Origin of the sequence: Xylanibacter ruminicola (assembly GCF_900107775.1) — a bacterium.
GTDB classification, from domain to species: Bacteria; Bacteroidota; Bacteroidia; order Bacteroidales; family Bacteroidaceae; genus Prevotella; species Prevotella ruminicola_C.
Genome location: NZ_FNRF01000003.1, coordinates 230,686 through 288,356, shown reverse-complemented (window position 1 = coordinate 288,356; position 57,671 = coordinate 230,686). Strand labels below are relative to the sequence as shown.

The 57,671-nt window shown below is 40.3% G+C and carries 49 protein-coding genes (2 of these 49 only partly in view); 5 read left to right on the top strand and 44 right to left on the bottom strand.

What is annotated here, in order from left to right:
- Nucleotides 1-157, bottom strand: partial view of a P-loop NTPase fold protein gene (locus BLU97_RS08745; protein WP_074761158.1) — the 5' end (the start) only. It extends 2,102 nt beyond the left edge of the window; only the first 157 of its 2,259 coding nucleotides appear in the window; the start codon lies at nucleotides 155-157; the stop codon falls past the left edge of the window.
- 568 nt (nucleotides 158-725) lie between these two features.
- Between BLU97_RS08745 and BLU97_RS08735 the strand changes: the two genes are divergently transcribed.
- The 3 genes from BLU97_RS08735 to BLU97_RS08725 all read left to right on the top strand — a co-directional run bounded on the left by BLU97_RS08735 (nucleotide 726) and on the right by BLU97_RS08725 (nucleotide 5,589).
- Complete coding sequence (locus BLU97_RS08735; RefSeq protein ID WP_074761156.1) at nucleotides 726-1,754, top strand: M42 family metallopeptidase; 1,029 nt, start codon at nucleotides 726-728, stop codon at nucleotides 1,752-1,754.
- Nucleotides 1,755-2,009: 255 nt separating this feature from the next.
- Nucleotides 2,010-3,347, top strand: a complete 1,338-nt coding sequence (locus tag BLU97_RS08730; protein WP_074761155.1) for a radical SAM/SPASM domain-containing protein — start codon at nucleotides 2,010-2,012, stop codon at nucleotides 3,345-3,347.
- Nucleotides 3,348-3,351: 4 nt separating this feature from the next.
- Complete coding sequence (locus BLU97_RS08725; protein ID WP_081352938.1) at nucleotides 3,352-5,589, top strand: DEAD/DEAH box helicase; 2,238 nt, start codon at nucleotides 3,352-3,354, stop codon at nucleotides 5,587-5,589.
- 3 nt (nucleotides 5,590-5,592) lie between these two features.
- Here the strand turns inward: BLU97_RS08725 and BLU97_RS08720 are convergent, their stop codons facing one another.
- From BLU97_RS08720 to BLU97_RS08500, 43 genes are all read right to left on the bottom strand, one after another.
- Nucleotides 5,593-5,955 carry a hypothetical protein gene (locus tag BLU97_RS08720; RefSeq protein WP_074761153.1) on the bottom strand — a complete coding sequence of 121 codons (363 nt, stop codon included), beginning with the start codon at nucleotides 5,953-5,955 and terminating at the stop codon, nucleotides 5,593-5,595.
- A gap of 17 nt (nucleotides 5,956-5,972) precedes the next feature.
- A complete protein-coding gene (locus tag BLU97_RS08715) occupies nucleotides 5,973-8,636 on the bottom strand; it encodes a hypothetical protein (protein ID WP_074761152.1) in 2,664 nt (887 codons plus the stop codon).
- Between the two features lie 176 nt (nucleotides 8,637-8,812).
- Nucleotides 8,813-9,754, bottom strand: coding sequence for a hypothetical protein (locus tag BLU97_RS08710; RefSeq protein WP_074761151.1), 942 nt, complete (start codon nucleotides 9,752-9,754; stop codon nucleotides 8,813-8,815).
- Nucleotides 9,723-12,131 (bottom strand): AAA family ATPase, encoded by a 2,409-nt coding sequence (locus BLU97_RS08705; RefSeq protein WP_074761150.1) that lies wholly within the window; start codon nucleotides 12,129-12,131, stop codon nucleotides 9,723-9,725. Before BLU97_RS08705 ends, BLU97_RS08710 begins: the two co-directional genes overlap by 32 nt.
- Nucleotides 12,132-12,219: 88 nt before the next feature.
- Complete coding sequence (locus BLU97_RS08700; protein WP_074761149.1) at nucleotides 12,220-12,831, bottom strand: toll/interleukin-1 receptor domain-containing protein; 612 nt, start codon at nucleotides 12,829-12,831, stop codon at nucleotides 12,220-12,222.
- Entirely contained in the window at nucleotides 12,828-13,370 is a 543-nt protein-coding gene (locus BLU97_RS08695) for a toll/interleukin-1 receptor domain-containing protein (protein WP_074761148.1), read from the bottom strand. The genes BLU97_RS08700 and BLU97_RS08695 overlap by 4 nt, the downstream gene beginning before the upstream one ends.
- A gap of 12 nt (nucleotides 13,371-13,382) precedes the next feature.
- Complete coding sequence (locus BLU97_RS08690; RefSeq protein WP_074761147.1) at nucleotides 13,383-13,976, bottom strand: hypothetical protein; 594 nt, start codon at nucleotides 13,974-13,976, stop codon at nucleotides 13,383-13,385.
- On the bottom strand, nucleotides 13,955-15,142 hold the full coding sequence (locus BLU97_RS08685) for a toll/interleukin-1 receptor domain-containing protein (RefSeq protein ID WP_081352937.1): 1,188 nt from the start codon (nucleotides 15,140-15,142) through the stop codon (nucleotides 13,955-13,957). The genes BLU97_RS08690 and BLU97_RS08685 overlap by 22 nt, the downstream gene beginning before the upstream one ends.
- Before the next feature lies 1 nt (nucleotide 15,143).
- On the bottom strand, nucleotides 15,144-15,755 hold the full coding sequence (locus tag BLU97_RS08680; RefSeq protein WP_074761146.1) for a TIR domain-containing protein: 612 nt from the start codon (nucleotides 15,753-15,755) through the stop codon (nucleotides 15,144-15,146).
- Nucleotides 15,756-16,079: 324 nt separating this feature from the next.
- Nucleotides 16,080-16,478 (bottom strand): WbuC family cupin fold metalloprotein, encoded by a 399-nt coding sequence (locus tag BLU97_RS08675; RefSeq protein ID WP_074761145.1) that lies wholly within the window; start codon nucleotides 16,476-16,478, stop codon nucleotides 16,080-16,082.
- A 139-nt stretch (nucleotides 16,479-16,617) separates the two neighbouring features.
- Nucleotides 16,618-17,784, bottom strand: coding sequence for a UDP-N-acetyl glucosamine 2-epimerase (locus BLU97_RS08670; RefSeq protein ID WP_074761144.1), 1,167 nt, complete (start codon nucleotides 17,782-17,784; stop codon nucleotides 16,618-16,620).
- A 5-nt stretch (nucleotides 17,785-17,789) separates the two neighbouring features.
- Complete coding sequence (locus BLU97_RS08665) at nucleotides 17,790-18,989, bottom strand: NAD-dependent epimerase/dehydratase family protein (protein WP_074761478.1); 1,200 nt, start codon at nucleotides 18,987-18,989, stop codon at nucleotides 17,790-17,792.
- Between the two features lies 1 nt (nucleotide 18,990).
- Nucleotides 18,991-20,037, bottom strand: coding sequence for a polysaccharide biosynthesis protein (locus BLU97_RS08660; RefSeq protein ID WP_074761143.1), 1,047 nt, complete (start codon nucleotides 20,035-20,037; stop codon nucleotides 18,991-18,993).
- Nucleotides 20,038-20,091: 54 nt separating this feature from the next.
- Nucleotides 20,092-20,496, bottom strand: coding sequence for a WbuC family cupin fold metalloprotein (locus BLU97_RS08655; protein WP_074761142.1), 405 nt, complete (start codon nucleotides 20,494-20,496; stop codon nucleotides 20,092-20,094).
- Between the two features lie 19 nt (nucleotides 20,497-20,515).
- Nucleotides 20,516-21,580, bottom strand: coding sequence for an MraY family glycosyltransferase (locus BLU97_RS08650; protein WP_074761141.1), 1,065 nt, complete (start codon nucleotides 21,578-21,580; stop codon nucleotides 20,516-20,518).
- Between the two features lie 28 nt (nucleotides 21,581-21,608).
- Complete coding sequence (locus BLU97_RS08645) at nucleotides 21,609-22,067, bottom strand: hypothetical protein (protein WP_074761140.1); 459 nt, start codon at nucleotides 22,065-22,067, stop codon at nucleotides 21,609-21,611.
- A complete protein-coding gene (locus tag BLU97_RS08640; protein WP_074761139.1) occupies nucleotides 22,064-23,560 on the bottom strand; it encodes a hypothetical protein in 1,497 nt (498 codons plus the stop codon). The genes BLU97_RS08645 and BLU97_RS08640 overlap by 4 nt, the downstream gene beginning before the upstream one ends.
- 6 nt (nucleotides 23,561-23,566) lie before the next feature.
- Complete coding sequence (locus BLU97_RS08635) at nucleotides 23,567-25,492, bottom strand: ATP-binding protein (protein ID WP_074761138.1); 1,926 nt, start codon at nucleotides 25,490-25,492, stop codon at nucleotides 23,567-23,569.
- A gap of 9 nt (nucleotides 25,493-25,501) precedes the next feature.
- Complete coding sequence (locus BLU97_RS08630; protein ID WP_175456346.1) at nucleotides 25,502-27,928, bottom strand: hypothetical protein; 2,427 nt, start codon at nucleotides 27,926-27,928, stop codon at nucleotides 25,502-25,504.
- 183 nt (nucleotides 27,929-28,111) lie between these two features.
- Nucleotides 28,112-29,359 (bottom strand): MBL fold metallo-hydrolase, encoded by a 1,248-nt coding sequence (locus tag BLU97_RS08625; RefSeq protein ID WP_074761136.1) that lies wholly within the window; start codon nucleotides 29,357-29,359, stop codon nucleotides 28,112-28,114.
- Between the two features lie 64 nt (nucleotides 29,360-29,423).
- Nucleotides 29,424-29,630 carry a hypothetical protein gene (locus tag BLU97_RS08620; protein WP_074761135.1) on the bottom strand — a complete coding sequence of 69 codons (207 nt, stop codon included), beginning with the start codon at nucleotides 29,628-29,630 and terminating at the stop codon, nucleotides 29,424-29,426.
- A gap of 494 nt (nucleotides 29,631-30,124) precedes the next feature.
- Nucleotides 30,125-31,021: an NAD-dependent epimerase/dehydratase family protein gene (locus BLU97_RS08610; RefSeq protein ID WP_074761133.1), complete on the bottom strand. Its 897-nt coding sequence runs from the start codon at nucleotides 31,019-31,021 to the stop codon at nucleotides 30,125-30,127.
- 5 nt (nucleotides 31,022-31,026) lie between these two features.
- Nucleotides 31,027-31,599, bottom strand: coding sequence for a sugar transferase (locus BLU97_RS08605; protein ID WP_074761132.1), 573 nt, complete (start codon nucleotides 31,597-31,599; stop codon nucleotides 31,027-31,029).
- Between the two features lie 9 nt (nucleotides 31,600-31,608).
- Nucleotides 31,609-32,775: a CDP-glycerol glycerophosphotransferase family protein gene (locus BLU97_RS08600; RefSeq protein ID WP_175456345.1), complete on the bottom strand. Its 1,167-nt coding sequence runs from the start codon at nucleotides 32,773-32,775 to the stop codon at nucleotides 31,609-31,611.
- Between the two features lie 11 nt (nucleotides 32,776-32,786).
- On the bottom strand, nucleotides 32,787-33,899 hold the full coding sequence (locus tag BLU97_RS08595; RefSeq protein ID WP_074761131.1) for a phosphonoacetaldehyde reductase: 1,113 nt from the start codon (nucleotides 33,897-33,899) through the stop codon (nucleotides 32,787-32,789).
- On the bottom strand, nucleotides 33,890-35,011 hold the full coding sequence (gene aepY / locus BLU97_RS08590; protein WP_074761130.1) for a phosphonopyruvate decarboxylase: 1,122 nt from the start codon (nucleotides 35,009-35,011) through the stop codon (nucleotides 33,890-33,892). The genes BLU97_RS08595 and aepY overlap by 10 nt, the downstream gene beginning before the upstream one ends.
- Nucleotides 35,011-37,020, bottom strand: a complete 2,010-nt coding sequence (aepX, locus tag BLU97_RS16370) for a phosphoenolpyruvate mutase (protein WP_074761129.1) — start codon at nucleotides 37,018-37,020, stop codon at nucleotides 35,011-35,013. Before aepX ends, aepY begins: the two co-directional genes overlap by 1 nt.
- A 28-nt stretch (nucleotides 37,021-37,048) precedes the next feature.
- Nucleotides 37,049-38,248 (bottom strand): glycosyltransferase family 4 protein, encoded by a 1,200-nt coding sequence (locus BLU97_RS08580; RefSeq protein WP_074761128.1) that lies wholly within the window; start codon nucleotides 38,246-38,248, stop codon nucleotides 37,049-37,051.
- Nucleotides 38,245-39,462 (bottom strand): glycosyltransferase, encoded by a 1,218-nt coding sequence (locus tag BLU97_RS08575; RefSeq protein WP_254771689.1) that lies wholly within the window; start codon nucleotides 39,460-39,462, stop codon nucleotides 38,245-38,247. Before BLU97_RS08575 ends, BLU97_RS08580 begins: the two co-directional genes overlap by 4 nt.
- A complete protein-coding gene (locus BLU97_RS08570; RefSeq protein WP_074761127.1) occupies nucleotides 39,443-40,579 on the bottom strand; it encodes a glycosyltransferase in 1,137 nt (378 codons plus the stop codon). Before BLU97_RS08570 ends, BLU97_RS08575 begins: the two co-directional genes overlap by 20 nt.
- 98 nt (nucleotides 40,580-40,677) lie before the next feature.
- A complete protein-coding gene (locus tag BLU97_RS08565; RefSeq protein WP_074761126.1) occupies nucleotides 40,678-41,718 on the bottom strand; it encodes an acyltransferase family protein in 1,041 nt (346 codons plus the stop codon).
- 16 nt (nucleotides 41,719-41,734) lie between these two features.
- On the bottom strand, nucleotides 41,735-43,006 hold the full coding sequence (locus tag BLU97_RS08560) for an O-antigen polymerase (protein WP_074761125.1): 1,272 nt from the start codon (nucleotides 43,004-43,006) through the stop codon (nucleotides 41,735-41,737).
- Nucleotide 43,007: 1 nt separating this feature from the next.
- Entirely contained in the window at nucleotides 43,008-44,171 is a 1,164-nt protein-coding gene (locus tag BLU97_RS08555; protein ID WP_074761124.1) for a glycosyltransferase family 4 protein, read from the bottom strand.
- A complete protein-coding gene (locus BLU97_RS08550) occupies nucleotides 44,168-45,505 on the bottom strand; it encodes a lipopolysaccharide biosynthesis protein (RefSeq protein ID WP_175456344.1) in 1,338 nt (445 codons plus the stop codon). The genes BLU97_RS08555 and BLU97_RS08550 overlap by 4 nt, the downstream gene beginning before the upstream one ends.
- A complete protein-coding gene (locus BLU97_RS08545; protein WP_074761122.1) occupies nucleotides 45,462-46,061 on the bottom strand; it encodes an acyltransferase in 600 nt (199 codons plus the stop codon). The genes BLU97_RS08550 and BLU97_RS08545 overlap by 44 nt, the downstream gene beginning before the upstream one ends.
- Before the next feature lie 847 nt (nucleotides 46,062-46,908).
- Nucleotides 46,909-47,400 (bottom strand): hypothetical protein, encoded by a 492-nt coding sequence (locus BLU97_RS08535; protein WP_074761475.1) that lies wholly within the window; start codon nucleotides 47,398-47,400, stop codon nucleotides 46,909-46,911.
- Nucleotides 47,401-47,603: 203 nt separating this feature from the next.
- A complete protein-coding gene (locus BLU97_RS08530) occupies nucleotides 47,604-48,854 on the bottom strand; it encodes a hypothetical protein (protein ID WP_074761120.1) in 1,251 nt (416 codons plus the stop codon).
- Nucleotides 48,832-49,215 carry a hypothetical protein gene (locus tag BLU97_RS08525; RefSeq protein WP_175456343.1) on the bottom strand — a complete coding sequence of 128 codons (384 nt, stop codon included), beginning with the start codon at nucleotides 49,213-49,215 and terminating at the stop codon, nucleotides 48,832-48,834. The genes BLU97_RS08530 and BLU97_RS08525 overlap by 23 nt, the downstream gene beginning before the upstream one ends.
- Before the next feature lie 62 nt (nucleotides 49,216-49,277).
- Nucleotides 49,278-52,640 (bottom strand): hypothetical protein, encoded by a 3,363-nt coding sequence (locus tag BLU97_RS08520; RefSeq protein WP_074761118.1) that lies wholly within the window; start codon nucleotides 52,638-52,640, stop codon nucleotides 49,278-49,280.
- A gap of 235 nt (nucleotides 52,641-52,875) precedes the next feature.
- Nucleotides 52,876-53,106 (bottom strand): hypothetical protein, encoded by a 231-nt coding sequence (locus BLU97_RS08515; protein ID WP_074761117.1) that lies wholly within the window; start codon nucleotides 53,104-53,106, stop codon nucleotides 52,876-52,878.
- Between the two features lie 189 nt (nucleotides 53,107-53,295).
- Complete coding sequence (locus BLU97_RS08510) at nucleotides 53,296-54,117, bottom strand: abortive infection system antitoxin AbiGi family protein (RefSeq protein ID WP_074761116.1); 822 nt, start codon at nucleotides 54,115-54,117, stop codon at nucleotides 53,296-53,298.
- A gap of 6 nt (nucleotides 54,118-54,123) precedes the next feature.
- Nucleotides 54,124-54,894 (bottom strand): hypothetical protein, encoded by a 771-nt coding sequence (locus BLU97_RS08505; protein WP_074761115.1) that lies wholly within the window; start codon nucleotides 54,892-54,894, stop codon nucleotides 54,124-54,126.
- On the bottom strand, nucleotides 54,884-56,065 hold the full coding sequence (locus BLU97_RS08500; RefSeq protein WP_074761114.1) for a DUF262 domain-containing protein: 1,182 nt from the start codon (nucleotides 56,063-56,065) through the stop codon (nucleotides 54,884-54,886). Before BLU97_RS08500 ends, BLU97_RS08505 begins: the two co-directional genes overlap by 11 nt.
- Before the next feature lie 262 nt (nucleotides 56,066-56,327).
- On the opposite strand from BLU97_RS08500, the gene BLU97_RS15820 reads away from it, so the two are divergent.
- Both BLU97_RS15820 and BLU97_RS08490 read left to right on the top strand, forming a co-directional pair.
- Nucleotides 56,328-56,642, top strand: coding sequence for a hypothetical protein (locus BLU97_RS15820; protein ID WP_074761113.1), 315 nt, complete (start codon nucleotides 56,328-56,330; stop codon nucleotides 56,640-56,642).
- A gap of 13 nt (nucleotides 56,643-56,655) precedes the next feature.
- Nucleotides 56,656-57,671, top strand: the 5' portion of a protein-coding gene (locus BLU97_RS08490; RefSeq protein WP_074761112.1) for an AAA family ATPase. It continues 145 nt past the right edge of the window; 1,016 of the gene's 1,161 nt are visible here — the first part of the coding sequence; the start codon lies at nucleotides 56,656-56,658; its stop codon lies beyond the right edge, outside the window.

Below are 57,671 nucleotides of genomic sequence, written 5' to 3'. Positions count from 1 at the left end.
TAAGCCCATTAGAATAACCCGAAAGTATTCTTGAATGATATAACCTATATATCTCATAACAGAACAAAAAGAATCCCCATATTAAAAGTAAATCCAAATAGGCAATACCATAATCAAAACCTCTAAAAGCAAACGTCTCTTCTATTCTATAATACAATATACAGCAATTACACTATACCAAAAAGCCCTAAATTGATGTGACAGATATTTTTCCTTAACAAATAAATTGTGGTATACATATGTAATGATAAGACATAAGCCAATAATAAAAAGAACATGAAAAGCCCATGAGGGTCGTTGATCCATAAGAGGTAACAACTTTTCCAATATCCACCCTCTCTGTAAATCAAGCCCGAACCAACACATTACGATAATAACTGCCCACAAGTAAGGTCTTCTTTCTTTTACTTGTGACAACAATATATCACGAACATTTCTACTCATAACCAAAACCACAAAAAGTTTGCAATCATAATAACATATTTGACAGCCCTCTTAAATTCTTGTTGGCAAAGATAAGATTTTAATTCAGAACTTCCAAATAAAACTACTAAAAATCCAACAAACCATAGTATTCCCTCGAAAAAAGGCAAGCAGAATCTCCATATCCTAACCCCAATTTCTTAAAAAACATTATTTTCTGTAAATTTGCAAGTAATTGATATTTTTTTTCAGTACCTTTGCATTAGAAATGAGTCCAACAACGGGCCGTACATAAATTATCGATGGATCAAAAGATTAAAGAGGCATTATATGAGAGTCTTCAGATGGCTAGTCCATCAGGCTCTGAGGAACAGGTCACAAGCTTGTTCACAAAAGTTATATCCCCCTTTGTCGACGATGTCTATACTGATGTCAATGGTAATTGCATCGCCCATAAAAAAGGTTCTGGCACTAAGATAATGTTCATGGCGCATGCCGATGAGATTGGCTTAATGATTAGTTACATCGATGACCGCGGATTCCTATATTTCAAAGAAATTGGCGGTATCGACACAAATCTTCTCCCCGGTCAGCGTGTAAATATCATGGGGCAGCAAGGCCTTGTAACAGGCGTTATTGGCAAGAAGCCCATACACCTCCAGGACAAATCCGAGAATTCTAAGCAACTCGAGCCAGAAGACCTTTGGATTGATATTGCAGCCAAAGATAAAGCAGATGCACAATCCAAAGTTCAGATTGGCGATGTAGCCACTCTCCAAGGCAATCCTGTACAACTTAATGACACCCTTCTCTTGTCTAAATCACTCGATGACAAGATTGGTTTGGCAGTCTTGATGGGTCTGGCACAGAATTTGCAGTCCCTGCAAACAGATAAGGACATCTATTTAGTGGCCTCCGTACAGGAAGAATTAGGTGCACGCGGTGCAAAAATGATAACTGAGGCTATACGCCCAGATATAGGCATTGCCATTGATGTAACCCATGCCACTGACTATCCCACCATGTCACCCGCAAAAGATGGTGATATCAGCCTAGGCAAAGGTGCAGTCATTCCTATGGGGCCTAACATGAGCAAAGGTATCAACCAGCAGCTCATCAGCATGGCAAAATCAAATGGCATCCCCTACCAGATAGAGGCTATTGCCCGTCCCACAGGCACCGATGCCCGAGAGATACAGGTTGCCGGCACAGGCATCCGAACAGGATTGATCAGCATCCCCTGCCGATATATGCACACCCCTTCTGAGGTTGTATCATTGGCAGATGCAGATAGTGCTATAGCCCTTTTATCGGCTTATTTGCACACTTGAGAATAGATAACATTAATGTCGAACAAAAAACAATTGAAAACATGAAAGAGAATTTTTCTATTTCTTTCGATTGGGAAGTTAAGACAGCAGAAGATACAGAGCGTGTAGGCGCCATGTACTGCTTCAAGCGCTGCGACGTAAACCAGAACTAATCCCCTGATCAAGGATTAGCTTTACCAGCAGCATTATCCCAATTGGGTTGAGGTGACAGCAGAGACTGGTGTCACCTCAATTATTAAATTCAAACCACATGTCATGAGACAGCATTCCGAGCTACAGAGCACTGACCACCTCATCTTCTCTGACGAGATTCTTTTCCGACCATGCGCTGAAGGATGGTTGGTTATTTCTGTGCTTACTGCCAACTGGATGGTCATAAAGTCAGACTTACAGAAGCACCTTCTTCAACAGTTGATGGGCGGTCAATCTGTAGGCGCTATATATACATCTTTGCACACCACAGAAGAGCAGTCTCAGTTCAAGCAACTTCTTGCAGCTATCACGGCTCGGAGTTTTGCAGGCATCAACACAGCCCCCGTTCCTCAATACTTAGAAGGTTACCGCATGCTCAATATCTACCTCACCAATGCATGTAATCTTCATTGCGAGCACTGTTTTATGCGCTCTGGCAAGCCATTAGAGAACGAGCTACCAAAGACAGAGTGGCTTCGCATCCTTACCGAGTTTCAACACCAGGGAGGTAAAAGTGTAACTTTTTCTGGAGGCGAGCCTCTGATGAACCGCGATTTCAACGACATTCTTATACATGCATCAACACTTGGTTTAGAAACTACAGTGCTTTCTAATGGCATCCTTTGGACCGAGGATCGCATTAACCAGCTCGCCCCATATATCAGTCAGATACAGATAAGCATAGATGGTTTCGACGAGGCCTCCAACGCCAAGGTTCGCGGCTCTGGCCATTTCGACCGCATTGTACGCAACGTCATTCTCTTTGCTAACGCAGGTATTCGCACATCTGTGGCCACCACCTTTACATTCCAGAATCTTCAGCACGATGCAGCCGAGCGCTATCAGCAGATGGTTAGTTACATCAAGAGCCAATGTCAGCACCCAGTTTTCTTCAAACTCAGCAAGAAGGTACTTCAAGGGCGCAACACTCATTACACCGAAGCTCAGAACAAGGAGTTTTTCCTGCGTATTATGGAAATTGAGCACGCCTTAGATCCTGATGCCAAGTATAATAACTTCATGGAAGGTCATACCCCTAATCTCATTGAACGCAACTGTGGCTTTGGTGGCATATCCATAGGTGCCGATGGCGAGGTGTATTATTGCAATCGCATCTCCGAGGTCGATAGTTATGGAAATATTACCGGTAGACCGATAAAAGCATTTATGGAAAAAGGCCATCAGCTCCACCTGCAAACTTCGGTCGATAATCTCATCCCCTGCCGTACTTGCCATCTGCGTTTTATCTGCTGTGGTGGCTGCCGCATTGACGAATGCAACTTCCATGGCAAACTTCGAAACCACTCCGGGGCACTTCTTCAGGTAAAATGTAACGACGACCAAATACGCCGTATGGAACGCAAGATGATAGAAAGTTACTTTTTTTACTACAAATTCTAGACCTATGACGTATCGGTTACTTTGCATCTACGAAACTTTCGAAAATGACACCATCCCTCAACTCCGTATCGAAGTCAATCTGGATGGCAAGAGTTCCTCTTTGGCACCTTTCCAACGCAAGGTAACACTTAGCGACCTTCTGGCCGATGCATCCACAAATGGGCTCCACCCCTCAGCGCTATGCCAACTAATAAACCATGCAGGCCTTATCAGCCAACCATTCTGTATTGACAGCAGGCTTGTTTGTCACCCGCTTGTTCAGCGCATACTCCAGGATCATCCCTATTCTTATGTTAAAGCCACCCCAAAATCCAGCCTCAAGCGCATCACTAATCCACCTTCTTTCATCCATCCATCGTCTATTGTTTCAAGTCTCGCATCATCCGTACCATCTGGAATACTCTATATAGAAAACCCCGCTTCTTGGCATCGCAACATCAAAGTACGTTTTCGATATAACGACGCTCTCAGCGATTTCTATCCCACATACTCTCCACTCCCCTATCTTACCAACTTAGGTTCGCTAATGCTTCGCGACAAGCTGGCTGAGACAGAGCTCTTAGCTATGTTAGGAGAGAATTATAATCCTGCCACAGCCTCTCTATCATTTAAGAATACAGATACCGAGTATCTCGCAGAACTCACTAAAAAAGGCTGGACACTCTACGTATCCTGCCCCAACAAAGCCGCATCTAGGCTATATTACCATCACGAGTCATCAGGCATCAACTGGTTCTCAACTGACCAAGATATTAATCAATCAGAGTTTGGTCATCAACTCCTTGATGGCTATCTCCATCGTCGCAACTATCACGAGTCCGACGGACATATCATATTGTTCAAAAAAGAAGATGCCACGAGATCTGATGACAAGACGTTGGTAGAGCAGTTAGATGCTTCCTACGATGTACGTCAGCTATATGCCAATTCACAACCACTCACTAACGCTGAGATACACGCCATAAAATCGTCAATTACCAATAAGCTACACGCAACACTACGTCCCTATCAACTCGATGGAGTCATATGGTTGCAGCAGCAGCGCAAGAACAATCATGGTTGTCTTTTAGCTGATGAGATGGGCCTTGGTAAAACCATTCAGATTATCGCCCATCTATGCTGTTTGGGGAAGAATATACATCATCTAATAATTGCTCCCACCTCTTTAATATATAATTGGAAGAACGAAGTCAGCCGATTTGCACCACAATTATCTCAGCAACTCACCTTTGTCAGTTACGACATGTTGCGCATACATCTTTCCGATTATCTGCCAGAGTATTATGATACAATTATAATTGACGAGGCACAAGTGATAAAGAATCGTCAAACCAAGAAATATCAGGCCGTTAGCCAATTACATTGCAAACACAAGATTATCCTCACCGGCACTCCTATCGAGAATTCCATTGATGAGCTTTGGTCGCATTTCATCATGCTCATGCCTCCCATACAGACACTCTATCACCGTTTGCATACATTGGGCATCCAAGCTATCCCCGAAGTCTACGTCACTCTCTCCAGCAAATTCCTCAAGCCCTTCATACTTCGAAGAGAGAAGCAAATGGTGCTGCAAGAATTGCCCGAACGTATCGAGAAGACTGTATATGTTGAGCTTAACGAAACCGAGCGAATCAAATATAAGCAAGTTCACACCACTATTCTCCAAGCTTTTGCTACTGGAGTTAGTGGTCGTATAAGCAGTATGGCCTTAGAAGGACTTCTTCGATTACGCCAGGCTTGCATCGCACCTAAGTACCAAACAGTTATCGACTATATCGAGACCTTTCGTACTGAGGGGCGTAAGGTTCTACTCTTCTCTCAATTTGTCAGTGCCCTTCACGAATTAGAATCACGTTTGACATCAGCAGGCATACGCTTTGTGACTCTATATGGAGACACGCATAATCGTGACATTCCTGTACGCCAGTTCCAAAGCGATCCGTCTATCACCGTTTTCCTTATTAGCCTAAAGGCTGGTGGTTTTGGCCTCAATCTCACCTCTGCCGACCGTGTTATCCTTTTAGACGACTGGTGGAATCCTGCAGTCGAAGACCAAGCCATGGCACGTGCTCATCGCATCGGCCAGAAGAACAATGTGCTTGTTCTCCGATTAGTCTGCAAAGACACTGTTGAGGAAAAGATTCTTCAACTTCAAGACCAAAAGCGTCAGACTGTCGATCTTTTCAACACAACCGCAGACAAACTAACAATTGAGGAACTCAAGCTACTTATTAGCTAACCATTATTTTGTTTTTTTATAATTAGATGCATCAATAATAAATACACAAATACTTAGCCTTTTATTTTCGTCAGCCTTATCGTCAACCCTACTTACTTTACCAATATACAAAGGCTTATCGATTTTTTTATTATTATACACATTCCAACCAGCCTCCAAATACGGTTTCAAAGACTTGGAATCCTCTTCCGAAATAACCCCAATGACTTTTGAAGGGTCACTCTCTAGCCTTGCAATAACGTTTTTCTCTTTCTCATCAAATGATATAGCAAGTGTTACTCCTAGTTCTTTGATTTGGTCCCAAACTGATAGCGCGTCATACTGATTTGTCTTTTGCAAATAGCACTCCTTAAAAAACTTACACATAATTCGTTATTATTTGTTTAACACTTAAATCTCTGTTCCAACGACATTTCTCTTACTCTATTGAGCCAGTCGATAATAGCTCTCGGCGAATTCTTATGTTCATCCGTCTGATTTCTTTCAATGGCCAGAGCCAATAAAGAATATTCTCTCTCAAGCGAAGTTGAGAACACGCCTTGGTCATCCGTATTAATTGACACTGCTACGTCATGACGTGGATAGGGCGTATCCAAACCATAATTAAAGAATTTCAAAATCGGGTGCTCATCATATCTAGACATCTCACCAATCTTATAGTTAGAAGATGGATTACACTCTATTGCGATATGTCGTTTTTCAATTTTTCCCAAAAGTTGTTGCTGTATTTTTTCCAATAACAAATACCATTCCTCTCTATACATTGGTGGAATAGTTAAAGTATCACCGTAATAACCACGTTTAGCATATTTAAAAGAATGATAAGCGTCAAACAATTCTCTTGCATTCTCATTCCTCAGTGCCACTTCTGCACATATATGATTATTCATACCCGCATGCGCCCACTCTTTATCTATAGTTGATGTTAGATTCTTCAAACTCTTCGAGTCTAATTCTTTTCCTATAATGGGCGAATCACCTCTTAATAACCACGACAAATAATAATCATTAATATTACTTGTCAACCCATTATCCTCACTTGTATTAAAGTAAGAATCTATAATATTCTCCCCTTCCTTCTGTTCCAATCGGTAGATATCAGTAAAGTACTTTAGAAACATTATCTCTAACCAACCACACAATTGGGTATAGCCGGTCAACCTGATACACTTATGATGCAGCCATGCCAGATTATCCAATATTACCTGTTTGCTAGCACATATAACGAAATACCTTTTCTCATAATACTTCCTTACATCAGTTCCCAGCACCAATGCATGACCTAATCTATCACCATTTCTCAAATTCAAAAAGATTAATGCCTCTTCTACTGCCCTAAGACCATCTGCGATGTCCATAAAATCTTCTCCCACATGATAGGTTACATTCAAATCACAGGGATAGTCATCCAACTCTTCATCAATTTTAACCTCATGGCCTCTTAAGAACCTGAATGCCTGCGCATATACCTCAGGTCGGCAGAATATTTCAGAATTAGCCGCATCTATTCCAACAACCCTACCTACCAAATTATTGTTAACATCCCAGTTTTCACGATTACTTCTGAATTTGTATATTGCATAAGCCTGTTTTTTGATTTCTTCCCTAAGCTTAAAATGACGATACAAGTCCGTGTCCCTAGGTTCATCCCTCTGCTTAATAAAGTGAAAAATAAAGTCAAATCTTTCCTCATACGTTTTATCTACATCATTACAAATCTCTTGCAAAGTTTTCACAATCCCTTCTTCTGTATCTTTTGGCACTATTCTCGCCTCTATATACCTTTTATCATTCTTTTGCAAGAATCCTTCTATTGCAGCTTTATACAACAAATGATTGAAACTCTTTAATAGATAATCGGTCTTTCTCTCTTCATAGCTCGCAAAATTAGCGAACCCTACGCGTTCGTTTAGTTGTAGAATCTCATTCCTAAAATAGTTCTTATACAGCAAGTATGCATAAAACAATGTAGCAATATCCTCTGTTTCCTCACTATTTTCACCATATATTTTTCTAAAAACAGCATACATAAATGCTCTTTCTGGAGCCAATACTTTATTCTCTATTAATTCATTTCCATAATGACTAACAGGGATATAATCCACAATATCGTTGTCTTCCAACTTATCTTTGAAATTCTGGGCATTCCTGAGAATCTCAAATTTATCTTTTGTACTTTTCTGTGTCCTTTTTCTGCTATCATCTATCAAACTCTGGATATCAATGATTGGCACGTCTTTAATTTTTTCATCTTTCTTCTGTAGTTCTTCAATGTCGTTCTTCAACAATTCTTGCAATTGACTTAACGAAATGGATTCCGGCAGACACCCAACAGCTCCAGCTAAGTAGAATCTAATAGCTGCAGCTCTTTTGATTTTTCCATATAAATCTTTTTCTGGATTTCGATATTTATGTAAAGGGTGCTCTACCTCAAAATTGCGCTGCATTATTCCAATATGATTCATCATACACAGCCAACTTAAATCGAAATTGTACGAAGATCCTTTTAAATGCATATGCAGCTCTGCCATAGGTTTATCAAAAAGGCTGTTTAATTCCTTACAATCATGACCTATAAAAGCATCCCAATCAAAACTTTTCCTTTCCTTATCCAATTGCAAGTCGCGAGAAGCCATAAACGAGGTAGTAAGCAAATCCTCACCAACCTTCGCTGTTATCAAATGCCATCTTAACAAATGTCTATAGATACATAACGGTTCACCATCCCTCACTCTCAAACATTTCGAAGAAAAATAAAGAAGGATGTTAAATACAGATGATTTCCTTCTAAATATTAACGACATACAAGAATCATCAGGTTCCATCCATTTAAACTGCACTATTTGTTCCAGCATCGACACCTGGTCAATAGTACTTTCTTTATCCACTTGTAGAAGTTTATTAACGATGACAGATTCTATCATATCAGAATCCATCCGGTGGAACAGTTCATCATCACGCTCGATACCAAATCCAGCTTTATTCAACACTTCATCGCCATCAACCTTCTCAAACAGCGCTTGAATAACAGTGCTTATATTTTCCATATTCTTCTTTTGATCAGATAAGTAATAAATAGAGGAATAAATGTACCCATTGTATCGGGAACAAATGCACCATCTCTTTATGAGATCTTAATTCCGTTGGCAAATATACAAAAATTCTCTTTTCCGTCAAACAAAACACACGAAAAAAGTTAATTTCAATTGCTAATATAACTCTTTCACAAAATATCTCTTTTCATCTTATCGAAGCATCTGTGATGCTCCTTCGAGAACCCTAGACCGAATATATCCTCACGCACCTCCTCCGTAGTCTTATGCAGCATGTTAGCGATCTTTTTCAGATTAGATGTCGGATATTTCCTTTTCAGATCGAGCAATCTAAGCGCTTCGCCCTTATGAAACTCATATCGCTCTTCTAAATGGAACAGCTTAGCATAAGTATCATATTTCCCACTCGCCACTACCTTGACTGCATAGTTCTCCTGATGTTTCATAAACCCACCAGAGTAGGCCTTAGCCTGCACTACTTTAAAATAGATATTTTTGTCTGCATCAAACTGTTCACTACAGGGGGCAACACTCATCAAGTCAGCATCATTCGCAGCAAGAGGTTTCTTATGTTTCAATCTTTGGTTGCACACAGGACAGGATGGAACAAAGTTATGCAGCGAAAGTGCTGTTATCGGGCAATTCCCTTTTGCAATGGCATGATCAAGATCAAATTGAGATTTCGTATCAGCACCGTCCACAAAGGGATTGATATACGCCATATCACAGTAAAAGCATGTATGAACGTTCAGCTCTTCCATTTTCTTCTGGAAGAACTTCGAGATAACGCCCTGATGGGGGGTGCATCCTTTTGCTCTGCAGTCATAGTTGAACACCTTTCTCTTTAGATAACGCTTAATGGTTCTCAACTCCATTTTCTCAGCTTCGGACGTATTTGGCAAATTTCTGAACTGCTGTGAAATGGCTACCATTTCCGCAAAAGAGGACGTCATAATTTCAGCAACCGTCTGGTTAAATCTTTCCAATACAGGATGGAGATGCTTATATTGCGACCAACAACGCTCCATCACCGTCAGATCCCCAAATTCCGCAAGATAGTCTCTGGCCAACTTATCCCACTCAGTCCCTTCTGGATATATCTTCCCCGTCATAGTTATCTCTTTTTGCTAAAGCCTTTAACTCATCTAAGTGCTGCTGAGCACGTTCTATCTCATCATTCAGTTTTTCTGGCATATATTCCGCAAGCATCTCATGGTACATTCTATTCAAGTCCTGCTTCAGGTAACTGTCAGCAACCATATCTTTCAACAGTCTGAAATCTTTTTCCTTCTGTATGAATTTGTCTGCCACACAATGCTCTTCTGGATTTTTCTCTCCCCCATCCTCTACGTACTGTCGATAAACATCTACTAACTCTTTGATTTTTCCCAGAGCTATACCCCCAATCGTCTCGTCCAAAAAGAAATGGTCATCAAGTAGGTCATAAACATTGGCCGCAAAAGATTCTTTCTCCGGTTGTCTACCCTCTTTCGACAAATATAGTACATTCTTGTTACTTACGTCAGACAAAATGAATGGCGAGTGAGTAACAAAAATCAAATGAATTCCCTTGATGTGTCGGAGCCTCGCTCTTTCCATCTGATTAATGAAATAGGAAATAAGCGTCCGTTGGAATTCGGGATGGAAGTACAGCTCTACCTCTTCCATAATAACAGTCACATAGTCATATTCCATCCTTTCCGTATCAGTTAACCTATAGTCCAAATTCCTCAGGTGATACACTAACGCTCCACCAGAGTTGAGCCTTTGCTGCTGGCCTGAACTGAGTGATGACAACGGGAACAGATTACCTCCTGCATCCATCAGCATAATCTCCCCATTAAACACCGGTGGTGGCAGTCTTTTCAGCATGTCTGACAAACTCTGTCCCTCCTTGTTTATTTCTTTTTTCAGTTCATCAAACGGAATCAGATATTTATATCCTTCAGGCGACCATTGTAAAGGTTGTGCATTATACATACTACCCTTACGCTCCTTCAGGTAATTGATAGTTTGATGCAATTTAAATGTTGTATAGTCATCTTTACGAAGAATACTTTCAATATCCTTTTTTAAAACTTTCTTTATGCTATAGCTTGGCCATTCTAGTTTCATGGCCTCGCAAGTGGCATCGTAATGATAGGAAGCCTTCTTGTACGGCTCATACGTCGATAGAATCTCTATGATTTTGTAAGGTATATACAGTATAGCCTTGTTCGCAGGATTATCCAGATCTTTCAGATATTCGTCTAACGACTCTTCCAATTCCACAACATTTATTTCCCTGAGCACATCCCATACTGCAAGAAACAAAAGTAGTCGATACAGTTGTGCATAGTTCATCCATCTAAGAGGTCTTCCTGGCATAAAAAAGCGCATTTCCTGCACCAGATCGAACGGATGCTCATATTTTTCTTCTTCATAGGCACGAGCTATAATATCCAAATACCCCGTGAGGTCTGTATAGTTATGTCTAGGAGTATGGTCAACCTCATAACTCGACAGCCAATAAACAAGATAATTATTATTTTCCAGAATATCATCTACAGACGAAAAGAATTCATGGAAATTACTAAGCATTTCCTTAGCCGCCTCTACAGAGTCATCACCTTCCAAGTCTTCCATTCTACATTCGTCATCAGCAACAGCCTCAAAATATTCTTGAAGAGTCACACTTTGCAACTTCGTTCCTGTTTCGAGCGAGAATCCAAAGCCGAACGCCTTAACCCCATCGCTAACAACACGCTGTTCCATCTCTTCTCCTGCATCCGTAAAGATGGCCATCAGCCGTTGAACCGACAAATCCTGCTCTTTGTTGATATTGATATTCCCATTGGTTCTCATCGGACTGATAACCAATGGCGTCTGGTATGAGTCATTCTTATGAAACAAGCCATCCAACCAGCAACCATCACCTTTCGACTCAAAAGCGAAATGAAGTGAATTGTAGGAATAAAGTGCATAGTTCACCACAAGTGTGTAGAACAACTTCTGGCGGTGTTCATCTCTAAGTTTCACCAGGCGATCTCTATCCTCACTCCCGTTCAAGTCGAGTTCTCTATATTCCTCATACCATTTCAGCCCATTCTCATCGCATCTTACACTATAAATCACATCATCAATCTCATAGTACATAGCGGCCCTCATTTTCGTCACAAAACGCAGCGTTTCCTGTGATGCTCTGAAACCTGACACATAGGCAAAGTTGTTGATAAGCCGCAAAAGCAGTTCTACAACGGTGCTTTTTCCTTCTCCGTTTCTGCCAACAATAGCCGACACCTCTACACTGATTTTTCTATCATCATGACCAAGAACATCATACAGTCTCAGTTCATCGACAGGATTATCTACACGACGAATAAAATGCGTCCCAGGAACATCCTCATAACCTCGAAAGAAGAAATAAGTTGTGCAAGGTATCAGAACTTTACTCTGATACTTCGGACTATCGTCTAACACTTTGAGAGCTATAATGCGAAATGTTGACATAATATATCGTTAATCCGTATTCGCTTAATTATTCTATAAGCACATCAGCTTATTGTACACTGCATCCTCCGCACCTTTCCATAGGAGCCTATTCCCTTTCCAACCAAGTCCGCAATGAAACATAAGTCACCTTTCCTGCCTCATCCACCGACACCACATAATACCCAGATGTAGTAGGATACCCCGGTCGATATTGTATTGTATTAAAAGTAACATCCGCTGAATCGAATCTCACAATATGAGGATAAATCTTCATATACTCATTACCTGTATATGTTGTACTCCACGTATTCTTTATCGGCAGAATTGCAATCTTTTCCTTATACTTCTGCGCATCGCCATATCCCAGTTCCCAGTTACACCAATTCGAAGCAATGGCATTGTCAGTCGCCAGTAGGATAAAACGATCTGTTGCCCGAATAGCGTTTTTAATACGCTGAGCCGTATCCCCCGAAGTCTTTTCTGGCATTCCCGGGTCATCTGCATCAATATAGCACTCAACCCTATAATACCGTTCCAAATACCCAATAAAGCCTTTCAAATCATCCAAATCCGAATGCTTGTGCGACAGGAACACCGTCCTCTTCACGGCCCGTCTTGTTCCCGCAGATAAACTTCGTGACTCTCTTAACACACCACTATACCGCGAATCCTCTATCCTATATGAGGAAAACGCTCCTTGATTAAAAATTTCTATCATTTCTCAACTCGATTTAACCAATCAAACAACATAACGCTCTCGCCATTCCGTTTTCTCACCTTAAACATATGCTCTTTCAAGTCATAATATATCCACGGATATTGCTGTAGGAATTCACGTTTCTTCCATTTACCGTTATTAGGTTTCACAGCCAATATAGCCAAATCATCTACCCCTTTAGCGCAGTCAGAATAACCAATCTCCCAACTACACCAAGAAGACTTAAGTGATTCCGTCGTTACCACGTAAATCACCTTTCTTGCTTTGCTAATCCTATCCTTCAAGTTTTCTGCTGTCCGTGCATCTGTCTCATGATCCATAATAGGGTCTAGCCAATCCACATACGCATTTTCCACACCCTTACTATGTCGAAGAAACTTTATCAGTTTTCTAACAAAACCCATATCATGACTTGAATGAGAAATAAACACATCATATTTTCCATCCTTCGGTGCATTCACTTTTGTCAACTCGCCTCCAGCATATTTATCAGCAAGCCTTTCAATTCTATTCTGTGTGAGAATCCCTTGTAATTCCATTTTCGTCCCCTCTTACAATTCCAACAAATCCTTAAACAGCGATGTATAACTCAGCTCTGTAAGTAAACGTTCATCAAACTCACCAGGATGCTCATCATATATTATTTTGGCAGCAGCTCCAGTCGAAGCAATAGGCAGACAAGTAACCCCAGGATGATATTTCTTAAACAACTTATATTCGTCTTCTACACCCTCCATGCCTCCAATATACACCGAAGCAGCGTATTCATGGTCGCCAATCATCTTCTGTCTCATCAGCAGTAGACTGGCCTCCCTATTTTCCTTCTTTTCCGTGAATTCAATGTTACCAACATTTTCATTCTCCTTGGGAAAGAATTTCTCAAATTCGTATGATTGGTATAGCGTCACTCTGTCTGTCATCTTCAGGTTGTACCGTTCCAATACTAGCGCTATCAGTGGCGTAATAGCGGGTTGCCCTCCCCATATTAAGCGAAAAGCCTTGTTTGCCAGCACTGTCGATGCCAATGCTATCACCGAGTCCCTTATGGCTATCACGTCTGCTGTATCATAATATTTTGGGGATCTGTCTGCCGTAGGCACTCCTGCCGAGAGAAATATATTCTTCACTTGTTCTTCTTTAGCCATGATTCAAATTCTTGCATTTTAATCGTTTTTACTTCCAAATACTTATTCATCCAGTCCAGATGCTCTATCCATCTTGGAAGGATGCTCAGGTCATCGTAGATTAGGAACACCTTGTCTGGCACCTTCACCCTCCATCGCTCCAACATCTTCAACGACTCATGACAATCCGTCGATTGCGGCACTCCAATAGCCGGTATATAATACCAAAAACTATTATCACTCTTCTGCTCCACGAGAAATGTAGGTTCCTTAATGATGGTTCTTCCTTGACGGTTGGCCTCTTTCACGAATTCGCCCGTCAGATTATCCTGTCTGGCTGCAATATTCCTAGCTCGGATAGCTTCAACCTCAACTGCGATTGCATTCAGCACCTTAGTCTTTAGCATCGACGTGTTACGTTTATATCGTTTCCGTCTAAAGTCCAGTTCCGTCAGTTTTTTCGTCGTACTCAGTTGGTCTTTCCCGTCAGACTTCATGCCAGGCCAGTTCACTTGCAGCACACCCACACGCCGGGCATTAGCCTCCGAAATTTCCTCCTTACACCAATCACTTTCCATAAAATTGGGCGAGTTCAACTGTATCAACACATCACTGTCCGTAATTCTATGGTGCAACTCCGCTTGGAAGTCCGCTGCTCCACGAATGGAATAAGTATCCAGAAAAACATCAAACTGATGACGCGAAAGCACATCATATAATTGATTAGCTATCGCCGCAGAATCCGACCGTTTATAACTGATAAATACACGACGTTTTTTTCGTAATAATCTCAATTCCTCAAAAGCCACGTTAACAATGCTGTCTAGCTTATCATCCGAATAACACACACCATTGATAGGCTTCAGCACTGCAGGAACCTCGTTCTCAAACTGTCCGTCAGTAAAGAATACCGGATATACAGCATCTCCATTTCCCATCAGTTTCCTGAGTGCATCCACGTCCTTATCCCCATGGCCTAGTTTACCAAAGTAATAGGTAAAAGTGGGTTTTCTCGAATCATAACCGCCCTCCTCCATAGGAGTCATGGTCAACGTTCCATCCAATACCGCAACCAACGACTTTACAAAACTCCGCTCATTCAACATTTCAAAAAAACGCTCACGAACCTTACGACACGCCTCGCATCTCGTATCGCCTAATAATATCAGTTGATAATAACTATTCATATCATCTCGTCTTTGTCAGAATATACCCACTTGCATCGTTCTCACTTTTGTCGTAAGCATTGTCAATGTAATATCCTGTATTAGCAAGAAAAGCGTCCTCCTCAACAAAAGAAATATAATTACCTGTCATTTCATTTATACAATGACAACTCGGGCAAGAATATACTTTTGGATCTTGATTGAACCGATTGTTATTAATAATGTCGAAAAGTTTATAACTATTAAAGTTCTGCACCCTACAGCCGTCGGTATTTGTTGTCATATATTTAAGCCAGTCATAGCTGCCGTTTACCTTCATTATTACACCCACTACACCGTTTGTATGCGAAGTACGATCTTTACGAGTTATATCCTTCAGGCAGTATTCTATTTCCCAATCTATCCACTTGCTCTGCTTCAAATTGGGTGAAAGGATAACAATTGTTACAGATGTGTCAAACATCATATTTTTCAAGTTTTTCTTGATATTCTCAGTTGTTGTGTCAGTAAGATCAGGCGAGTCAGATGTTTCCCCTTTATAGTAGGTTGCGTCATCACCCATTGCGACAATGATACGATCTCTCAATGCTCTTGCCTCACTATATTTATAAGAAATAAATGTTTTGTGCGCCATAATCAATAATCTTTAATTGTTTGTAATAATTAACTTATAGTATCGGAATAAATGTGCCACTTGTATCGGAAACAAATGTACCATCTCTTTTGATTTCGCTATTCCGTTGGCAAATATACAAAATTTCGGAATATCACCAAACAAAACACACGAAAAATAGCAGAAATGTGTAGAAAAACAACAAACGCCCCGAAAAAGAACTTATCTTCTCCGAGGCGTTTGCGTTCAACGCTCAACCTGTTGATGTCACGTACCCGTCCCTTGGCAGGGTGGCACGAACTGAAGCGCCCCCCAAAGTTTGGACGGCATCTCGTTCCTTCTACATCATATCTTCAGTACATCACCCTCCTTTATCGGTTCGTAGGGGCCATTCTTCATTTCCAGAATGCAGGTGCCGCTCTCCAACGCTCTCACTGTATGCCACATGCCCATCGGAATGTTCACAGCCACATTTATACCGTTCGGCTCCAATATAAACGACTCAGTATATTTACAGTCCTGTTCGTCATAATATTCCACCCTAAGTTTCCCCCTCAGGCACACCATCGTTTCCGAAGTCTTCTGATGCCTATGGATAGGTAATATACTACCTGGCTCGATGGCATTCAGCATTCTCTGGCTTCCATCGTCTGCAGAATCACGAAGATCCAGATTCATCCTCAACCTTTCCGAAACCTTAGCCTGTTCCGTCAGGTCGTCCAATATTTCTTGGTTTATCGTCATGTTTACGATAAAGTTCTTAATGTTTCAGATGCAAGGCAACCAGATGTCAGGGACCCGTCCCCTGGCAGGATGGACAGGGGGCTAGAACTTCCTCCACACCTTTGAAGCCCCTTGGTAAGGGGCTGGCCTAAGCCAGGGATTAAGATTTCCTCCACACCATCTTATTCACAATCCCAACGTAAGATTGTATAATCTTTACCACCTTGGTAGATACGTTCTCTTCTACGTAATCGGGAACGGGGATACCGTAGTCACCATTCTGATTCATCGTCACAGCCGTATCCACTGCCTGCAACAGGCTCACCTCATCAATACCGGCGATAAAGAAGCAGGCTTTATCCAAAGCCTCAGGGCGCTCTGTTGATGTTCTGATGCATATAGCAGGGAACGGATGACCTACCGAAGTAAAGAAGCTACTCTCCTCAGGCAGCGTACCACTATCCGACACCACAGCAAAGGCATTCATCTGCAAACAGTTGTAGTCGTGGAATCCAAGAGGCTCATGCTGAATCACACGACGATCCAGCTCAAAGCCCGACTGCTCCAAACGTTTGCGACTGCGTGGATGGCAGCTGTACAGAATCGGCATGTCGTACTTTTCTGCCATCTTGTTGATAGCATTAAACAGCGAAAGGAAGTTCTTCTCTGTATCGATATTCTCCTCGCGATGGGCGCTCAGAAGGATATACTTACCTTTCTCCAATCCTAAGCGCTGGTGAATATCACTGGCCTCAATCTCAGCCAGATTCTGGTGCAGCACCTCAGCCATGGGGCTACCAGTTACATAAGTACGTTCCTTAGGCAAGCCACAATCAGCCAGATAGCGGCGTGCATGTTCTGAGTAAGCCATGTTCACATCACTGATGATGTCCACGATTCGGCGGTTGGTCTCTTCAGGCAGGCACTCATCCTTACATCTGTTACCTGCCTCCATGTGGAAGATGGGGATATGCAAACGCTTGGCACCAATCACTGACAGACAACTATTGGTGTCACCCAATACTAGCACAGCATCCGGTTTCGTCTCTACCATCACCTTATAACTCTTGTCGATGATGTTACCCATTGTAGCACCAAGGTCATCACCCACAGCCTCCATATAGATGTCAGGATCAGCCAACTTCAGGTCCTTAAAGAACACACCATTCAGATTATAATCGTAGTTCTGACCTGTGTGAGCTAACAGACAGTCGAAATACTGACGACACTTATTAATTACAGCTGCCAGACGAATGATTTCAGGGCGAGTACCCACGATAATCAGCAGCTTCAGCTTACCATCATTTTTAAAATGCTTTATATCCATAGCTATTATACTTTTTCAAAAAATGTATCAGGACGATTCGGATCAAATATCTCGTTGCAGTACATCACGGTTACTAGATTTTCTGTATCACTCAAGTTAATGATGTTGTGGGTGTACCCAGGCAACATGTGGATGCACTGGATGTTATCACCACTTACCTCAAACTCAATCACTTCATCAGTACCTAACTTGCGTTCCTGAATCAAGCCATGACCAGCAACGACAATAAAGAACTCCCATTTAGTATTATGCCAGTGCTGACCTTTGGTGATACCAGGCTTGGAGATATTGATAGATACCTGACCTGCATTCAAGGTATGCACCAGTTCCGTAAACGATCCACGGTCATCCACATTCATCTTCAAGGGGAATGCCACCTTTTCCTTGGGCAGATAACTGAGATAAGTTGAATACAGTTTCTTTGCGAATGAGCCGGAAGGTATTTCTGGTATCATCAGTGTCTTGGGCTGTTCAGCGAAACTCTTCAGCAGTTCAACGATCTCTCCAAGAGTTACCTTGTGAGTAATCGGGCAATAGCGATAGCGGCCTGTTTGGGCAGGCTCAACATCCAGTCCGTTAAACTCGCACTTGTGCCCCTTACCCTGCAAGATAGCAATCATTTCGTCAACCAGGTCGTCAATATAGAGCAGTTCCAGCTCTACAGATGGATCGTTCACCGTATAAGGCAAATCATTCGCAAAGGCATTGCAGAAAGTAGCCACAGCCGAATTATAATTAGGTCTGCACCATTTACCAAACAAGTTCGGAAAACGATACACATGTACTTCTGCACCCGTTTCTTCCTGATACTTCAGAAACAGATCCTCACCAGCCTTTTTCGAGCGGCCATAGTCCGAGTTGCCGAAACGTCCCGTCAACGAAGCCTGCTGGCTACTCGACAGCATCACAGGGCACTTATTCCCATACTTCTTCAGCGTATCCAGCAACGTCGATGCAAACCCGAAGTTTCCCTGCATAAATTCAGAAGCTTCCTTCGGTCTGTTCACGCCAGCCAGATTAAAAACGAAGTCTGCTTTCTGGCACCACTCTGAAAGTTGCTCTGGAACAGAATCAATGTCATACTCCCAGACTTCGTCAATCTTCAGTTCCGGTCGGGTTCTATCCTTCCCATCTTTGATATTCTTCAATGCAGCACAAAGGTTCTTACCTACAAACCCCTTTGCCCCAGTTACCAGTATCTTCATATTATACCAGATTAGGAATTCCATTAAGTTCATTCTGAATATACTGCAAACTTGCAATCTTCTCCTTCGTCTCTTCGAGATTCAGAATTCTCGTGTTGTTCGAGTTAAACTCCTCGATTAGCGCACGCTTGGTATCACCCTCCTTAAAGTACTTATCGTAATTCAAATCGCGGTTGTCAGCAGGCACTGCATAGAAGTTACCCATGTCGATAGCCTTGGCAGCCTCCTCCTTAGTTAGCAAGGTCTCGTACATCTTCTCACCATGGCGGATACCAATCACCTTGATTTCCTCCTTCTTACCACCAAACAGCTCACATACAGCCTCGGCTTGTGTCTGGATGGTACATGCAGGTGCTTTCTGCACCAGTATATCACCATTCTTACCATTCTCAAAGGCAAACAGCACCAAATCAACAGCCTCTTCCAGGCTCATGATAAAGCGTGTCATCTTTGGCTCAGTCAGTGTGATAGGATTACCTTTGCGAATCTGGTCAATCCAAAGAGGAATCACACTGCCACGGCTGCACATCACATTGCCATATCGTGTGCAGCAAATCTTAGTGTCACCACTCAATCGACTCTTAGCCACGGCTATCTTTTCCTCAATAGCCTTAGTAATACCCATGGCGTTAATAGGATATGCGGCCTTATCCGTTGAAAGACAAATCACGCACTTCACGCCCGCGTCAATAGCAGCATCCAGCGTATTGTCTGTACCAATCACATTCGTCTTCACAGCCTCCATCGGGAAGAACTCACAACTAGGGACCTGCTTCAGGGCTGCTGCATGGAATACATAGTCCACACCCTTCATAGCGTACTTCAATGTGCTCTTGTTGCGCACATCACCTATGTAGAACTTTATCTTGTTAGCCACCTCCGGCATACGTGCCTGAAAATCATGGCGCATATCGTCCTGTTTCTTCTCGTCGCGACTAAAAATTCTAATCTCACCAATGTCGGTTCTCAAAAAACGATTAAGAACGGCATTACCAAAACTACCTGTACCTCCAGTAATCAGGAGGGTTTTGTCTTTAAATACTGACATAATATTTTATTTCTTTATTGATAATAATTCTTACTTGTGTTATTTCATCCATATTTATAAGGACAGAATGTCTTCTGACCCAATAGGTTCATACCCCCCATTCTTCATCTCCAGTATACACGTCCCTGATTCCAGCGCATGCACTGTATGCCACTGGCCCATCGGAATACTTACTGCCACATTGGCACCACCAGGCTCAATGACAAACGACTCCGTACACATCCGTTCAAGCTCATCATAAAACTCTACCTGCAACCGCCCCCTCAGACACACCATCGTTTCCGATGTCTTCTGATGCCTGTGAATCGGCAAGACGCTTCCCGGCTCTATAGCATTCAACATCCTCTGACTCTGGTCAGTTTCCGAATCTCGCAGATCCATATTCATTCTTAGTCTTGGACTCTCCTTTGCCTTTGCGGTCAGTTCATCCAATATCGCTTGTGTTATCTTGTCAACCATAACTTTCAATTATCAATTTTCAATTAGAGCGTAGCGACTCTAGGTACTCTTCATGCAAGTGGTAATACTTTCGCATAAATACAACATACGCCACTGCCATTACAGCCCCTGCGCTCACTAAATATATCCAGTGCGCCAAGATGGTATTCGGACATAGGTAGATGAATCCCAGCGATACCGCTAACTGCATGCCCATATACAGCAGACTTACCACCACATGACTCATCCCCAGCTCATTCGCCATCAACTGATACGCATGTTTCCTATGCGCCTGACCGAGGTTCTCGTGCAGTATAATTCTATGGAATATCGTCATACTTCCGTCAATACCGTAAATCAGGAAAAAAACTATGTACGTCACATCCTGTGTAGCAAACATCAACCTGCCCAAGGCAAAAAGAATGATAAAAGCAATACCAATACTTCCTACATCACCGGCAAAGCACTTCGCCTTTCCTTTTGGACGGAAGTTGAAAATGCTGAAAACCAAAACACCAATAATAGCAACGATGAGATAACTTGGATCTATAAAATCACCCACTTTCAACTGACTCTCAACACTAAACTCTAAACTATCAACTATTAGCAATGGTACTAACATTGCTATGCTGTATGCAGCCGTAATGCCATTAATACCATCCATGAAGTTAATAAAGTTCGTGGCTCCTACGCAGAAAAACAAAGCTATCAGCACTATCAATGCTATCAGCCACCAACTCAAGTCAAGACCATATACCCCTATCGGCCAGAACATAAGCAGTATAGACACAATCTGCACCACCATTCTCAATGAATCCGGCAGCGAATGTATATCATCCACGAAGCTGATTCCTGCCACCAACACCAATCCACCCAGGAACGGCAAGTACGCCGTAATGCTATTGCCCCGAACAACCATCAAGACAGCCCACGCAACCACACTCAGAGTGAATATCACACCACCACCTCTCAATACGATAGTAGAATGGCTCGATCTCTCGTTCGGCTTATCAATGATATTACACTTATCAGCAATCTTAAAATACACTAGTTCCGCTATCAGCAGTACCACTGCAATAATTCCATATGTAATCCAAATATTCATATTTATCTCAATAATCTTATTTATATCTTTATTCCAGAATAGACATAATTCTGCCCTTCAATTCCACCTCTCCTATACCTTTTTCTACCACCTCGTTAGCTAGTTCATACAATTGCTCGGCCACAGGCTGCAACCGAACTCCCTCCCACTGTGCATCTTCGTCACATAGCTGTGAGCATTCTTCATCTAACGCCTTTACATTTACGTGATGGAAGCTAAACTGTAATCCATAGCATTTTACAAACAAGCAGTCCTCATTTTGCTTATAACATATTCCTTCACATAGGTCTTGTTTGTTGTTCTTAGCAATGTCCATCGCAAGGTACATGACTTTAGGTTTTATCATACCATAAGTCAGAACGTCCTTGTATTCCTTCTTCTTAACCAAAGCATTCAGATAGTTCAACGCACATAAGCGCAGAAACAGCCCTTGTTTCGTTTTGACCTCTTGTTCTGCTTGTCTAAGAATATCTTCAATAGTAATCATATCCTCTCTAACTTTTTCAGCATCTCTCTCAACTTGTCAGAGGTTTCTTCCCACTGTGCCATTACCTCAGGGTCAGAGATTTTATATTTCATCAGTTTATCAAACTCGTCTATCTTGTCATAGTAACCAGCAAACATCATTTCAGTTTCAGTCTGAATCTGTTTACTTTCCCATCCTATCACATCATTATACAACCTAACAATATCATTCATCACCTGTAGAAACTCAGTTAACGAATTCATTTCCTCCTTCGCTACAGGATGTCTAAAATAGTCCAGAACAAGGAAAGCTGATTCATTGTGTCGTTTCTTGTTAGTCCCTACATGTGTGAGAGCCACAATCATATCTTCATCCTGCAAAAGTTTGCTCTCAGCTAATACTTCAAGTTTCTTTTCTATAAAGTCGGCCTTTTTAAAAGCGTCATCATCTCCCTTTTTTTGAATGGCTGTCTTTATAGATCGATTCCAGAATGAATCGTCTCGTTTATGCGCATCAAAGCCATACAGCTTTTTAAACCCCTCGTGTACTGAAAGTATGAAATATGCCAGATTCAGTCTAATCTCAGCAAAAGTCTCAGACAGAGAAAAAGCACGGAATGTACTTATCGTATCCAGATAGATATACAAGATATGTAGCCCTATATTGTTTTTTGTCATAGCATCCCAATAACCGCATTGGGTAATGTCTACATTGAACTGAGAACATACCTTCTTGGCCGCACTTATCTGGTGCATGACTTGATTGACTATACCGCTATATTTTTCCAGTGCTTCATCAAATGCATCAACCTTTTCGTTCCTATTCCCTACAACATCAAATACTTGATGAGGCATAGGGTAACCCATTGCCATATCATAGGCAGCGCCCAAATGCCCTTTCAATTCCTTTATTAGTATGTTATGAATAGGCTGTAGAAAAGCCCCGGCCGCTGCGACTCTTTCCGTCACGCTTCGTTCCGTCACGCTCTCCATACTCTCAAAAAATTCTGTTGGGTCGTCACTAAAATGTTTAGCTACATCTCTTAGTGTACCATCCTCTTCTTGTGCGTATTCTTGTAGAAAACGCTGCGAAGCTTCATTAATAGTCTGACATTCGGCCGGATAAATATTCTTTAATGATACCTCCAGTTCCTTCCAAAGTGTCAACTTTTCAGTGAAGCCAAAGAGATATTTATATGTCTCATGCAGTGTGACTACACTCCGCCTGATAATGTATTGTTTTTCTACATTAAGCTTTGCTTTTAAGCTTGCCCTCAATTGAGCACACAAACACAGGTTCGTATAGCATACATTCGCATGCACACGCAGTATTTTTCCGATATACCCTTTCTTTTCTTCATCAAGCGCCGGAACGTTATCTTGCTTGAGGAGCTCCACCAACCTCAAGTCGGCATGCATCTCTTTATAACTAGACTCCAGTGTTAGCAGCATATTCACAATAAGGCTGTTAATCGTTTCCGGAGATGCGGGTTTATTTTTGTTCTCGGTCTCCATAAAGCCTTAAATCGCAGTCAGCGCAGTTCCTGAGAATCTGTTTATGATGGTGGATTCCATTGCGGGTGGTGTGGCAGGAGGTATATTTAATCCCAATGCCGTGCTTACTGTATTGAAAACGCCACGTAAACTGTCATAGTCCTGCGCCGCGACAGTTGCTGTAGTTGAAGAAATGACCCGTATCTTCACGTCTTTATAGTACCGGACTCCCGCAACCTCAACGCTCGTCCATTTCTCCATCACATCGAAGACAATAGTTTCATTGGCAGCGCCATTACTTACCGTCATAGCGAATTCGTCTCGGTGATGACCAACGCCTTCACAGATGGTTTTCAAACTGTCTGCAATGCTTTTTAATCTATCAATCTCAGTGACAGCACCCGTAAGTTCAGCTTTAAAAACAGGCGTATGACTGTCATCATGTGAGAGTGGGTTAAGTAACCTCTTTCGGTAAACAGAAACAGATGGCAAATCCGCTATTGAGATTTCATATAAGCTACAAAAATCGGATGCAAGTTTTCCAATCAGTCCACTCATATCAGCCTGTATCACTTCACCATTGGTCTTTTGAACCAATTGTAGATTTTGTGGTAAAAGTCGCTTCAGTTGCTGTTCGCAGTACTTTCTTAGATAATTAGCACAGGCCGGGTAGTCTCCTTTCTCAAAATGATATTCTGCTTTGTCCCGATAAGTTTGCGTGGGGTGGAACCACGGTTTGGGCGCTGCACCTGCCGCTGTATTTTTCTTTTCAAGCATCTCATAAAAGCACCACCTTCCATCCTCGCGTTTTTCGCATATCAGCATTCGCATTGTCTCAAAGAAAGCTCGGTCATGAGTAAATACTAAAAGTTGTCTGTTTTGAGCCTTCTTAAGAAGGAGTTTTATAACTGGGATTCTTGCACTCATGTCTAGACTGAGAAGTAGGTCATCAATACATAGCACAGGAGAGACATCTCCCGTAGAAATGAGTTTATAATCAGAGATAGCCAGTCTCAGTGCAATACCAATGCAAGTAAGTTTCGACTCATTAAAGAATGTAGCTAAATGCGCTATATCGGTTGACCAACCTGGCACATTGCCATCCACGACATGTGCTTTAACACTGATTGAGGGAGAATGAACTTTCCCATCTTTATATTTTAAACATCCTGGCTTCAACAGATTGAACGGAACATCTGTTATATCCACAACTAAGGAGATATTCGGCAACAGGAGGTCGTTATGCAACATATCATTCGCTGAATGCTCCACTTGCATAAGGATATATTCCATTTCTGCTTTGAAATCAGAGAGCAGTGTCATAAACCGACTATACTCATCCGTCTTGCGATTCACCTGACCTCTTTTGGTCAAAGGCAGTTGGACGCTTTTTATATATGTCCACCACTCTTCTGCAGTCGTTCCGTCCGGAGCGGCAGAGGTTCCGTCAACTCTTATATAAGATCTTCTGAAATACAGATATTTAAAAAGGTCCTTTTCAAAACCTTTGAACAGGTCAATATCGCGACTGTTTTTCTGATATATCCACTCTGACAACATTCGGTAATTAAACATATCAAATGCCGCAGTTGTGTATTTCATAAAATCATCAGCAGCCACCTGGGTTGTAATGTTGGCCAAAGAAATTTCATAATTCTTTGGAACAGCACCTGCTATCAGTGGAGTAAATGTTGTCCTCACATTAGCTGGGTCGCCCGGCTGGCAATAGCGGTTCCTGAGATGTTGGCCATCTCCAGGATTAAAATACTTTTGGACATCTGCTACAGGCTTTCTTCTACTCTCCATCAGAGTATATAAGCCCCAGACTATAGAACTCTTACCGGATCCATTCTCCCCATACAGGAGAACATTCTTCCCTCTGACAGGGAATTCGAATGGTCCGTTGAAGAATTTGAAATTCTCCAGTTCTATCTTCTCAAGCGTCCAATCCATAAGCAGCGACTACTCCGCACGGTTAATTACAATTCTGGCCTTCTTCATATTATCCATCAACAGGTTGCCTGGTTGCAGAAGAAGCCCTGTCAATTGTCGTGCCCCCTGTTTGTCATCCTCGTCTATTTCCGTCATTGTTTTCACGAAAGGTTCCATAAACTTAATGCCTGTTTCTTTCGGAAATTCAGGTCGGAACAATTCCAGACTCAGATAATCTCTTAGGTTGGACAACAAATCCTTTTGAAGCCTCTCCTCGCGACTCAAGGCCGTTTCAATAATCTTAAACTGGGCAATCATTCGCTCCAATCTTCCGAATGCAGTCTGTTGCTCTAAACTGCAATATGGCAGATTCAAGGATTTAATTCTCTCTATGGTCAATGCCCCTAATCTTGTATCTTTCTTATTCAGCATTAAACGAAACAGAGACGAGTTCAACAGAAATGCAATATATTCAGGTAAAACCATTTCTCGAATTTGAGCAACGTATGCCGGAACGTTTTGGCTTACCAACGTATTGACAAACACATAGCCTTCGTCAATTCCCAGTTTTTTGGGGAATAACAGATACTTTCCTGCCTCAGTAAGCGATTGGGGATTTGAATATGTCTTCACATCTGCTATTTTTCCTAGAAGGATTGATTTATCATTATACAAATTGTCTGTTTCTTCCCTGAAGGACTGCCTCTGTATCAAGTCGTCTTCTATCTTTAGCAACTCAAGAATCAGTAAGATAAGCAAACGGTTGTAAGCGCTACGATGCTTATAATCCTGATTGGGGCTACTGTTGGTTCCGTGTACATACCTATTCCTTAAAGCAGGCCCATTGGTAAACGGAGTATTGTACATATAATAATCAAAGTAATTCCGTTCCTCTATGGAAAGCAAATGATTATCAGCTTCCAACCAATCCTTAGCAGCCATTTCTGCTAATAACTCCTGACCGTATACACCAAAAGCCAATACGGGGCAGCTGTGATACTCATATAACTGTTTAAGGAGCCCTATCTCCACCTTCTTTTCCACATAAAGAAGCCCCTCTTCATTGATCGAGAGAAAACCTTCCCCTATTAGATAGTCTATATCCCCTTTCTGATAAGCAGCATAGTTCTCATAAGGTATCTTACCATCTTGTTCTACCAGCATCTGGAAGAATGAAACATAGTGATTATCCTTGAAAGGCTCCACAAATGTCAACATACTTTGGTCACTGAAAAGTAGATGGAATAACCTAAACAGTTCTCCTGGTTTCCCTTTTATGGTATAGTATTTAACCTGATTACAACTGGCAGCATTCGATACTCTCACAGTATCAGATGAGATTTGCAAAAGATCCTCATTAACATCTCCACGCTTTGCATATAAATGGTATCTTTTAGCCACTGCATCAATTTCTGGTGCAATGATCCTGCATTTAGAAACCCAGTCCACTTTTTGGTCAGGCAAAGAAAGTACAGTAGAAGGATACCCATATTTCGTTTTCAGATATGTTTCATAAAAGAACTTGATAGCACTTTCTAATGTACGTCCATCGCCTTCCAAAGCATTTTGCAAGGCTTCTATTTGCAGCATGGATATAGCCTCATGGTAGCGGAAAGCAATATTGGTCGTATACGAATATTTACCCGTTAGCCCCATTGTCCTTTCAAAAACGCCGGAATCCGACAATTTAGATACTAATGAAACCATTCCGTTATTTGTCAGTAGCTCAAATCCATACCGGCAATAATGCAGTAATTCTGCATCCTTGAACTCAAGCATAACGGATTTGGAGTAGCAAAGGACAGCGTCGCCTTCCTCGTCATGTTCAACCCACTTCAATGGTTTATTGGCATCTCCGCTTAAACGCACTGCATACTTAAAATGCACACCATTATTTTCATTAAAATACTTATTGTTCAGCGTGTGTTCCAAGTTTTTCGCTTTCAAGACAACATCGTCTGACAGTTTAAGGTTGGCATCCTTTTTAGCAACTAATACCAAACGAACATAATTCAAATTAGGTTCAGGTAAATCTAAGTATGCAGAAATGATGTTCTCTCTGTCAGAGAGTGAAAGTGAAGATGGGAAATAGATATGCTCTTTACTGCCAAACTTATCATCCTCAACAAACTCGCTCAGTAGCCATTCCGCTGTATGCTCGTTTTCTTTAAGCAATTGGGCGAGCATCTTATCATAGTTCTTAACCAGTCTTTCCCTTTGCAGTAAATAACGCAAGTCGTATGAATTATCACACAATGCTTTACGCAAGGTTTCTAAATCTATAAAACTCTTGATATTAAATCTGTCTATGATTTCCCAAAAGTAGTGTCTATACTCAAAGTTTATCTTTTTATAGGTCTCTACCCATGTATTATTATTGAGATCTGAAAAGAACGGGATAATAACCTCTTTGTAGCTCTTTATTTCCTGCAATGTATCCTCCGTCCAACTTTTCATATATATACCATTCTCAATGAAAAGCCAGATATTATATAGTTCTATAACATCATTTACTTCGTCAGGTCTCCATCCGTCATGATACCTAGCAATTATCTCTTCCGCATTTTGCAGATAGTAAGATATGCTCATATCATAGGTGGAAAAATATTGTATCCTATTTCTCATACAAATTATTCGCTTTTATCCCATTATCACATTTCCATTCCCCCAGTTCAACTCTACGAAATGCGGAGCATCTTCAGTTTTCACCAAGGCATTTCTCCCACCCCAATATGAAGTAACAACTGGGCTATAAATACCTGGATATGCGCCATCGCGTCCCATTAGAATTGCTTTGCTGTTATGTATGGATATACAATCCATCGGTCTTCTGGGATGATTTGGATCTGGATTCAAACAGGGAATGTCTGGATGCCCATTCAGACTACCATGATGCGAAATAGCATAGTAGCTAATACCACACAACTTCGGGCTGCACGACTTCTTCTTCGTCATGTTGTCAAATCCTCCCCGTTCCAAGTCACCAGGAAACACCATACTCTTCCCGCCAAGCGAGAACTTGACCACAGTTGAGCTATTATTCGCCTTGCCCACCACACGCGATGGTTTAACTTTCACCCCTGTCGTTCCCTTACTTCTATATAGCCTGCATTCAGGATGAAGAAACTCGATAGCGCCACGACTATTACGGGCTATGGGCTCTATAAACTTGACGTTCGCATTAATCAATGCTTGCCAAGTTTTCAGATACATTGATCCCGCCATGTGATAGTAAATGTTCCAAAAGCACAGTGTATTATTATCAATATATCCTTGATTTACAAGATACTCCACTCCAGCATAATGGTCTGCATGGTGATGAGTCAAGAAGAAGCGTCTGATAGTAATCTTATCATCTGGCTGTTTCCCCAACTTCTTCCTTATCTCATCAAATGCCGCTTCGAGATTACTTGCAAATTGGTTTCCACTGCCCTTTTCTGACAGCGAGCAGTCCACCATCCACACCTCATATCCTCCTCCATATTGAAGCAGGATAACGCTACAATTCCCATGATGAACATTGATATGATAGGAGATAATAATATCGTTTTGTTGGGTCTTCAGTCTATTCAGAAGACTCACATCCTCCCGAGTTTCCTCAGTAAGATGGCGTTTTATAGTTAATTCAAGTAATCTTTTGTATTCGTTGAACGCATTCCTTGCAAATGCTGTTGTATTGCCGTAAAAGAACTGCTTATTATCGTCACAGAATACATACCAACCTTCTTGTATGCGGCCTTTATAGTTGCTCATCTCAAGATTGACGTCCTGCAACACTTCTACACGAGCCTTCTCCTCATTAGGGGCTGTCGGTAATAATGACACTACAGCCATTCCACCTCCTATAGGTTGGTATATGCTGTCTACAAAATACAGGTTCTTCGACATACTAACTCTCTATTTACAAATCCCAGTCTTAAACTATTATATCAGGTTATAACTCCGCAAGTCCTTAGATCCGTGCCTCCGTTATTCCAAATGTTGTATACCCCTGCTTCCTTATTTCCGCAAGTCCGTCCTCGATGTCCTCCATCGAGAACTCTCCTCCCCACATCCTATACACATACTCTGGAGTTATCAATTCCGAATCGAAGGAGCAGGAACGGCCTTCGCATTCCATAAATTCCTTCAGCCTATCCATCATTGTCGTATCAGTCATAACCTTTAACCATTAATCATGAACCGTGCACCAGTCTTGCCATGAACCAAAAATTCTCCATGGAGCATGAACGGACTTCATTTTCCATGAAATCTTTCAAGCGTTCTAAAATACTATTATTCATGTTTCTTTCCTTTTAGGGCAACGGATATCCCCAGACACATTCTATTCCATGTGACCTTTATGGCATCCAATGGGAATATAACAAAGTACCGTCCAAAATCTACAACATGTTTCCATGCTGAAATGGCTTTGTTCTGCTGTTCCAGCATCTGAATTTCGCCAATCCATTGTAGAAGCAATGCTTTAGGAGGTTTAATTGCATACTTTTCCAAACCACAATAACAAGTCCTAATACCGACTGCTCTTGTGCCAGTCGGTAAATCTCCTGCCAATTTATGACTTCATCCGTTCCTTGATAAATCTCTTTCTCCCCAAAACCTGCTTGGATCAATTCAAAGAAGGACCTTTGATGGCTATTTCCTCTCACAAGTTCAAATCTTGTAATATGTTAATACATCCAGCGGCTCCCAATTCAATTCACGTCTAGCTTTCTCATTGCTGAAAGTCAATGATTTTGTCATCTTCTCCAATTTATAACTATTGATGGGTGCTTTTCTACCCAACAAATCACCCACTTTAGCCATACACCATGCCATCCAATAAGGAATACTAATAGGTTTACTTTTACCTAATTGTTTTGCAACTGACTTAGAAATATCACCGAATGAAGGCTGACGAGTATCGCAAACATTATATATGCCGCCCTTCTCCTCCAATAATGGTATAAGTCTGGCAATATCCTCTGCCATCAGAATACTCTTAACAACCTTACCCCCAGCAATGTTCATGTAGAACCCTTTTTTGATACCGTTCACCATAGCACCAAGATTACCTGGTGCATTTTTACCTGCGAGTAAAGAAGGACGAAGAATACTTAATCTTACATGATAATCCAAACACCATTTAGTCAGGTATTGTTCAGCTTTTATTTTGCTATCAGCATATGGCGTTTTTCCATTCAATGGATGTGTTTCATCAATCAGCTCGCCATACTCACAGCCATAAACAGCAACCGTGCTAATAAAAATCAGCACTTTGGGCACACCTACACTTTCCAGTGCTTTACACAAATTCACCGTTCCCTGATAGTTCACATCATAAAACACCTGCTTCTCTGCTTCTGTTTTTGGCACGGTATGCGCTTTTCCTGCTGCATGTAACACCACATCGTAATGTGTATTGATTGCAGGTACTTCCTTGGCAATATTTATCTTGATGTCGTCATCATCTGTCAAACCAATGGTATGCACATCATACGTTTTTTCCAAAATTGGGCGTACGTTGTAACCCAAGAACCCAGAAGCACCTGTAAATAATAATTTTTTCATTTTCCTTAGTTTCCTCCAAAAAATATAATCTTAACAGTCTCTGCAATTATCTTCATATCTCCCCAGAAAGACTGGTGCACCATATAATACAAATCCAAGTTCAATCGTTTCAACATCTTCTCCATGTTGTCTGTATAACCATTATAGAGTGTCGCATAAGAAGTCAGTCCAGGTCTAATTTGATATAGCTCAACATATTTTGGATTCTCCTTGACGATCTGATCTATATAGTATTGTCTCTCCGGCCTAGGCCCCACTATCGACATATCGCCTTTTAACACATTCCACAACTGCGGCAATTCATCTATATGATGTTTTCTTAGGAATCTTCCTATCGAAGTCTCTCTGTCATCATTTTTCTTTGCAAGTCTTGGTTGTCCTTCTTGCTCACTATCCTGACGCATTGAGCGAAACTTATAAATATTAAACGATTTTCCACCTCTTCCAATCCTTTCTTGTGTAAAAAACACCGGATCTCCTTGGAATATCTTCAAAATAACTACAATCAGCAGATTAAGGGGGAACAAGACTATGAGACCAATAACAGAACAGACAATATCAAAAACTCTCTTTGACATATTTACCTATCAGTCCTTCAGTTGATGATCCAATTCATCTAAAACCATTTCTGTAGCATGACCACCAGCCTCTATATACTTTTCTCTGAATGCTGCATACTTATCTTTGTCCACATCATTCATGACATCCTCGATCCTTTTCCAGATTTCTTCCTCTGTCCTCAGTACACCACCAGGATATACTTTGTCCAAATCGTAATAGAAACCACGCTCAACATAATAACGATCATAATCGAAACCAAAACAGATGAATGGAATATGAGCCACAGCGCTATCATAAACAATTGTAGAATAGTCAGTTATCAACACATCGGTAATCGCAAGGATATGGTTCAGATTATCATACGAAGAACAATCTCGTGAAAAATCATCGTACTGCATATTGAAGATTGTAGTAAATGGATGCATCCTGAACAAAACAACATACTCTTCGCCGAACCTTTCACGCCATTTCTCTATATGAATGGGGGGTTCTACGCGATACGACAAACCTCCATCCTTGCTATCCCTCCAAGTAGGAGCATAAAGAATTACTTTTTTTCCATCGGGAATATTAAATTGCTTTCTGTATTTTATCCTGTCTTTATCTGTTATATGAAACAGTTCGTCATTGCGAGGGAAACCTACCTTACGAATATATTCTGCTCGACAGTTAAAGTCTCTAATAAAAATATCTTTTTCGAAATCACTCTGAACGAGCATCATATTGACATTCGACAAGTCATAGTCGTGCCGACTTGCACAAGCATTACCTATCTTCTTGGTTCCTGCACCATGCCACGTATTGATATAGATGGTATCATTCTTCTTTATAGTAAGACCACGTTCAATATTCACACAGGTTATCCACACTTTAGCTTTCAGTGCTGTTTTGAAATACTCCCATGTATCTATTTTGATACACTTTGCCCCTTTCAAATCAAACTTTTCGGGATGTTCAAATGCCCAAACATACTTCAAGTTCTTGAAACGATGGTCATCTTTCATCGTTTCAAAAAGAACCTTTGGACTATCATTATATTTTTTCCCTACCCAAGAATTGATTAAGACCAGGTCTTTATCAATCTTAAAGAACTGCCCGACAAGCCTGAAAAACAAGCTCATACATATTCTATAAGTATACTGAATCCACTTGTAATGCTTCAGTATATATACAAGTCTTTCTCTGATTTCCATCAACATTCTTTTTAATGAACAATCTTCTCATAAAGGCTATATGCCGTGGTCTCGCCTATCCTCACAGGATTATTCTTTAGCCTTACAGAATTGACTGAGGTTGACAACACCTTCAGTTCTTCATCTCGATTAACAGCAACGGGATTGACCAGTTTCATTTCATCCATCATCTGCCGAAACATGGCAATAGCATCTTTTGGTGAATTACATCCCATCGCAGCAGAAATTTCAACAAATATATCACTCAAATAATCTCTTCCACGAGAGTCTATGCACTTATTCATATTGGCAATCATATATTCCCATATCTCAGGCAATCCTACCGCCACTGCATGTCCATGAGGTAATTTATACAGTGATGTAATCTTATAGCTAAAAGCATGGGCTGCAGTAGTGGCTGTTATATTTATAGCCTTACCACCATAGTTAGCCGCCAGCATAATCTGCGCTGCAGCCTCATCATCATTCTCGAAGATATACTTATACCAATTGCCCATAATGAGTTCAATTGTCTTTCGGCTGTACTCATTGCTTTCTTCTGTAGAATTAACTGACCACCAAGATTCTATGCCTTGGCATAATGCGTCCATCATAGTACACTTCTTCTGGTATAATGGGAGTGTCTTCAATACTGATGGTTCCAGGATAGCATAGTCTGGCAAGACACCATCGTTAGTAACCGTCTGCTTGGCTCCCTCGAAATACATCACAGCATTATGGGTGGATTCAGAACCTGTACCAGCTGTAGTAGGAATAGCAATGAAAGGCATCTTGGCCCCATCACACTCTACACATTTACTAACCAAAGGTGGAATAAGTGTAGCATTACCTTCTTTTGCCAACACTGCCAATTTAATACACTTTGCTACATCAATTGCACTACCGCCACCTACTGCCAAGATGCTATCGCACTTGGTTATATGAAAGAGCTCAATGCCTTTGCAAACATCCTCATAGACAGGATTAGGTGTAAAGTCTGAGAAGAGGACATAAGGTTTACCCATGTTCTCTATGTCATGCTTAATATTCAGAAAAGGATAAGAAGAGTCGCAAACAACGAATACCTTGGTTGCGCCTTCCAAAGCCTCACCCAGATGACAAATACCGTTATATATTACTTGCATAAGAATTCCATTAATGCTTCCTTGTTCTGGATTGGTGTGGTAGTAGGTCGGCCAAGATCCTTACGATTTCCCTTCTTAACCTTTACTTCCAAAAATACAGGACCATCTTCAAGATTAGAAAGTTGCTTCTGCAAGTCATCTTTGTTATCCACTGAGAATATCTGCTTATAACCTACAGCCTTTGCTATAGCAGGAAAATCAATCTTCAAGCCCACCGTAGGCTGGCCACCGACTGAATCGTGAGCACCATTGTTAAATACTACATGCACATAGTTCTTCGGAGCTTTATTGGCAACAATAGCCATACTGCCCATGTGCATAATGCTGGCACCATCACCATCAAAGCACCATACCTTTCTATCCTGTTTTGCCAAAGCAATACCAAGAGCAATCTGAGAGGCGTGCCCCATACTTCCAACTGTCAGGAAATCACGTTCATGACCTTCGTTCATCGCTGTACGATACTCGAAGAGTTCACGAGAAATCATACCCGTAGTAGAGACAATGCAGTCTTTCTCACCAAGAGCTGCAGCAACAGTCTGAATGGCCTCTTCACGCGACATCGTAAGGTCGTTCTTCTCTACATTCTGGAGTGTGTAAGCATCGAAGGTATCCTTCTCTATTACAATTGCATAACACTGCTTGGTAGCCTGCATAAAGGCTACTGCCTTCTTTATCTGGGCTTCAGCCTTATCCTCTTCCTTGCTCAGAACAATATAGTCTATGCCCATTACATTGAGCAGACCTGTAGTTACCTTACCTTGCTTGACATGCTGGGGTTCATCGTGGACACCAGGTTTTCCACGCCAGCCAATTACCAAAAGAACAGGGATGTTATAAACATCGGGATCTGTCAGAGAAGCGAGCGGGTTAATGATGTTACCCTCGCCAGAGTTCTGCATATAAACAACAGGAATCTGGTTGGTTGCCAAATAATGGCCTGCGGCTAAACCCATAGCGCCACCTTCGTTAGCTGCAATAATGTTATGGGCTGCATCAGCATGATCGGTGATGTATGCACAGAGATTCTTCAGCAAAGAATCTGGAACGCCAGCATAGAAATCAATGCCATAGCTAGCTAATGTATCATAAAAAAACTTGGGACTAATCATTACTCTTCTGGAATTAAGGTGATAATTTCTTTAATTGACATACACTTATCATCACACTCTTTAGCACGGTGGTTCTCAAGGATAGTACGTGCTGCATCCTGCATAGCAGGGAAGCCGGTACGTGTCAATTGGTTAGCATAGATAACAACATTCACCCCACGCTCCTTAAACTCTGCCTCAGTTACAGTATTGAAGCTGGTAGGCACAACCACGATAGGAGTGGTGCTATTCTTCTCACGGAACTTAGCCACGAACTCAAAAATTTCAGCAGGATCTTTCTTGCGAGAGTGTATCATGATAGCATCAGCACCAGCCTCACTGAAAGCAAATGCACGTTCCAGTGCGTCTTCCATTCCCTGCTCCAGGATCAGTGACTCAATACGAGCGCAAATCATGAACTCCTTGGTTTTCTGGGCCTTCTTACCTGCACGAATCTTCTCACAGAAGTCAGGAATAGCGGCCTGTGTCTGCTTAACCTCAGTACCAAACAGACTGTTCTTCTTCAAACCTGTCTTGTCCTCAATGATGACCATGCTTACGCCCATACGCTCCAGTGAACGAACGGTATAAACAAAATGCTCAGTCAAACCACCCGTATCTCCATCAAAGATGATAGGTTTGGTGGTCACTTCCATAATATCATCAATGGTACGGAAGCGAGAGGTCATATCCACCAGCTCAATGTCAGGTTTACCTTTGGCGGTAGAATCGCAAAGCGAACTTACCCACATGGCATCAAACTGATAGGTTTTGCCATCCTGAAGCACCTTGGTATTCTCCACAATCAGACCCGTGATACCGCTGTGAGCCTCCATAGCAGTAACAAGACCCTTCATGTTAATGAGCTTGCGCAAGCGACCTCTACGAACATCTGGCATTGAAGCCTCTGCACGATGTGCTGCATCCAACTCCTTATACATGGGGTTGTTACTATAGGGGTACTCAACGAGTTTGCCACCATAAGTTGCAAGAACTTCGCACACTTCCTGACGAATAGGCTTTTGGAAACCTTCGCACCAATCATTACCATGAACCACATAATCGGGTTTCAAAACTTGAAGATTCTCCTTATAAGAGAGCGTTTTCTGCTCTACAACACGCTCTACTCCGGCCATATTCTCAAAGAGTGCTTTGCGCTCTGCAAACGGAATCAACGGATAACGCTTGAAGCTGGAAATTGCTTCATCGCTGAGAACACCAATAATCAGACGGCCCAAACGACGAGCCTTGTTGATAATAGCTACGTGACCACTATGAATGTACTCCGTAGAGAAGCACATATAAACTGTACGCTCATTGATTTCCTTCACACGCTTGCTGACAATTTCCAAGTCCTCAGGAGTATCAATCTCTGCACAAAGCATGTCCTTTACATCGCAAGGACAAATCTTGCAACGGTTACTCACCTCATTAAAAGCATTTTCTGCATAAACCTTTCGGTTATCATTATCGCAGAACTTCTCGATGTTTGCCAACCATACCAACCAATCCTCTTTCTTAATCTTGTAAAGGGGCTGTGCTGCCATTGCATTATCGAAGAACTCAATGCCAACCTTCTCTATCTGTCCGTCCTTGATGACAGCCTTGAAGTCCTTCTCCGGAAGAGGAAGTGTACTGCTGACAGCCATACAGGATGTGGGACTATCTATGATCGCCTCCATCACCTGACTCTCAAACACCAAGTCTCCATGCATCAGAATAATATCATCTTCCTTCAGCAACTCCTTGGCGCAATAAATAGAATAAATATAATTGGTGGTCGCATACTCAGGGTTGTTGACGAACATGAATTTCAAAGGCAAATGCAAGGCATCGCAATAGTCAACAAGTATCTGATCGTAATAACCTGTGGTCATCACCACTTCTTCGACTCCGAAAGAAACGAGCATCTTAAGTTGACGGCTTAGAATCGTGTTCTTAAACGAAATCTCTGTCATGCATTTCGGGTGTTCTTTCGTAATTACACCCATCCTGTGGCCAAGGCCACTGTTAAGAATCAATGCTTTCATGTTTTTCTTACTTTGATTTTTCAAAATACTATTGTTTTATGCAATTCTTTATAGCATCACACACCATCTTCAGATTGATAGCACGCGTAAGATGAGTCTCGGCAAAGATACGACTATTGCTCCCCATAGAGATGCGCTTTTCAGAAGGAAGAATTGCAAACTTGCGAAAACCTTCAGCCAATGCATCAATATCATCAGGTACCACAGAAAGACCACAGTCAGCCTCATTGATATAACGTGTGGTGGCACTCATCTGATCAACGCTCGCAATTACAGGCTTTCCTGACAACATATAGGAGGTCATTTTCGAAGGTAGACACAGATTTCCATTCCCTTTTGGGAGTGCCAACACCAATGCACTCGCATCTGCCTGCACCTGAGGAATCTCCGAACGTTTCACGAAATCGAAACGGACATTCTTCAATCCCATATCTTTCACCATCTTTACGCAGACATCTTTCTGGTTACCACCACCATAGATGACCAGTTCCGAATTGGGAAGATTAGCCTGTGCAAAGGCCTTAATAATCAAATCAACATTTGCATGAAGATTGATACTGCCAGTATAGACGAATCTCTGTTTATCTGTTATATGAGCAGGCTTTAAATCCTCAAAGTCTTCATCATTCTGCCAGTTATTCACTACCAAATATTTATCTCCTGGCAATTTTCTGGAGAAAGAAAGATAATCAGCCATCTCGACTGATATGGTTCGAATAAAGGCAGCATGCTTCTGATAATACTTGTCGATAGGCATCAGTAAAGCCATTGCTAAAGTTGTTATTAATGAAGGATAATGCTTATTGGTGAACAAACATTCTGGATATATGTCCTGAATAGCAACTGTATAAGGTATTTTATACTTGTTGGCGGCTCTTGCTATGATATACACCCCAAACAATTGCCATGGATTATTATATATGAAAGCAATTTCCTTGTGATGTTCTTTAATATATTTTGCGCATTTACACCCAAAATCTACACTTTCCTTAAATCGACCGACAAGGATCGACTGGGGATGAGTATAAGAGTCAATGAGTATGGTCTCAAACGGTTCATCTCCCATCCCATGATAGTTAAAATTCATTCCTAAAGGCCGAGTAGGATACGGTCTGAGCACTGTTACTTCATATTTATTTGACAGTTCTCTCGCCATATCATAGTTCATCAGAGCTGATGTCACCTGTTCAGGTGGAAATACGGCACTTATAATTAAAACCTTTTTCATTTGCTTATTAAATAATCATACAACTGTAGATAAGCATCAAAACACCTATCCTTATCGAATAGTTCAACAGCCCTTTTCCTGCATACTAATGATGGTTTTGGATTATTTGTAATTTTCATAATTGCGCTTGCCAATTCTTTTACATCCCCTTGTTTGACAACGATACCAGTTGTCTCGTCAACAGCTTCTGGTGAACCACCCGTATTATATGTAACAACTGGAGTCCCACAGGCCAACGCTTCTAAATTTGTTGTTGGGAAATTATCTGAATAAGTAGGATTAATAAAAACCGCAGCCCGGTTATAATACTCAACAAGTTCTTCAACATTTGCAGTTCGCCCCATCCCCACAATATTTATAGGAATTTTAGCCAACTCATCTTGATGCAGTCCTATCATTACAATTTGATACTCGTCAGGAAGTATCTTTGACAACGTCACAAAATCATCCAATCCTTTACGACCAGAAAATCCATTGCTACTAACTCCTAGCACCATTTTCTTTGTATCCTTTGCCTGATAATTTGTAAGTATACGAAAAACATTCAAATCTATCCCATTATGAATCACATGAATAGGATATTTTCCCATAAATGACTTTCTGGTAAGTTCTCCCAACCAGTTAGAGACAGGAATCATTGTCAGATTCTTCAATGAAGTAAACTGTTCTTTCTTCTGTTGGAAATTCTTTCGTGAACGGTCAGTCAGTGCTTTAGGATAATTTACAAGATTCTGGCATTCATAACACTGCGATTTCCATTTCTCACAATTTACCATATCAAAATATGTGCAATGACCTGTAAAAGACCAACAGTCATGCATTGTCCAGACAACAGGAACATCTATACTTGCCAAATACTTGAACAGGACAATATAATTGATATAATAACCATGAATATTATGCAGATGAATCAAATCTGGTTGATAATCAATAATCATTTGCACCAACCGCCTGGTCTCAATTGTTGAATGAAGGCCTTGTCGGTCAAGTAGCAGTGCCCATAACGCATGCCACCTCTCACCAATTTTACTACTAAATGACATTGACTTGAGCCTACTTATGCGCGCATAGCGCACACTATGAGCAACCTTTACTTCCCACCCACTCGATTCAGCAAGAAGTCCTATCTGCTCAACAATTTTTCCGGTTGAGCCAAAATTCTTAGCAGGATTAATTAGTAGCAGTTTTGGCATTTTAAATTTTCTTTCTTTCATCAAACGACCTTAAGAAGGATCTGACAACCTTGCCTGTATCAAACACTTCTTTATATATCTTAGAGCTAACCTCCCCCATTGTTGTCCACGATGACCTTAATGAAAGGAACTCTTCAAATTTTTTCTTTATTTCCAAAGGTTCCAATGGTGAAAATGTCAGTCCGTTGCTTCCTTCCTTGACAGCCTCAAAATGGTTTCCACAATGATTGGAACATAAAATAGGAAGATGAAAGTACAGAGCTTCGACTAAACTCAAGGGAGATGGATCTGAGAAAGATGGTAGCACCAAAGCATTAACACTATTATATAGTTCACTCATTCTTTTTGAATCACAAAATCCAGCCATTATGATATGACCTTCCAATTTGTTCTCTTCAATGTATTTCTTATAAAGAGACATATCTTCTCCATCGCCAGCTACTATAAATCGAACTTTTCGTATATTATCTATACCAATAGACTTAAAAAAATTAAGTCCACCCTTCACTCTCTCAATTACTCGAATTGGCATAATGAAAGAAGGCAATTGTTCATCTACGCGTTTGGTGCTGTCATATCTCAAGTCAGAATCATCTATCGTATTTGGCAAATGAATATAGTGTCGACCTCCTATGTTCCATTTTTCAAAAGTGATTTCTGACATGCGTCCTGGAATAATCAATGCGCCATCAATAGAATTAAAAACAGACCTTTTTAATATCCATTTCAACTTTGTATTATTCTTTTTTGTCCATTCAGCAGTATAATTCGCTTCTGCCCAAAAGAAAAAACGTTTACTGGTAAGATGAAGTTTCTTTGCAAAACATAACAACATGATGTTAGGATCCTGCCATGCTACTGCAAGAATAACATTTTTAATATTTTTATTAGTTAATATTTTCCAAATTAAAACAGGATTGAAATGTGCCCTATAACTACCTATTTGAAAGAAAGCGCCTTTATTATCAACCCAATTTGAATATTTCCTTTCTAACTTAGAAGTATCCCAGCTCCTGTCTGGTTCTGTGTTATCCATATAAAAAACAGAGAAATTGTCAGAATAGTTATTCAACATATTAAAAAACCTGTTTCTATATGGTGAGATAATGTTTTGAACAAAAACTGTATTCTTATCCATAATAATTTACTAATTACATTCCAAAAGATAGATTTATAATTACATCAACATTAAATGGTTCAAATAACAAATCATACTAAATAAACAGACAGGAATAATCACTTACCTAAAAGTATAGGCATCCGTTTCTTCGCTAATATAATAAGAGGATAGCAAATTATCATTACAATGCAAGCACAACACAACGGACGAAAAGGGTTCGAAAAAAAAGAAGTGTTTTGAAAAGCCATCTTAAAAAATCCGATGATAATTCCATGTATTCCTAAAATTAACAAAGTACCATCAGAAATAACGGTAACAACAGAAGTAATCTTATTTCTCATAGTCTTAATAGTACTTGCATTGATGTCATATTTGGAATTAGGAGACGTGAACCTCATAAAAATATTTATCAAGAATAAAGTCATCGGTAGCGTATTGATAATAAACAAAACGAAATTCTTTCCATATTCACTCAGCATTACATTAACGGGGCCATTAATTGAAGAAAGAATAAGTGAAGAAGCGAATAAAAGAACAAGCCATATTTGGGACAAACTAAACAGTCTCTCACGTTTTTCCACACTCATCTCACGAACATAAATACCTAAATAGAAAAAAGGGAAACAAACAATTGCCTTTATAAGGTATATTCTAGATATGAATTGTGTCTGATTGGGGAAAAGAGCCAAAAGCACCCCGTAAAGTATTATTACAGTTAATGATAATTGTAATCTGTATAAACTAAAATTTCTAAATATTTTCAAATCACCAGCATAAAGTCGTATTAATAACAAAACAATTAAGAACCAATAACCAGGGAAACTGCTTTTTGCATTCACCGACAAATCAGAAGTTAATAAGCCACAAAATGTTTCCGAAATGTATCCACTAATGAAATGGCCCTCAGTCTGATAATTGATAAATTGCACCTTGAATAACCACAATAAGTAATATATAATGAAAGGAAAAACAAACGATTTAAGTAATTTCTTTGGCTCACGATTATGATACAAAAATCCTGACACCATAAAAAAAGCGGGCATATGAAACGATGATAAGACAGCTCCAACTATTCCTTGTTGAGAAGAATGACCAAGAACCATTAAAAAAATCAGGGTAGCTTTTAGATAATCTACCCAAACAAATCTTTTTTTCATATACTTTATCGTTATGCTAACACTTGTGTGAATAATTTACCACTTTATTAATTAATCGAACAAACAATAAAGGAAGGCAGATGAAATAAAGAAAAACATTTAACTGCATTGATAAATATCCACGGGAAACAATTACATAAGTAAATCCATTAAATATTGCTAGAGTAATTATAGCTACCATAGAATCGGGGTACTTCCTATAAAAATTCCAAAATCTTCTAGCCAACCATCCTACAAAAATGCCATTTATAATAATGCCTATCCACGAAAACGCCATGAAAGCTTCTACAAATCCCATATATGCAGAACCTGCATTCCCTCTCATGGCAAAATCAGAACCTTCAAAAGCATATTCTGCCTTAGGTTTCCATGGGAATATCAATCTGGGAAGAGGAAAACAGATTGCGTTTATAATTGGATCAAAATAATCCAACCTTCCACTCTCCTGATAACGCCCAATCATTATTGCGGAATAATTATAAACATGGTCTGTTTCACCAGCTTTTTTTGTTATAACAACTTCCTGAATGGATTCTGCACGAAGTCCACTTCCATAAGATCTAGCGACATCCATTACATTAAATAAAATATAAAATACGAAACCAACAAAAAAGACAGGAACAACTCTAATTTTACGAGACCTATCGTATAAATAATATGTGGTAAACATTGAAATAACTAAAATGACTATCCTGTATCTAAATCCTGAAACAATATATGTAACCAATGTTATCCAGAAAATAATGATAAAAAGAATTTTATTTTCTTTAAATCGAGCAATCAGCAAGCTACATGAAGTCACAAATAATGAAATTGTAGATGCAAAATAGTAATTTAATCCTTGTTCATCCCAAAGCGTTTCAGATATATCCGAATCATTTATAATAATATTGAACCTAAAACCTCGTATTGGGATATAGCATGCTAATGCAATAACAAAGAGGATAACAGCGAGCTTCTTATAGTTTATTTTGTTAAAGCAGTCAACCCATTTCCGTTTATTTAAGTGAAGACTATAATTTAGTGTATGGAATCCAAACAAAATGGACACAAAAGACAAAAGTGCCGCAAAATGAAATAAGGAGACATATGGAGCAGAACTAATCCCATTAAGAAATCCATCAGTCTCAAACATTGGAATAACACAATAATATAAGTACGTCAAAGACAAGAAGGTAATTGGCGACCAAAGTTTTGTTTTATCTTTAGCTAAATATGATGCAATTATATGCCATATACAAATTATTGCTAGCACTAAATTTAATATCAAGGCTGGAGTATTTTCCATATTATGAAGCTATTGTATTTAAGTAAAAATTAATCAATTTCTCTCCATATGACACATGTCTATATCTTATATAGTCTTCTATATTATCAACAAACTTATTATATAGATCAAGCTTACACATTTGCCGAATAGTATCTTCAATGCATTTTACTTCCAAACTTGTTACTAGTCCGAAATTCTCAGCCTTGATATCATCTTTATTTCCGACCGCTTCTGAAACAATCACTGGTAATCCCGTCCCAATCATTTCGCCCACAGCAAGAGAATATGCATCAAAACGGCTAAGATGAATACCCACATCATACAGTTTCAACCGGTTTTGCAATTCTACCTTTGGTACTAAGCCGTGAAAATAAATATTTGGTATCCCCTTGTACTTATCAAAGATAAACTCTTGGCCGTTGACAATACTACCATAAAGATGAATGTTCAACTCAGGATTCCTTTCGAAAAAATCGAGTAATAAATCGGAACCTTTCTCCAATGATATTCGCCCTGCATAAACAAACTCTTTTACTATGGTACGATGTCTTTTGGTATATGATGAGCTTACTGTTATACCATAAGATATTATATGATACCTCTTGTCCTTATAAATTCTTTTATATGAATCTGCAACATATGAAGATGGTACAAGTATGTCATTTGCATTATTTACAAAATCTGCCTGATTCTGCGCCATATTAAACAATTGCATCGATTCGGGCTCAATCCCATATTTTAAATAAACAGACTTCATATCCTCATAAACAGACTTAGGATGAGGCATATGAATGTCAGCGAATGCTAGGGTTCCAGGATGTGACTTAACATATTTTATTATTTCATAATCACCATATTCTGGCCAATAATGAATGATACGTACTCTTTTATTCTTGAAAATACGCCTTAAATGCCTATCAAATATTAGAGTCTCATCCCAATTCTGAGCAAAAGGAAATCTGAATTTATACCTACAGAGGTTAACTATTGTTAGTTTCCATGAGCAAATAGCATTTTTGGATACTGTCGTCATCTTTTTGATGCCGAACATTTTTTTTATCCACACAGGAAAAACCTTATAAGACAAAAAAAGAAAACTCAATCTGTCTTGTTTCAAAAGTGCGTTGTAAATTTGCATCGAATGGTCCGGACGAGCAACTATAAGAACATCTATATCTTTCATATTAATTTAATTACTTTATCTTTATTATACCCTCTATATAACAAAACTACGAAGATAAAAGCCGCAATATTCTGAGAAATAAAGAAAGAATATAATGGCGCCATACTTAATTTTATCATAACAAACATGATAACTATCCAAGCAACATTCCAAACCAATGAAACAACAAATAGATATGCTTGATGATCCTTTAGTATTAAATCAACCCTGTATAGACTTGCCAACATGACAATCGGTATTCCAATATTTGAAATAATCATAACTGGCCAATCTAAAACGTACTCTTTACCATATAGAAAAAGAATCGGTTGTGACAATAATGACAAGAAAAGAAAAAGTATAATTCCAATTATAAAATATGATCTTTCAATTCTCGAAAATTGAGAATAATATTCACTGTATTTTTGTTGAGCATTTAGTTCACCGGCGAATGCTAAATAGGTATTAGTAAAATAACCAGGTATTAACATTGCAAGATTTCTTACTTGCATCATCGCTGTCATACTACCAATTGCACCCATACTTTCTGATTTTGATAAGATTACTTGTGCAATCCAAAGAGTTGGTGCCTCTATAAAAGACATAAAGAAAATTGGAAGTATCATTGTCAACAAAGCGCCCCCCTGCTTATAAAATCCATTTAATCTATAACAAATTTTTCTCACAGAACACAAACGATTAATAACGAAAAAGCTAATTAAAGCATATAATAGATAATACAATATAACTCCATACATTGCCCCTGTCAATCCGCCTTGTTTGATCCCTATAAAAACAACTAATAGATAAAAGACAGATGATGCTGTTTGGAGTAAGCCTATCAACTTAAATTTTTTTAAACCTCTCATTATACCTTCAAATAAAGGCTCCAACATAAAAAAAGGTAACAACAAACCAGAAATCCTAAAAAACTTAACAACAAAAGCTGTACTAAATATATTCAGAAGAAAGGATTCAGGTGCGACAACTAAAAAAAAACCGATGATGGCACAAATAAAAAAGGAAAACAGAAATAGCAAAAACAAACGGTGTAATGACTCAATTGAAAATTTTGCTTCTGTCGTAAATTTTGTACACAAAGATGAAAAATTAAGAGCACAAATGCATAATATAACATTTAAAGTATTACGGACAAAAGAGAATTCCCCAAATTCTCCCTTACTAAGAAGATTAGAACATAAGAATGTGGTAAGGACAAGAAGCACTTTAGAAGCCCCACTGCCTAGGAAAGTAGCAGCGAATCCCTTCATCAAATTGGAACCTCTTAGTTTTTCCTTCAAAACCTTAATATCAGTCATGTTTTCTTGATTTAAATGTTTTTTTGTAGGCGTCATAGTCTCCATGCAGGAGTCGTTCTACTATTAAATCTTTATGAACGGTTTTTCTTCTTTTAAATTCTATAGCAGGATTACCAGAAACCACAGATAGAGAATCGACATTCTTTACCACAACGCTACCTGCAGCAATAACTGCACCCATCCCTATTTTTCGGCAGCTAGGCAAAACCAGAGCATTATTAGCCACCCACACATAATCTTCTATTTCCACTCCATAATACTTGGGTTCCCATTCTGTCGAATTAATATTATGTGATACCGTTATCACCTCTGTTCCGGAACCAATAATCACATAACTTCCTATTATCAATGGCGCGCGAGTGTCTAATTTATCCGTATTAATAGACACATGACTTCCTATCTTACAATTACTATTCAATTTCTTTGCAAGAGATTTTGGCATTGTTACAAAATCACCCACCTCTGCACCATTTTTACGGGCAATATCTATTATATGCCTATATTTTATATGTTTAATATATCTTGAAATAAGCCCTCTGTAATACGAGAAATGAGATTTACTCCAAACATAATTTTCATAAAAAGTAGCCATATTGGGAAATTAATTTTTGAAATTGAATCTTTTTTTATTCAAAGTAAGCAGCCAATTCTGACATGTAGCCCCAAAAGGTTGCCCTTCTTAGGTAACTAAAGTTAAAATCGACTATTTTTTTATTATTATTTAATTCTTTATTTTATGCCAATTGTCATTGGAAGCAGGTTCTTTGCAAGCAAAGCGGCAAAGCCGAGCGGGCATAGTCACTACGACCTTAAAACTTTGCTACAGAACATAATTGAATATTTAAAATGTCAGTGCCGCTCGACCTTGTTGCTTGGCTCATCCAAGAAAGGTATCTCATTTTATTTTTTCTTGTAATACGTCAAAATTGACTGCTTACAGTTGGTAGCGATGAATGCCATCACCTGTTCGTACTGCATCTGACAGCGCTCGGATTGAGTCATAGTGATATTATGCCATCAAACCAAATTAGATATCATATCGTCAATAGTCTCTTCTACTTTAAAGTAGGATCGACGAGCTGCATCATACAAGAACTCAGGTTCATTACGTGTACCGCTACTTCCGCCAGAATAAGTGTCTATAATCTCTCCATCCTTATTCTTCAAATGTAGCGCATAACCAGGTTTGTTGCTACAGTTCCCAAAAGAATCATAACTAGGAAAGCATCGCACCGATAGCATATTTTTGTTTATAACAGTTTGATACTCGTTAGAGACGCTTGTTGTTTCCCATTTTATTCTACGCTCCTCTGTTGCATCTAACAAAGCAGAAATTAAACGTTGATATTTTGATGAAAGCGACATGGTAGGAAATGCAAATATGTATCAGCTAGTGGTCTCATATCAAGGATCATTTGTGTCCCATTTTAACGGGATACTTATGACTTATACTCTTTTTTCTTAGATTCCATCTCTGCTTTGAACTTCTCAAGTTCCTGCTTATCTTGAATTAAATTTAATAAGATATCATCCTTTTTCAATTTTGTTTTGCCACAGATATCCTTGCGAATACTAAGAACGAACTGAAGATACGCATCGAACTGCATTGGAGTATTTGCTTTTTCCAACCAGTTATTAAAATCTCGGAACACTTTATCAGAACCATACATAAAGATGTCTCGCTTTGATTCCAGCATCCTCATGTTAACAGTCTGTGCGTCAGTTTCTTTTTGTTTTTTAACATCTGCAAGCACAGAATAGAAAGTTGTTATTATGTCGGCATAAGCCTTATGTTTCCTTTCTGACAATTGGCTCTGCAGTATTTTCATCTCTTCCACACGGCGCTTGTATAGCCAGCCAAGAATCACCAATAATGCAGATAGGATTATTGACACAAATTGCAAAAAGTCTTTTGAAAATATTATATCCATAAGCAAAATCAAATTCAACAACATTTATAGCACAAGCCAGTGTCGTGTTACATAAATTAGCAAAAGAATTCAGATGTTACCTGCCAAGAGGACAAACACAGTCACACATCCCGTCAAAATTTAGTTTCGACGCATCTATCGTAAGCGAACTTGCTTCGTATGATGCTAAATTCTCTTCCATCGTTTATCGGTTCTATTACATATTAATCATACTTTAACTCATGCATAATAACATGCTTTGCAAACTCTGCCGAAGTGTACATGGCATAATCTTGGAAGTCATCGGATTTCTCTGTGTCGGCATAGTCGGAAACTGACTTTACGAGGACGGTGTACTGGGGTCTGGGATGCGCACTGTTACTGGCTGCATAGAACACGCCAAAACCTTCCATCTCTATACCTAACAGTTTACGACAATGCACTTGTATCTTATCAACCTCCTCCTTACGTGATAATACCGCAGGTACTGAAGCTATCGGTCCCAAATGCAATTGTAAGCGTGTTTGGGGCTTACCTGCCGTATACGCATAGCCCTCTTCGATATTGTTCAGTAATGGTCGGTCGGACTTGAGCCTTGTCACTATGGCTTGCACGTCTGTATCCAACGGCAGTTCATGATAATCGGGATAGAAGATGGCATTACCTTCCTCGTCTGTCTTGATTTTGCCACTGGCCCCATCCCAGACTTTCTTCGCCACAAGAATGTCGCCCAAGTTAGCTTCTTCTCTATCTACCGCTGCGGCTATTCCTGTCATGAATAGATACCTTGGACGGAAATAATACAGCAACTTCGATGTCAGAGCAGAAGAAGCAGTGCTCGCCATCTGCAATGCATAGCAGGTTACGATGCGTATGTGTTCGCCCCTATCGTTCACGACTGTTTTTGTATAGAATGTAGTGGAATGGTCGGAAGGGAACTCCACAACTTGCCATTCTTGTGCACCGAATGAAGCACGCACTTTCTCGTTTTCTGATAAAAGAGCATTAATTATCGCCACATCAAAATCATACACTTCCTGATTCCGTACACTCTTCTGGGCTTTCAATAGAAAGGATATCTTATTGCTGAGTTTGGTTTTCCAGTCATCCTGGCCCTCTTCATATAATATGTAAGCCAGTAAATAGCTGTCGAAGAATGCACGATACTTAGGGTCAGCATCTAACCAGCGTGTTATGCCCACAATATTATAAGGCATGAGCAGATCATCATCAGAACTCAGATCCCTCAGAAATGACACTGCATTGTCAGGAGAAGGCTCTTCGCCAAAACGAATGGGAATGTACAAATCCAGGACGGCAAGGTCGTACTGGTTTTTTGACACGAACTCCTCTGCCTGCTCGATGCAGGTAGCCACATCAACGAACCTTGGGTTAATCTCATTGATTGTACCCAGCAACTCTTTATACTTAGCCACCTTTGTGGCATCATCATCAATCAGTAAGATTCTCAACATATTCTATATATTCTTTAAGCCCCTGTCTCCAAGATTCAGTATTTGTACTATACTTCACATAACCCAGATAGTTCTCACCACAGAGTTTACCGATTCTTGCAGAAATCTGGTCTATCGTCTCGTTGTTGAAGGTCTCGTATTGAGTAATGACTGCACAACGGAACTCCACTTCTTCGTCGAGTAATTCTTTCACAATAATCTCGCCTCCATTCTTGTAGGACTTACCGCCGTCACTCTTCTCCGTAATATCAAAGTTAGGGATGGTCATATCAAGCAGTATCAAGTCGTACTGGTCATCGACAGCAGCCTGAACACCACTTTCCACAGAACGTGCAGTGGACACATCTATCATTTTATTCATACTTTCTATATATGTGATGATGTCATTTGTCTTATGTTCATCATCTTCTACCAATAATATCTTCATCGCTTTATCGGGTTTATCTCAATGTCAACGTTTACCACAAAGTGCTGGTCTTCAACAGCATTACCATAAGTGTTTTGGGATGAGCCAAGATGATAATAAACAGCATTGTAAATCTTCGAGCAACCGGTATTGCCCTCATCACGGGTTTTACCCGTATATATTTTTTCTTCCAGTTTTGAACTTATCTCTTGTATCTTGGCTATCAACGATGCCTCATCTTCCTCCCTAATGGGATTACTTACCTGAATTTGTAAATAGCCTTCGTTTTCTGCAACTTTTATCTCACATTCTCCATTCAACCTATATTTCTTCTCATAGACAAGTGCATTGTTCAGAATATCGTGGAAGATATCGTACAAAGTTCCAAAGTAGCGTCCTTGAAAGGTAGTTGCGCTGTTGTCAGTGACACGGGTTTTGAGAATGTTCTTGTTGTTGCGGTTAATAAAACCTATACTGGTATCGATAACCTGACCTATGGTGAAGTCGAAATCAACATAATTGCTGCGTTTGAACCACTTGGTGACTATCTGGAAGTCGTTCTGAATTCCGTTTTGGCAATAGCTGACGGCATCATTGAATAAGTTGACACCAGGATTGTCTGAGCCAATTACATTCAGCACGTCACGCTGAAGGGTGTGAAGATTGTTAAGCATTTCCGTCTGAACTTCAACGAGTTTTTCTCGCATCGTCTCTAAACAACGCTCTGTATGCTTCCACAGATATTCTATTATCAAATCATAACATGCATCAAAACTGTTTAATGTCTGATTCATCAGTAGCATATCGATGACTCCATCGAAAAATCTCTTATCAAAATCGAAACAACCTTTTTCCTTTTCTTTGTGGTCTTCGGTCTTTACCTGCACATAAGAGTCTTTGATGTCGGAAATGATAGCATCGGTGCATTTGGAAAAAGACTCAAAAAGTTGCAAGCATTGGAGCGTCCGGCTATCTCGTAATTCAAATTGTGAGCCTACCCAAAAATCATTATGAGCATAGTTGCCATTGATGGTATTCGTGACCAGATTACGTTCCTCGAAATGATTGCGGAGCTGATTGACCAATGTGCCGTGACGAATACGGGTGCTCAGATAGTTGTCAAGGCCAAATTTAGGGTTGAACAGGAACTGATTGCGGATGGCAAGGAACAACTGCGTCATCACATCTTTGCGATAATTAACCATTTCCACCTTACCACTTGCATCCCTTAATTTTCCTGTTTCGTCAATTTCTGAAAAGTTTGTTGGCAGTCCATGACTATTGAAAAGATTATAAATTTCACTCATGACTATGTCGTGATAAGCTACCTGATTCGAAGTATTGTCAAACATGTCATATAAGTCACGGGCTTCTTTTAACTCATTATCCTTGATACTTCTTACATCCACATAGATTTTGCTCTCATCGACTTGATTGTTAAGATCCATTATCTTAATATCACGGCAGATAGAGGATATCTCTTCATTTATTTTCTTGTCCTGATAGTAATCATAGAGGTTGGAGCATATTGCACTTCGCTCCTCCATCACCTGCTTGACGCTCTTAAAGCGAAGCACATGGAGGGTAAGCACCTTGACAACCGCCACATTCTCCAAGAAATAGCGTTGCTTCTCATCGCCAGTAATCTCAATCTCTGATGCGCGTTGAACGCCGCAGGTCTTAAGGTACTTCTTGTAAATGAAATACATAGACTCTGCATCTGCTCCAACCATCTCGGCAAAGATGGACAATTCGAGGGGTATCTCACGGGCGATGTCCTTATTTTCGAGAATACCGATAATGGTATCTTTGTTTTCGAACCCTATAACCAGAGCGGCATCATGCAGTCGGCTCTCCACATAGAAGCGAATAGCCTCCTGGTAATGTTCCAGTCGAATCAAGTGATTGAATATGAACGACGCTACCGCGTCCTTCATATAAGGTGGGACATCGTTATTATTGAATCGTTTCTCAAGGAACGGATAAGCGGTGTCGCGGTCGATACCTGCTATGGACAATTCCATATAATCATCAGTCAGGTTGACTGGATGTTCGTTGAACAGTTGTTCCCATACATCAGTACCCCTTGAAAGGGTGCGGATGTATGCTTTGCGGTCATCCTGCTCTTCAAACATACAGGCATCAACGGGCGAATGATACGGCAAACATTTCCATGAGGTATCGTACAATGAATAGATGTCGTCCGTCTCTATTCCGTCGAGAAGCGACAGCATGTACCGCACACCTTGTATGTGGTATTGTGAACGGCAGATATTCTGTAGTCTTCGTTTATGGAACGACTGGTTGTTTTTGTGAGAGAGTATCTCAAAATAATGATAGCCTATCTTCTTGGTGATATCACTCTCGTTTGATGGCTGTTCTATGGTGCCGCCACAGTGCAACAGACTTTTCAGATACAGACTGTATACCTCAAAGTCATCCGCATTTCTCTCGAAATACGGTTTTGCCTTTTCTTGCACAGACGCATAGTCTGCTTGCAAATAGTCGTTTAATATAGTCTGTCGTTCGTTATCCACGACTAGATTTGTTCCTATTTTGAACAGGTAGCACAGCTTATTGAGATATTTGTCCTTGATGCACGCATTCAGCTCACTGAGGCAATGTCTCACAGATTCGTCATTGAGGGTCGCATCCTCCAAATTTGGAAGGAAATTGATCAGGTTGTTGTACAGGTCGATAATGGAAGAATTCATATCCGTACACATCCAAATACCTTCTTTGAAGCCCAGATAAGGCATACTGTGAGAAATAAGGTAGTTGTTAACAAGTTCGCTATCGGCGGCGGATTTCGGCCATAGCACGCGCTTCACGTCTTCCAACAGGAAATCGAGCGACGAAGAGCGGAACGCACAGTATATTAGACTCTGAACGATAGTATGGTTCTCACTGAAGAGCCTGTTGTACAGGTTACTACAGGCCTGAAGACCTTTGTCAAGGCGCTCTATCTTAATAAGGTAGCACGCTGCCCAATAAGAGTAGCTGACCGTCTTATTTATCTTCTCTATGAAGGTACGGGCCTGTACATAGTCGCCCCTTAGCACTGCACAGTCTGCCTGGTATTTAAGTTCAACGTACTGGTTGATAAGATCAGCATTTCGCTTAATGACGTATGCCTGAAGGCCTACGTATTCTTTTATCGGACGATGAGGCTGAATGGAGCTACTATAGATTTCAGAGTAGTTCTTGCGCCTCAGATATGACAAGGACAATAGTCCGTGGTACAAACTTCTGCTTCTATGATAGATAAGTTCCAGCTCGTCAAATGTACACTCGTCAAGCATACCTGAAAGCACACCTTTCTTATTGGTGTTCTGTGTATTTAGATAGCTCAACCATTTATTTACCTTTGCTTTGTCCATTGTCAATTACTTTCAATTTTGAATAATTTGATTGTTACCTTTATCTATCACGCGCCGCCGCTTCCACGTACTGTGGTGCTTGTGCGGCTGTTGCCGCATGATTTCTCTCCTAAGTTAGGAGAGCAAGAGGTAATCTCAGCCTCCCTTTTTAAAAAAAGCAACAACCGCTTTAATTAGCGCAAGACACTTTTGAGCTATGCATTTCCCCTTCGCATATAGGAAATCTAGCATTATTTCATTTGAATTGATTCACTCTCCGATATTTTTCATCCAGTGCTATCAAAGCCTCAAATTTCTCCTTTCTCTCTATAGGAAGTTCGCCTTTCGACATGAGTTTGATGTTTCTACGAAGCCAATGCCACAGCAATCGCTCCTCAGCATAGTATTTTGATGGACGTCGGTGGTTGGTTGCAATGAATGCCATCACCTGCCCGTACTGCATCTGCCAGCGCTCGGATTGGGTCATTAGGAATACTTGTGACTGTTACGCTTTTGTTATATTTTCAATATGCAGATTCAAATCTATAACGCCTTATACTACTGTTTTGGGTAATCTCTTTATTCAGCCCCTGCAATACGTCATTTTTTCACGCTTACAAAACACCCCATCTAATAATCCCGGCCGGATTAACCTATGAAAAATCTGTCAGAATGATTACTCTACCTTATTATTTTTCATCTCTTGAATCATCAATTCCACAATACTCTTTCTTCCTGTAATCAAGTCCATTATTGGATTGTCAGATTCTTGAACATAAAGTTCATCGTGCTTTATACCTATAAAATCTTGACGCACTTGATTCTCTGTAAAGATACTAATCTGAGAGTTATCACACCCTCTCTTTTGTAATTCTTCTTTAACCTCGTCAATGTTCTGCTCATTATATACAACGATGAACTTTATGTCTACCCACTCGAATGGAACACCCAAATCCATCGACGAACTATTTGAGTGTTCTTCCTTATATTTACCATACTCAGACTCTGTTAGTATTGGCTTAAAATTTCCTTTGTAGAGTTCATCCATTGTTGGACATTTCCGATATTCGCGTTCGTCATAAAAACGATAGTTACGATAATTCTTCTTTGGTAAAACGCCCTCAACGAATTTAACATATGACAAAATATCAAAAATCGTCTTACGTTCTTCTAACGATTCTGCTTTTTCAAGTCTTTTTGCAATTTGTGTGAGAACATCTGATTTTCCCAAACAATACCAAACAGGGTTCAAGCCATTTCTTTTACCCCAGTCTAAGGACAAACCTATTGCATAATTACCATACTTTCCAAGAAAAGAATCCATCTCGGAAAAAGGTAAGTCACATACACTAACCATCGGAATGGCAAGTTCATCCTTTTTTGCCTTAACAAATATAGATTCGCGGCTATATCCATATCGGAGACGTTTTTCTTTCAAGATGGACATCAGTCCCTTCTTATCTGTCTGATGCCAAAGAATGTTTGAACTTAAACCCATAATAAACTATTTATTTTCTTTTTCCAAATAAATTCCAAATAATTTTACGTAAATTTTATCTAGCAACAACAATACTGACATAAATAAGAAATAATTTTGCAACTTATATTTTTCTTCCATCATGCCCTTCATAGAAGGTAGATTGTGTTGATACGACCGTGTGTTATGTGCACAACGATTCCGTTCGGCATAAACAAATCTTACGAACAATTCTTTTAAAGCCAAACCGCAAGTGGGAATTCTCTCCGCCGCTGTCAAATTATCTTTATTTGTCAATAACTGTTTACCATTCATTATCCATTTCCGATTCACACCAGAAATAATCGATTGATAATCATCCCATTTTTTCTTAAAACATTTTGACATCAGGCTATTCTCAAACATGTACTGTGTGGAAACTCTCCAATCAGCAAGTATTTCATCTTTCAATGCATCGGTTATGGTGAATGATTCGTCATGCTTTCTTATCTCATCAATCAGGTCGTTATAAACCATATTCTTATCGTTATAATCAGAACATTCACTATAGCGATTCCGCTCTAAGCGCTCATAACGATAGTCAAAATCACGACAGGCTATCTCCCAACAGATGCATTTTAACTTCTGCTCCTGAGCACCTGTTAGTTTCAAAAACAAAGAATGTAGCAGATAACTACAAAGAGGATATACTTCTATACCTCCACTGCTGGCATTCAGCGACCATACAGCCTCTTTTACTATATCAGTAGCAGGCTTCAGGATAAACGTAATATGACTTTTCGGCTGGCTATAAGGCATAACGGTTGAAAGTTGTTATAGAATACTCTACACGGCTACGCATATGTTTAAAGAGCGATGGTGAGCCTTTATGGCTTTGGTCTGCCTTATAGACGTTAATCTTACGTTGCAAAGCAGATTTCAGTTCAGCGCCTCTAGTCAAATCAATATCCTTGCCTCGAATCACAGTTTGATAGATAAGTCCCAACATATATACATCGGCATCAATGATTGACGTAAAATGCAACTGATCATAATGCAAACCTTGAAGAGATCTTTGTAGCTTAACTATTCTCGGTGCAAAATCTTTATTGGGAATGTATGTTGAGAACTGAGCAAACATGCTGTCAGGACTATCTTTTACAACAGAATAGATATACTCCTCGTAGTATTTCTCCATACGCGGCTTATAACTCTGAGCTAATCGATTTGAACGACCTTCTTTCCTAAATTGTGAAAGTAAAGCCATTGCTCTTACAAAATCAAACATCTGATTCTTTCCCACCAATTCAATCTTATAACCACGACAACACTCGGGATCAAAGAAATCCTTCAACTCACTCTTCAGGAAGTAGAGTGACTTGCGGCTTTCAATAGGTTCAAGAGGAGTACCAAGTATATTGATATTTCGAAACACTGTAGAATAAAACTCATGTTGTTCTGCTTCATCTGCCGCATTAGGAATGATGAATGAAAAGGGGATAAATTTGGTTTCAAAGAAATCTGGTGTCACACCATAATCCACATGGTTGTATTGTGTTGCAGTAATATAATCTCTAACGTTCTGCTCTACAGGTCCTTTGTCTGCGAACATACGCAAAGACCAATTGATATATTCCACATCTGGTTCGCCATCTTCTTCTTCAGCCGCACCATCAGCCAAACTCAGATCCTCCCCACCACGGGGGAAAACATCTTTCTTTGGGAAAGCCTTGAAATAAGCCAGTAACAGACTAGAAAGACGCTGCTGTCCATCAAGTATCAGGTTATGATTCTCGCCGCCGATATTACATACACCGATTGTTACTGGTGGGACAAAGCCGTCTTCTTGAATGCCTTTAACAAAGCCTTTCACCTGTTCTTCTGACCACACAAAACTGCGCTGATAATCAGGTAACTCTAAATCCTTCTTCAGTAGTAACTCTATCCAGTACTTCAGCGTGTACTCTCCATAATAAACTTTCTTATCCATAGTGCTATATAAATGGCCTGCATTATTATGTATTCTGCTTAACTATATCTTTTGTAAGCCTATTATAGGCCAATCTTGATTCTATAGGTATACATTCATACGCCCTGTTAAAAGAATTTAATAATCCTTATCTCATTTAACAATGATGACGGATATACTAGTCATCATGCTTCGTGGCTGAAGTGGTACTTTCGCGGGCGCGAATGCGCGAATTATTGGGGCTTTTCGCTCCGGAAGTAAAACTTAAAAATTTAAAGTCACAATGAAAAAATTCAATGCAAAGATTCCCGTTTTGGGAGAGGGTATGGCAAAATTTGCCATGCAGCAGTTATTAACTCAAATCAGACTTCAGCATGGGCTGACCAGATTTATTCAACGAAATGGTGTGAACGGCAGATGGCTGCGTGCCGATGAGCCTTACGACATCCATGTTTCAAGATTTTTCCAAATTCTACGTATCAAAGCACACTATCAAACCGATGATGAATTCCTAGATGATTGGAACGAACTCGGAGAGGCTATTCTGGATGAAGCACGTGAATACTACAAGTCACTCTATCAGAAGCTTAACGACTAACCGACCTAATGCCATGGACCCAATAACTAATGAACTGGCTCATGCCGGCGAACAACCCAGCGTTACACCAGAGATTCTGGAACTGGAAGAGAATCGCATCACCTCTACTAAAGTACTGGCTCCTATGGAGTTCCTGTTTTCGCTGTTTAACGAACCTTGTTTTCCACGACGTGAGCTAGTGGCCTTTACTGGTCGCGCCAAGAGCGGTAAGACATTCGTGATGTCGATGCTGATGGTGCTTTGTGTGATGGCTGAAGTCTTGTCTTTCCGTAGGCTTACGGAGAGCAAACTTCGGCTTTTATGGTACGACACGGAACAGAGTGACAACTCTACTCAGGACATCCTGAAAAACCGTATCATGCCCCTTTATGAGCGTGTCAACAAAAATGGGGATCCTTTCCCCGAGGATATGTTTGACATTTTCAATGTTCGTAATCTGGATCGAGAGAAACGCGAGGCCTATCTCATTGCTGCTATCAATTACTACAAACCCGACTTAGTGATTCTGGACGGTATCCGCGACTTGGTGGGCGACATCAACGACGGCACGGTGGCACAGGAACTAATCGAGAAACTGATGCACGTGGCTCAGGAAAAAGACTGCTGTATTGTATGTGTGCTGCACCAGAACAAGAGTGGCGAGAGTCGCGACCCGCGTGGCTGGTTAGGAACCGAGCTGCTGAACAAGGCTTTCGACGTGTTTGCGACCGAGAAACTGATGCCGCAGCGCATCTTTAAGCTCGAGCAGCTTTACACCCGTAAGTACGACATCGAGCAGGATCTTTATTTCACTGTGGGCGATGATGGATTGCCTTGCATTACCGAGGCGCCTCCTATGGGCTATCTATCGCAGCAGGATGATGATTATCAGGATCGACCTCCACTTAACGACGAATACGTGGTGCGACACATTGACGGGTCGTGGGCCATGGATGTGCCCCGTTTGTTTACCGATGCTTTCCAAGGGCACGATTCGCTTACTGGAGCTGCCCTGCGCTATGCGGTGATGACCTTAGGTCGTATAGCCTC

Bases quoted from the DNA above. Each gene is read 5' to 3' on its own strand.
- BLU97_RS08735 (WP_074761156.1), top strand. From the start codon at position 726: ATGGATCAAAAGATTAAAGAGGCATTATATGAGAGTCTTCAGATGGCT.
- BLU97_RS08650 (WP_074761141.1), bottom strand. From the start codon at position 21,580: ATGAATATTTGGATTACATATGGAATTATTGCAGTGGTACTGCTGATA.
- BLU97_RS08665 (WP_074761478.1), bottom strand. From the start codon at position 18,989: ATGAAGATACTGGTAACTGGGGCAAAGGGGTTTGTAGGTAAGAACCTT.
- BLU97_RS08575 (WP_254771689.1), bottom strand. From the start codon at position 39,462: ATGAAAGAAAGAAAATTTAAAATGCCAAAACTGCTACTAATTAATCCT.
- BLU97_RS08550 (WP_175456344.1), bottom strand. From the start codon at position 45,505: ATGACGCCTACAAAAAAACATTTAAATCAAGAAAACATGACTGATATT.
- BLU97_RS08515 (WP_074761117.1), bottom strand. From the start codon at position 53,106: ATGACCCAATCCGAGCGCTGGCAGATGCAGTACGGGCAGGTGATGGCA.
- BLU97_RS08625 (WP_074761136.1), bottom strand. From the start codon at position 29,359: ATGTCGAAGAACCTGTATTTTGTAGACAGCATATACCAACCTATAGGA.
- BLU97_RS08720 (WP_074761153.1), bottom strand. From the start codon at position 5,955: ATGTGTAAGTTTTTTAAGGAGTGCTATTTGCAAAAGACAAATCAGTAT.
- BLU97_RS08620 (WP_074761135.1), bottom strand. From the start codon at position 29,630: ATGACTGATACGACAATGATGGATAGGCTGAAGGAATTTATGGAATGC.
- BLU97_RS08600 (WP_175456345.1), bottom strand. From the start codon at position 32,775: ATGGAAATCAGAGAAAGACTTGTATATATACTGAAGCATTACAAGTGG.
- BLU97_RS08520 (WP_074761118.1), bottom strand. From the start codon at position 52,640: ATGGACAAAGCAAAGGTAAATAAATGGTTGAGCTATCTAAATACACAG.
- BLU97_RS08710 (WP_074761151.1), bottom strand. From the start codon at position 9,754: ATGACGGGGAAGATATATCCAGAAGGGACTGAGTGGGATAAGTTGGCC.
- BLU97_RS08530 (WP_074761120.1), bottom strand. From the start codon at position 48,854: ATGTTGAGAATCTTACTGATTGATGATGATGCCACAAAGGTGGCTAAG.
- BLU97_RS08565 (WP_074761126.1), bottom strand. From the start codon at position 41,718: ATGAAAAAAAGATTTGTTTGGGTAGATTATCTAAAAGCTACCCTGATT.
- BLU97_RS08630 (WP_175456346.1), bottom strand. From the start codon at position 27,928: ATGAAAAGTTGGACGGAGGATACATTGCAGGAAATAAAGAGCTACAAA.
- BLU97_RS08635 (WP_074761138.1), bottom strand. From the start codon at position 25,492: ATGGATTGGACGCTTGAGAAGATAGAACTGGAGAATTTCAAATTCTTC.
- BLU97_RS08725 (WP_081352938.1), top strand. From the start codon at position 3,352: ATGACGTATCGGTTACTTTGCATCTACGAAACTTTCGAAAATGACACC.
- BLU97_RS08510 (WP_074761116.1), bottom strand. From the start codon at position 54,117: ATGGGTTTAAGTTCAAACATTCTTTGGCATCAGACAGATAAGAAGGGA.
- BLU97_RS08555 (WP_074761124.1), bottom strand. From the start codon at position 44,171: ATGAAAGATATAGATGTTCTTATAGTTGCTCGTCCGGACCATTCGATG.
- BLU97_RS08675 (WP_074761145.1), bottom strand. From the start codon at position 16,478: ATGACGATAAACCAAGAAATATTGGACGACCTGACGGAACAGGCTAAG.
- BLU97_RS08525 (WP_175456343.1), bottom strand. From the start codon at position 49,215: ATGAATAAAATGATAGATGTGTCCACTGCACGTTCTGTGGAAAGTGGT.
- BLU97_RS08695 (WP_074761148.1), bottom strand. From the start codon at position 13,370: ATGGAATTACAAGGGATTCTCACACAGAATAGAATTGAAAGGCTTGCT.
- BLU97_RS08580 (WP_074761128.1), bottom strand. From the start codon at position 38,248: ATGAAAAAGGTTTTAATTATAAGTGCCGTATTTCCACCTGAACAGGTG.
- BLU97_RS08730 (WP_074761155.1), top strand. From the start codon at position 2,010: ATGAGACAGCATTCCGAGCTACAGAGCACTGACCACCTCATCTTCTCT.
- BLU97_RS08605 (WP_074761132.1), bottom strand. From the start codon at position 31,599: ATGTCAAAGAGAGTTTTTGATATTGTCTGTTCTGTTATTGGTCTCATA.
- BLU97_RS08640 (WP_074761139.1), bottom strand. From the start codon at position 23,560: ATGGAGACCGAGAACAAAAATAAACCCGCATCTCCGGAAACGATTAAC.
- BLU97_RS08670 (WP_074761144.1), bottom strand. From the start codon at position 17,784: ATGGATATAAAGCATTTTAAAAATGATGGTAAGCTGAAGCTGCTGATT.
- BLU97_RS08685 (WP_081352937.1), bottom strand. From the start codon at position 15,142: ATGAATAGTTATTATCAACTGATATTATTAGGCGATACGAGATGCGAG.
- BLU97_RS08560 (WP_074761125.1), bottom strand. From the start codon at position 43,006: ATGGAAAATACTCCAGCCTTGATATTAAATTTAGTGCTAGCAATAATT.
- BLU97_RS08570 (WP_074761127.1), bottom strand. From the start codon at position 40,579: ATGGATAAGAATACAGTTTTTGTTCAAAACATTATCTCACCATATAGA.
- BLU97_RS08715 (WP_074761152.1), bottom strand. From the start codon at position 8,636: ATGGAAAATATAAGCACTGTTATTCAAGCGCTGTTTGAGAAGGTTGAT.
- aepY (WP_074761130.1), bottom strand. From the start codon at position 35,011: ATGATTAGTCCCAAGTTTTTTTATGATACATTAGCTAGCTATGGCATT.
- BLU97_RS08660 (WP_074761143.1), bottom strand. From the start codon at position 20,037: ATGTCAGTATTTAAAGACAAAACCCTCCTGATTACTGGAGGTACAGGT.
- BLU97_RS08655 (WP_074761142.1), bottom strand. From the start codon at position 20,496: ATGGTTGACAAGATAACACAAGCGATATTGGATGAACTGACCGCAAAG.
- BLU97_RS08700 (WP_074761149.1), bottom strand. From the start codon at position 12,831: ATGATAGAAATTTTTAATCAAGGAGCGTTTTCCTCATATAGGATAGAG.
- BLU97_RS08500 (WP_074761114.1), bottom strand. From the start codon at position 56,065: ATGGATAAGAAAGTTTATTATGGAGAGTACACGCTGAAGTACTGGATA.
- BLU97_RS08680 (WP_074761146.1), bottom strand. From the start codon at position 15,755: ATGGCGCACAAAACATTTATTTCTTATAAATATAGTGAGGCAAGAGCA.
- BLU97_RS08645 (WP_074761140.1), bottom strand. From the start codon at position 22,067: ATGATTACTATTGAAGATATTCTTAGACAAGCAGAACAAGAGGTCAAA.
- BLU97_RS08545 (WP_074761122.1), bottom strand. From the start codon at position 46,061: ATGGCTACTTTTTATGAAAATTATGTTTGGAGTAAATCTCATTTCTCG.
- BLU97_RS08690 (WP_074761147.1), bottom strand. From the start codon at position 13,976: ATGGCTAAAGAAGAACAAGTGAAGAATATATTTCTCTCGGCAGGAGTG.
- aepX (WP_074761129.1), bottom strand. From the start codon at position 37,020: ATGAAAGCATTGATTCTTAACAGTGGCCTTGGCCACAGGATGGGTGTA.
- BLU97_RS08595 (WP_074761131.1), bottom strand. From the start codon at position 33,899: ATGCAAGTAATATATAACGGTATTTGTCATCTGGGTGAGGCTTTGGAA.
- BLU97_RS08705 (WP_074761150.1), bottom strand. From the start codon at position 12,131: ATGTCAACATTTCGCATTATAGCTCTCAAAGTGTTAGACGATAGTCCG.
- BLU97_RS15820 (WP_074761113.1), top strand. From the start codon at position 56,328: ATGAAAAAATTCAATGCAAAGATTCCCGTTTTGGGAGAGGGTATGGCA.
- BLU97_RS08535 (WP_074761475.1), bottom strand. From the start codon at position 47,400: ATGGATATAATATTTTCAAAAGACTTTTTGCAATTTGTGTCAATAATC.
- BLU97_RS08505 (WP_074761115.1), bottom strand. From the start codon at position 54,894: ATGCCTTATAGCCAGCCGAAAAGTCATATTACGTTTATCCTGAAGCCT.
- BLU97_RS08610 (WP_074761133.1), bottom strand. From the start codon at position 31,021: ATGAAAAAATTATTATTTACAGGTGCTTCTGGGTTCTTGGGTTACAAC.